The 47,288-nt window shown below is 66.6% G+C and carries 55 protein-coding genes and 2 pseudogenes; 14 read left to right on the top strand and 43 right to left on the bottom strand.

Features of this window, described 5'->3' with window-relative positions:
* Nucleotides 1–99 precede the first annotated feature (99 nt).
* Nucleotides 100–525: a reverse transcriptase domain-containing protein gene (locus O9255_RS15195; RefSeq protein ID WP_297867709.1), complete on the bottom strand. Its 426-nt coding sequence runs from the start codon at nucleotides 523–525 to the stop codon at nucleotides 100–102.
* Between the two features lie 59 nt (nucleotides 526–584).
* On the opposite strand from O9255_RS15195, the gene O9255_RS15190 reads away from it, so the two are divergent.
* Nucleotides 585–1,787 (top strand): IS256 family transposase, encoded by a 1,203-nt coding sequence (locus O9255_RS15190; protein WP_297867707.1) that lies wholly within the window; start codon nucleotides 585–587, stop codon nucleotides 1,785–1,787.
* 37 nt (nucleotides 1,788–1,824) lie between these two features.
* Here the strand turns inward: O9255_RS15190 and O9255_RS15185 are convergent.
* Both O9255_RS15185 and O9255_RS15180 read right to left on the bottom strand, forming a co-directional pair.
* A pseudogene (locus O9255_RS15185) lies at nucleotides 1,825–2,217 on the bottom strand (reverse transcriptase N-terminal domain-containing protein); the annotation flags it as partial.
* A gap of 1,063 nt (nucleotides 2,218–3,280) precedes the next feature.
* Entirely contained in the window at nucleotides 3,281–4,366 is a 1,086-nt protein-coding gene (locus O9255_RS15180) for an OmpA family protein (protein WP_297867706.1), read from the bottom strand.
* Between the two features lie 256 nt (nucleotides 4,367–4,622).
* Between O9255_RS15180 and O9255_RS15175 the strand changes: the two genes are divergently transcribed.
* Together O9255_RS15175 and O9255_RS15170 are read left to right on the top strand one after the other, a co-directional pair.
* On the top strand, nucleotides 4,623–6,644 hold the full coding sequence (locus O9255_RS15175; RefSeq protein ID WP_297867705.1) for an NADPH-dependent 2,4-dienoyl-CoA reductase: 2,022 nt from the start codon (nucleotides 4,623–4,625) through the stop codon (nucleotides 6,642–6,644).
* A gap of 323 nt (nucleotides 6,645–6,967) precedes the next feature.
* Nucleotides 6,968–7,462: a cell wall hydrolase gene (locus tag O9255_RS15170; protein ID WP_297867704.1), complete on the top strand. Its 495-nt coding sequence runs from the start codon at nucleotides 6,968–6,970 to the stop codon at nucleotides 7,460–7,462.
* 28 nt (nucleotides 7,463–7,490) lie between these two features.
* Here the strand turns inward: O9255_RS15170 and O9255_RS15165 are convergent, their stop codons facing one another.
* Nucleotides 7,491–7,937, bottom strand: coding sequence for an ion channel (locus O9255_RS15165; protein ID WP_297867703.1), 447 nt, complete (start codon nucleotides 7,935–7,937; stop codon nucleotides 7,491–7,493).
* 47 nt (nucleotides 7,938–7,984) lie between these two features.
* Nucleotides 7,985–9,136, bottom strand: a complete 1,152-nt coding sequence (prpC, locus tag O9255_RS15160) for a 2-methylcitrate synthase (protein WP_297867702.1) — start codon at nucleotides 9,134–9,136, stop codon at nucleotides 7,985–7,987.
* Nucleotides 9,137–9,259: 123 nt separating this feature from the next.
* Between prpC and O9255_RS15155 the strand changes: the two genes are divergently transcribed.
* Nucleotides 9,260–10,375, top strand: a complete 1,116-nt coding sequence (locus O9255_RS15155) for a linear amide C-N hydrolase (RefSeq protein WP_297867701.1) — start codon at nucleotides 9,260–9,262, stop codon at nucleotides 10,373–10,375.
* 21 nt (nucleotides 10,376–10,396) lie between these two features.
* Here O9255_RS15155 and prpB read toward each other — a convergent pair whose 3' ends face one another.
* The 4 genes from prpB to O9255_RS15135 form a co-directional block, all read right to left on the bottom strand.
* Nucleotides 10,397–11,272, bottom strand: a complete 876-nt coding sequence (prpB, locus tag O9255_RS15150; protein ID WP_343228689.1) for a methylisocitrate lyase — start codon at nucleotides 11,270–11,272, stop codon at nucleotides 10,397–10,399.
* Between the two features lie 12 nt (nucleotides 11,273–11,284).
* Entirely contained in the window at nucleotides 11,285–11,872 is a 588-nt protein-coding gene (locus O9255_RS15145; RefSeq protein WP_297867699.1) for a hypothetical protein, read from the bottom strand.
* A 97-nt stretch (nucleotides 11,873–11,969) separates the two neighbouring features.
* Nucleotides 11,970–12,956 (bottom strand): malate dehydrogenase, encoded by a 987-nt coding sequence (locus O9255_RS15140; protein ID WP_297867698.1) that lies wholly within the window; start codon nucleotides 12,954–12,956, stop codon nucleotides 11,970–11,972.
* Between the two features lie 23 nt (nucleotides 12,957–12,979).
* Nucleotides 12,980–14,179, bottom strand: a complete 1,200-nt coding sequence (locus tag O9255_RS15135) for a pyridoxal phosphate-dependent aminotransferase (RefSeq protein WP_297867697.1) — start codon at nucleotides 14,177–14,179, stop codon at nucleotides 12,980–12,982.
* 125 nt (nucleotides 14,180–14,304) lie between these two features.
* Here O9255_RS15135 and O9255_RS15130 point away from each other — a divergent pair, with 125 nt between their 5' ends.
* Genes O9255_RS15130 through O9255_RS15120 form a run of 3 tightly spaced genes read left to right on the top strand, consistent with a single transcriptional unit; the run spans nucleotide 14,305 to nucleotide 16,828 of the window.
* A complete protein-coding gene (locus O9255_RS15130; RefSeq protein WP_297867696.1) occupies nucleotides 14,305–15,060 on the top strand; it encodes a hypothetical protein in 756 nt (251 codons plus the stop codon).
* The gene (locus O9255_RS15125) at nucleotides 15,057–16,247 is read left to right on the top strand and encodes a M48 family metallopeptidase (RefSeq protein WP_297867695.1); all 1,191 of its coding nucleotides are present in this window, start codon (nucleotides 15,057–15,059) and stop codon (nucleotides 16,245–16,247) included. Before O9255_RS15130 ends, O9255_RS15125 begins: the two co-directional genes overlap by 4 nt.
* Nucleotides 16,244–16,828: a hypothetical protein gene (locus tag O9255_RS15120; RefSeq protein ID WP_297867694.1), complete on the top strand. Its 585-nt coding sequence runs from the start codon at nucleotides 16,244–16,246 to the stop codon at nucleotides 16,826–16,828. Before O9255_RS15125 ends, O9255_RS15120 begins: the two co-directional genes overlap by 4 nt.
* Nucleotides 16,829–16,885: 57 nt before the next feature.
* Here O9255_RS15120 and O9255_RS15115 read toward each other — a convergent pair whose 3' ends face one another.
* The gene (locus tag O9255_RS15115) at nucleotides 16,886–17,392 is read right to left on the bottom strand and encodes a peptidylprolyl isomerase (RefSeq protein ID WP_297867693.1); all 507 of its coding nucleotides are present in this window, start codon (nucleotides 17,390–17,392) and stop codon (nucleotides 16,886–16,888) included.
* A 197-nt stretch (nucleotides 17,393–17,589) separates the two neighbouring features.
* On the opposite strand from O9255_RS15115, the gene typA reads away from it, so the two are divergent.
* From typA to O9255_RS15100, 3 genes are all read left to right on the top strand, one after another.
* Complete coding sequence (typA, locus tag O9255_RS15110) at nucleotides 17,590–19,419, top strand: translational GTPase TypA (RefSeq protein ID WP_297867692.1); 1,830 nt, start codon at nucleotides 17,590–17,592, stop codon at nucleotides 19,417–19,419.
* Nucleotides 19,420–19,456: 37 nt separating this feature from the next.
* Nucleotides 19,457–20,236, top strand: coding sequence for a sulfite exporter TauE/SafE family protein (locus O9255_RS15105; RefSeq protein WP_297867691.1), 780 nt, complete (start codon nucleotides 19,457–19,459; stop codon nucleotides 20,234–20,236).
* A 64-nt stretch (nucleotides 20,237–20,300) separates the two neighbouring features.
* Nucleotides 20,301–21,932 carry an amidase gene (locus O9255_RS15100; protein ID WP_297867690.1) on the top strand — a complete coding sequence of 544 codons (1,632 nt, stop codon included), beginning with the start codon at nucleotides 20,301–20,303 and terminating at the stop codon, nucleotides 21,930–21,932.
* 329 nt (nucleotides 21,933–22,261) lie between these two features.
* Here the strand turns inward: O9255_RS15100 and O9255_RS15095 are convergent, their stop codons facing one another.
* Both O9255_RS15095 and O9255_RS15090 read right to left on the bottom strand, forming a co-directional pair.
* Nucleotides 22,262–25,012: a winged helix-turn-helix domain-containing protein gene (locus tag O9255_RS15095; RefSeq protein ID WP_297867689.1), complete on the bottom strand. Its 2,751-nt coding sequence runs from the start codon at nucleotides 25,010–25,012 to the stop codon at nucleotides 22,262–22,264.
* Nucleotides 25,013–25,016: 4 nt separating this feature from the next.
* Complete coding sequence (locus O9255_RS15090) at nucleotides 25,017–25,373, bottom strand: winged helix-turn-helix domain-containing protein (RefSeq protein WP_297867688.1); 357 nt, start codon at nucleotides 25,371–25,373, stop codon at nucleotides 25,017–25,019.
* Between the two features lie 85 nt (nucleotides 25,374–25,458).
* Between O9255_RS15090 and O9255_RS15085 the strand changes: the two genes are divergently transcribed.
* Together O9255_RS15085 and O9255_RS15080 are read left to right on the top strand one after the other, a co-directional pair.
* Nucleotides 25,459–26,970: an NADP-dependent isocitrate dehydrogenase gene (locus O9255_RS15085; protein ID WP_297867687.1), complete on the top strand. Its 1,512-nt coding sequence runs from the start codon at nucleotides 25,459–25,461 to the stop codon at nucleotides 26,968–26,970.
* Nucleotides 26,971–27,046: 76 nt separating this feature from the next.
* On the top strand, nucleotides 27,047–27,907 hold the full coding sequence (locus tag O9255_RS15080) for a DUF6671 family protein (RefSeq protein WP_297867686.1): 861 nt from the start codon (nucleotides 27,047–27,049) through the stop codon (nucleotides 27,905–27,907).
* 39 nt (nucleotides 27,908–27,946) lie between these two features.
* Here O9255_RS15080 and O9255_RS15075 read toward each other — a convergent pair whose 3' ends face one another.
* Nucleotides 27,947–29,341, bottom strand: a complete 1,395-nt coding sequence (locus O9255_RS15075) for a 3-deoxy-7-phosphoheptulonate synthase class II (RefSeq protein ID WP_297867685.1) — start codon at nucleotides 29,339–29,341, stop codon at nucleotides 27,947–27,949.
* 90 nt (nucleotides 29,342–29,431) lie between these two features.
* Nucleotides 29,432–29,947 (bottom strand): disulfide bond formation protein B, encoded by a 516-nt coding sequence (locus O9255_RS15070; protein ID WP_297867684.1) that lies wholly within the window; start codon nucleotides 29,945–29,947, stop codon nucleotides 29,432–29,434.
* A gap of 120 nt (nucleotides 29,948–30,067) precedes the next feature.
* Between O9255_RS15070 and O9255_RS15065 the strand changes: the two genes are divergently transcribed.
* Nucleotides 30,068–31,027 carry a hypothetical protein gene (locus tag O9255_RS15065; RefSeq protein WP_297867683.1) on the top strand — a complete coding sequence of 320 codons (960 nt, stop codon included), beginning with the start codon at nucleotides 30,068–30,070 and terminating at the stop codon, nucleotides 31,025–31,027.
* Nucleotides 31,028–31,277: 250 nt separating this feature from the next.
* Nucleotides 31,278–31,856 carry a hypothetical protein gene (locus O9255_RS15060; RefSeq protein ID WP_297867682.1) on the top strand — a complete coding sequence of 193 codons (579 nt, stop codon included), beginning with the start codon at nucleotides 31,278–31,280 and terminating at the stop codon, nucleotides 31,854–31,856.
* A gap of 26 nt (nucleotides 31,857–31,882) precedes the next feature.
* On the opposite strand, the gene O9255_RS15055 is transcribed toward O9255_RS15060, so the two are convergent.
* From O9255_RS15055 to O9255_RS14915, 29 genes and pseudogenes are all read right to left on the bottom strand, one after another.
* Nucleotides 31,883–32,995: a hypothetical protein gene (locus O9255_RS15055; protein ID WP_297867681.1), complete on the bottom strand. Its 1,113-nt coding sequence runs from the start codon at nucleotides 32,993–32,995 to the stop codon at nucleotides 31,883–31,885.
* A 241-nt stretch (nucleotides 32,996–33,236) separates the two neighbouring features.
* Nucleotides 33,237–33,623: a 50S ribosomal protein L17 gene (gene rplQ / locus O9255_RS15050; protein ID WP_297867680.1), complete on the bottom strand. Its 387-nt coding sequence runs from the start codon at nucleotides 33,621–33,623 to the stop codon at nucleotides 33,237–33,239.
* Between the two features lie 28 nt (nucleotides 33,624–33,651).
* Nucleotides 33,652–34,650, bottom strand: a complete 999-nt coding sequence (gene rpoA, locus O9255_RS15045) for a DNA-directed RNA polymerase subunit alpha (RefSeq protein WP_297867679.1) — start codon at nucleotides 34,648–34,650, stop codon at nucleotides 33,652–33,654.
* A 20-nt stretch (nucleotides 34,651–34,670) separates the two neighbouring features.
* A complete protein-coding gene (gene rpsD, locus O9255_RS15040; RefSeq protein ID WP_297867678.1) occupies nucleotides 34,671–35,300 on the bottom strand; it encodes a 30S ribosomal protein S4 in 630 nt (209 codons plus the stop codon).
* Nucleotides 35,301–35,318: 18 nt separating this feature from the next.
* Nucleotides 35,319–35,714, bottom strand: a complete 396-nt coding sequence (rpsK, locus tag O9255_RS15035) for a 30S ribosomal protein S11 (protein WP_294064754.1) — start codon at nucleotides 35,712–35,714, stop codon at nucleotides 35,319–35,321.
* Between the two features lie 12 nt (nucleotides 35,715–35,726).
* Nucleotides 35,727–36,083 (bottom strand): 30S ribosomal protein S13, encoded by a 357-nt coding sequence (gene rpsM / locus O9255_RS15030; RefSeq protein WP_297867677.1) that lies wholly within the window; start codon nucleotides 36,081–36,083, stop codon nucleotides 35,727–35,729.
* A gap of 210 nt (nucleotides 36,084–36,293) precedes the next feature.
* Nucleotides 36,294–37,670 carry a preprotein translocase subunit SecY gene (gene secY / locus O9255_RS15025; RefSeq protein ID WP_297867708.1) on the bottom strand — a complete coding sequence of 459 codons (1,377 nt, stop codon included), beginning with the start codon at nucleotides 37,668–37,670 and terminating at the stop codon, nucleotides 36,294–36,296.
* 25 nt (nucleotides 37,671–37,695) lie between these two features.
* Nucleotides 37,696–38,130: a 50S ribosomal protein L15 gene (gene rplO, locus O9255_RS15020; protein WP_297867676.1), complete on the bottom strand. Its 435-nt coding sequence runs from the start codon at nucleotides 38,128–38,130 to the stop codon at nucleotides 37,696–37,698.
* A gap of 10 nt (nucleotides 38,131–38,140) precedes the next feature.
* Nucleotides 38,141–38,323, bottom strand: a complete 183-nt coding sequence (rpmD, locus tag O9255_RS15015) for a 50S ribosomal protein L30 (protein ID WP_297867675.1) — start codon at nucleotides 38,321–38,323, stop codon at nucleotides 38,141–38,143.
* The gene (gene rpsE, locus O9255_RS15010) at nucleotides 38,316–38,843 is read right to left on the bottom strand and encodes a 30S ribosomal protein S5 (protein WP_297867674.1); all 528 of its coding nucleotides are present in this window, start codon (nucleotides 38,841–38,843) and stop codon (nucleotides 38,316–38,318) included. The genes rpmD and rpsE overlap by 8 nt, the downstream gene beginning before the upstream one ends.
* Before the next feature lie 95 nt (nucleotides 38,844–38,938).
* Nucleotides 38,939–39,292 carry a 50S ribosomal protein L18 gene (gene rplR / locus O9255_RS15005; protein ID WP_297867673.1) on the bottom strand — a complete coding sequence of 118 codons (354 nt, stop codon included), beginning with the start codon at nucleotides 39,290–39,292 and terminating at the stop codon, nucleotides 38,939–38,941.
* 30 nt (nucleotides 39,293–39,322) lie between these two features.
* Nucleotides 39,323–39,850 (bottom strand): 50S ribosomal protein L6, encoded by a 528-nt coding sequence (gene rplF, locus O9255_RS15000; protein WP_297867672.1) that lies wholly within the window; start codon nucleotides 39,848–39,850, stop codon nucleotides 39,323–39,325.
* 16 nt (nucleotides 39,851–39,866) lie between these two features.
* Complete coding sequence (gene rpsH / locus O9255_RS14995) at nucleotides 39,867–40,262, bottom strand: 30S ribosomal protein S8 (RefSeq protein WP_297867671.1); 396 nt, start codon at nucleotides 40,260–40,262, stop codon at nucleotides 39,867–39,869.
* 117 nt (nucleotides 40,263–40,379) lie between these two features.
* Nucleotides 40,380–40,685, bottom strand: coding sequence for a 30S ribosomal protein S14 (gene rpsN, locus O9255_RS14990; protein WP_297867670.1), 306 nt, complete (start codon nucleotides 40,683–40,685; stop codon nucleotides 40,380–40,382).
* Nucleotides 40,686–40,701: 16 nt separating this feature from the next.
* Nucleotides 40,702–41,244: a 50S ribosomal protein L5 gene (gene rplE / locus O9255_RS14985; protein WP_297867669.1), complete on the bottom strand. Its 543-nt coding sequence runs from the start codon at nucleotides 41,242–41,244 to the stop codon at nucleotides 40,702–40,704.
* 11 nt (nucleotides 41,245–41,255) lie between these two features.
* On the bottom strand, nucleotides 41,256–41,570 hold the full coding sequence (gene rplX / locus O9255_RS14980; RefSeq protein WP_297867668.1) for a 50S ribosomal protein L24: 315 nt from the start codon (nucleotides 41,568–41,570) through the stop codon (nucleotides 41,256–41,258).
* A 15-nt stretch (nucleotides 41,571–41,585) separates the two neighbouring features.
* Nucleotides 41,586–41,954, bottom strand: coding sequence for a 50S ribosomal protein L14 (gene rplN, locus O9255_RS14975; RefSeq protein ID WP_294064773.1), 369 nt, complete (start codon nucleotides 41,952–41,954; stop codon nucleotides 41,586–41,588).
* A gap of 14 nt (nucleotides 41,955–41,968) precedes the next feature.
* On the bottom strand, nucleotides 41,969–42,232 hold the full coding sequence (rpsQ, locus tag O9255_RS14970) for a 30S ribosomal protein S17 (protein WP_297867667.1): 264 nt from the start codon (nucleotides 42,230–42,232) through the stop codon (nucleotides 41,969–41,971).
* 10 nt (nucleotides 42,233–42,242) lie between these two features.
* On the bottom strand, nucleotides 42,243–42,428 hold the full coding sequence (gene rpmC / locus O9255_RS14965) for a 50S ribosomal protein L29 (RefSeq protein WP_297867666.1): 186 nt from the start codon (nucleotides 42,426–42,428) through the stop codon (nucleotides 42,243–42,245).
* Nucleotides 42,428–42,841 carry a 50S ribosomal protein L16 gene (rplP, locus tag O9255_RS14960; RefSeq protein WP_297867665.1) on the bottom strand — a complete coding sequence of 138 codons (414 nt, stop codon included), beginning with the start codon at nucleotides 42,839–42,841 and terminating at the stop codon, nucleotides 42,428–42,430. The genes rpmC and rplP overlap by 1 nt, the downstream gene beginning before the upstream one ends.
* An 11-nt stretch (nucleotides 42,842–42,852) precedes the next feature.
* Nucleotides 42,853–43,548 (bottom strand): 30S ribosomal protein S3, encoded by a 696-nt coding sequence (rpsC, locus tag O9255_RS14955; protein ID WP_297867664.1) that lies wholly within the window; start codon nucleotides 43,546–43,548, stop codon nucleotides 42,853–42,855.
* Nucleotides 43,549–43,558: 10 nt separating this feature from the next.
* On the bottom strand, nucleotides 43,559–43,900 hold the full coding sequence (gene rplV / locus O9255_RS14950; protein WP_297867663.1) for a 50S ribosomal protein L22: 342 nt from the start codon (nucleotides 43,898–43,900) through the stop codon (nucleotides 43,559–43,561).
* Between the two features lie 10 nt (nucleotides 43,901–43,910).
* Nucleotides 43,911–44,186, bottom strand: coding sequence for a 30S ribosomal protein S19 (gene rpsS, locus O9255_RS14945; RefSeq protein WP_297867662.1), 276 nt, complete (start codon nucleotides 44,184–44,186; stop codon nucleotides 43,911–43,913).
* 6 nt (nucleotides 44,187–44,192) lie between these two features.
* A complete protein-coding gene (gene rplB, locus O9255_RS14940; protein WP_297867661.1) occupies nucleotides 44,193–45,020 on the bottom strand; it encodes a 50S ribosomal protein L2 in 828 nt (275 codons plus the stop codon).
* A 12-nt stretch (nucleotides 45,021–45,032) separates the two neighbouring features.
* Nucleotides 45,033–45,326, bottom strand: a complete 294-nt coding sequence (rplW, locus tag O9255_RS14935) for a 50S ribosomal protein L23 (RefSeq protein ID WP_297867660.1) — start codon at nucleotides 45,324–45,326, stop codon at nucleotides 45,033–45,035.
* Nucleotides 45,323–45,925 carry a 50S ribosomal protein L4 gene (gene rplD / locus O9255_RS14930; RefSeq protein WP_297867659.1) on the bottom strand — a complete coding sequence of 201 codons (603 nt, stop codon included), beginning with the start codon at nucleotides 45,923–45,925 and terminating at the stop codon, nucleotides 45,323–45,325. Before rplD ends, rplW begins: the two co-directional genes overlap by 4 nt.
* A gap of 10 nt (nucleotides 45,926–45,935) precedes the next feature.
* On the bottom strand, nucleotides 45,936–46,580 hold the full coding sequence (rplC, locus tag O9255_RS14925; RefSeq protein ID WP_297867658.1) for a 50S ribosomal protein L3: 645 nt from the start codon (nucleotides 46,578–46,580) through the stop codon (nucleotides 45,936–45,938).
* Nucleotides 46,581–46,591: 11 nt separating this feature from the next.
* Nucleotides 46,592–46,903, bottom strand: coding sequence for a 30S ribosomal protein S10 (rpsJ, locus tag O9255_RS14920; RefSeq protein WP_028771346.1), 312 nt, complete (start codon nucleotides 46,901–46,903; stop codon nucleotides 46,592–46,594).
* Between the two features lie 244 nt (nucleotides 46,904–47,147).
* Nucleotides 47,148–47,288, bottom strand: a pseudogene (locus O9255_RS14915) (elongation factor Tu); the annotation flags it as partial.

Raw genomic sequence — 47,288 nt, 5'->3', positions numbered from 1 at the left:
TCAGCCTCCGCCAACCAACGCTTCAGTTCTCGAGCACGCATCCGGCTTCTCCACGCCCGAAGTCCTCGGGCCGTTTCTAAACCGTGCTCCCACCCCGGCTCACCGTTCGAGACGATCAACAATCAACGCGAACAGCGCCTTGATCTTCGCCTGTTGGGCCTTCGTGTAGCCCAAGGTCGCGAGCACATGCTCCCTCAGTCCACGTTCCAGCCCATCCAGTGCCAGATTCGCCAGTGTTGGCGAAATGATGCCGCCCTGCGGCGTCCCCGCCTCCGTCGGCTCGTATCGACCCCGATAGAGGATGCCGGCCTTCAACCACTTCCGAAGGATTCCCTTGTCCATGGGGACGTGGGTCACCAGCCAGTCGTGGTCAATGTGGTCAAAGCACCCCTTGATGTCAGCTTCGAGCACCCAACCCGGCGAGTATTTCTTCGCGAGGCAGATGAAGCTCTGAGCCATGGCGTCGTGCGTCGAACGACCTTGTCGAAAGCCGAAGCTATTCGGGTCGCCCGTCGAGTCTGTAATTTGAACTGTGTAACTGCCCTTTGAGCGAGACTGCGGTTGACCCCGCGAGGAGCAGCGACATGGCGTTATCGAAAGCGATGCTGGACGAACTGACGGCGGGTTACAAGACGCCCCAGGAGTTGGAATCGTTGTACTCGCAGATGCTTCAGCACATGATCAATCGTGCGCTGGAGGGCGAGATGCAGGCGCATTTGGGTCACGAGCGGAACGGCAAATCGAGCGGAAACCCCCGCAACGGCAAGAGCCGCAAGCGGGTGCAGAGCACGATGGGTGAGCTGCAGATCGAAACGCCGCGCGATCGCGAGGGCACGTTCGAGCCGCAGCTGGTGCCGAAGCGTCAGGTGCGGCTGGCGGGTATGGAAGAGAAGATCTTGGCGCTGTACGCCAAGGGCATGACGACTCGGGACATTGAGTCGGCGCTGGTTGATTTGTACGGCGTGACGATCTCGCACAGCCTAATTGCCCAGGTGACGGATGCGGTGCTGGACGAGGCTCGGCTGTGGCAGACGCGGCCGCTGGAGGCGATCTACCCGATCGTTTGGCTGGACGGGATCGTGGTGAAGGTGCAGCAGAACAAGCAGGTGGTGAACAAATCGGCGCACGTGGTGCTGGGGGTCAACCTGCGCGGTGAGAAGGAGGTGCTGGGCCTGTGGCTGGCGGAGAACGAGGGCGCGAAGTTCTGGCTGTCGGTGCTGACTGAGCTTCGCCAGCGCGGCGTGCAGGACATCTACGTGGCGAGCATGGACGGGCTGAAGGGCCTGCCGGAGGCGGTGAGCGCGGTGTACCCGAAGACGCTGACGCAGCTGTGCATCGTGCATCTGGTGCGGGCCAGTCTGCGCTACGTGAGCAGCACGGATCGCAAGGCGGTGGTGGAAGCGCTGAAGGCGATCTACCAGTCGGCCACGGCCGAGGAAGCGCAGCGCGAGCTGGACGCCTTCGAGGCGAGTTGGGGTGCCAAGTACAAGTCCGTGGTGCGGCTGTGGCGTGGCAACTGGGGCAACGTGATTCCGTTCTTCCAGTTCCTGCCGGAGATTCGCAAGGTGATTTACACGACCAACGCCATCGAGTCCTTGAACATGGTGATGCGCAAGTACACGCGCAACCGGCGGATCTTCCCGAACGACGATGCGGCGCTGAAAGCGCTGTTCATGGCGATCCGCGAAGCGTCGAAGAGCTGGAAGATGATCCACCACTGGAAGCCAGCGCTGCAGAGCTTCCAGTTGATGTTCGGCGAAGAGCGCGTGCCGCTGGCCGCGCTGTGACAATCCCGGTTACACAGTTCGTTTGACAGACCGCGCCCGTCGTTTCTGCCACCGGAGCCAGTGCCAGCAGATGAAGCGCCTGCATGGCCCGATCCCGCATCGTGGGAATGCCCAGCGGGCGTTCCTTCCCGTTGGATTTCGGGATGAACACGCGCCGCAACGGCGAGGGTTTGTAACCGCGACGACGAAGGCCAGAAAGCGCCTCCCATCGTTGCTCAGGTTCCGTCCACAGCACACGGTCGACTCCGGCCGTGCGCTTGCCCTGGTTTTCAGTCACGCGTCGCACGGCGAGCATCTTTGCCGTGAACGAGCGGGTCAGCATCCGTTGCAAGGCTTTCACCCTGCGCCAGTCGCCTTCCTGTGTCGCCTTCGCGATTCGTATCTGCATACCCCGAACGGTCCGATGGACGTGATGCCAGTCAATGTGCATCCAGTCGTGCGGCACGCCGGAGGGCGCAGATCCAACCTTGGGATTGGACTCTCTCATGCTGCTCTCCTTAGTGATGCGCACACAGGAGACGCAGTACCCCCATGGGGACACTGGTCCCCATGCGGGCAATGAAATGACAGATCCGACCGGGTGGTCGAAATCTGCTAACGGGTTGCGGCAGGTCGCTGTCGCGATCCAGAACCACGCGGAAGTGGGCGTGCTCTCGCACTGGCGTAATGTTTCAACGCCTATGCCGACGATTACAGCCGGCCATTCGCTTTCTCCGCGATCCCATCCCCGTGCATCCGACAGCGTTCCTTGCGGTTCGCCTGCCCAATGGGCGGATGGACGGGGTTGCCACGTTCCCTCGATGACACACGACCGGGTCAGGGTCTGTCTGTTCGCCGGTGAGCCTGTTTAGCGACGTGCCCCGAAACTAAAGCGGGACAACTGCTCACACACCATTTTGGTCGATGCCTTAACCAGCAGCGTTGGCACCATCGTCCTAACGGCGTTTATAGACAGTTCTCTGTTCGATACCCATGCCGGTCAGCCTAGCTCCCGAACCGTAGTGCTGCTCACAGTCCAACGCTCCGCCCTCACGGGTGGTGCGCTTCCAAAACTTCTGGAGGGTTTCATTGTCAGAAGGGCTTCGCACGAGACCGTTACCAGTCACGCACGCCTTCCTAGGCTACCGCTAGTCGCATAGCGAGCTCGCTGTCGTGCGAAAGCACGAGTGAGCAATGCCATCAAGAGCACGCAATCTGCGCGCTGCAAAAATCATTTCGCGGCCCATTGCGGACTACGAAACGCCAGAGCTCTCAAGGCGAGAGCATCCAGTCATCGTTGCGATGCTGGAGAGAGCAACGGGAAGTACGGATGCACTCCTCCCCCTCTCCGCATTGCGCGGAGACCCGGGAGGGTAGTGCCCTCCCGGGCTCCTTACTCGTCAACCCATTGAGGGTTACGAGGGCGTCCTAGGGCCGTAGAGACGACGCTAGGAATGAAATTCCGACCTTGGCTCGTCGGATAAGCAAGCGCTTCACGATTGCTCGTGTCGCACTTAGTTCTGGACGTTCAGCTCGGTGCGGCGGTTCTTCGCACGACCCGCGTCGGTGTCGTTGCTGTCGATCGGACGGGCTTCGCCGTAACCGGTCGGGCCGTTCAGGCGGGCAGCGTCGATGCCATTGCTGGTCAGGTAGTCGAACACCGTGCGGGCGCGGCGCTCCGACAGTCCCTGGTTGTAGGCGTCGGTACCGACGGCGTCGGTGTGGCCGGCGACTTCAACCTTCAGCTGCGGGTACTTCTTCAGGATGTCGATCGCCTCGTTGAGGATCGTCACCGCGTCCGGACGCAGGGTGGCCTGGTCGAAGTCGAAGTTGACGCCCCTCAGGTCGATCGTCAGCGGCACGGCGCAACCGTCCGGACCGATGGCCTGGCCGGCCTGCGAGCCCGGGCACTTGTCGACGCAGTTGTTGACGCCGTCACCGTCGTCGTCCTGCGTTTCGCAGCTGGCGACCGGAGCCGGGGCCGGAGCGGGCGCCGGAGCCGGGGCCGCAGCGGCCGCCTTCGGGCCCAGCGGCACCAGCAAGATCGCCTTCACGTACGGATCAACGAAGTAGTCCTCGTTGCGTGCGATACGGCTCTGGTCGTCGAAGACGGTCAGCGCACCAGCTTCGAGACGGACACCGACATTCTCGTAATCGGCCTGCAGGCCGCCGCCGAAGTCGAGCGCAAGGTTGTTGTCCTTGCGCTGGCCCGGGGAATTCGGGCTCGGGAAGGCGTTGAACTCTTCCTCGGCGCGCTGGAGGCCAACGCCGCCCTTGACGTAGGGCCACCAGGTCTCACCGGCGTCGCGGAAGTGGCGACGAAGGTCGAGCGATGCGCCGTACTGGCTGAAGTTGAGGTTGGCATTGCCGTCGAAGCTGGCGTTCGTCGAATAGATCCCGGCGTCAAGGGACCACTCCGGCGAGAAGAAACGACCAATGCCCACGCCGAACGTGAACTCCGGATCGGTGGCGCGCTGCGAGCTCTGGAAGTTGATTCCGGCGCTGCCAGCCAAGTACCAGCGGTCATCAAACTCCTGCGCCATGGCCACGTTGGCGAAGGAGGCGGCCAGCACGGCCAGACACAGCAAATTCTTCTTCATGATCGACTCCAAATGAGGGAAGGGACTGCCCTGCAGGCCGAGCCCCTTCCTGGGGTTGCCTTGCGTGGGCGATGTTAACACCGCGCTAAGTCGTGACAAGCCACTCAGCTTACCTTCTTCACTTGGCATGAAGAGAGGCGGACCATGGTGGCCCTCGCGCTTCCGGCGTCCGCACCAGCCCGATGGCGCGCGACGCCGCCTTGTGCACACTCCAGTGCCCGGGCATGCTCGCCCAACCCTACGCCACCGTATTGATATGACGGCCGCCGCCTTCCCGCATTTGTTCAAACCCCTCGACCTCGGCTTCTGCAGCCTGCCCAACCGCGTGCTGATGGGCTCGATGCACACCGGCCTCGAGGACCGCTCGCGCGACTTTCCGAAGCTCGCCGCCTACTTCGCCGAACGCGCCCGCGGCGGCGTCGGCTTGATGGTGACCGGCGGCATCGCCCCGAACCTCGTCGGCTGGCTCAAGCCCTTCTCCGGGAAGCTCAGCTGGCCTTGGGAAACGCACAAGCACCGGATCGTGACGAAGGCCGTGCATGCCGAGGGCGGCAAGATCTGCATGCAGATCCTGCACGCCGGCCGCTACGCCTACCACCCGCTGTCGGTGTCGGCCTCGGCCATCCAGGCGCCGATCAATCCGTTCAAGCCGCGCGCGCTCACCAGCTGGGGCGTCGAACGCCAAATCAAGGCCTTCGTGCGCGCCGCGAAGCTCGCCCGCGATGCCGGCTACGACGGCGTCGAGGTGATGGGCTCCGAGGGCTACCTGATCAACCAGTTCCTGTCGGCGCGTACCAACCAGCGCACCGACGCCTGGGGCGGCACGCCGGAGAAGCGCATGCGCTTCGCGGTGGAGATCGTCCGCCGCATCCGCGAGGCCGTCGGCCCGGACTTCATCCTCATCTATCGCCTCTCGATGCTGGAGCTCGTCGACGGCGGCGCCGCCTGGGACGAGATCGTGATGCAGGCCAAGGCCATCGAGGCCGCGGGCGCCACGATCATCAACACCGGCATCGGCTGGCACGAGGCCCGGGTACCGACCATCGCCACCTCGGTGCCGCGCGCGGCCTTCGCCGGCGTGACCGCGAAGCTGCGGCCGCACGTGGCCCTGCCGCTGGTCGCCACCAACCGCATCAACATGCCGGACGTGGCCGAGCGCATCCTGGCCACGGGCGAGGTCGACATGGTCTCCATGGCTCGTCCGCTGCTCGCCGATCCGGCGTGGGTGGTGAAGGCCAAGGCCGGCCGGGTGGACGAGATCAACACCTGCATCGCCTGCAACCAGGCCTGCCTCGACCACGTCTTCGAGAACAAGAAGGCGAGCTGCCTCGTCAACCCGCGCGCCTGCGCCGAGACCGAGCTGGTGATCAAGCCAGCCACGCAGAAGAAGACCGTGGCCGTCGTTGGCGCCGGCCCGGCCGGGCTGGCCGCCGCCACCACGGCCGCCGAGCGCGGCCACGCCGTCACGCTGTTCGACGCCGCGGCGGAGATCGGCGGCCAGTTCAACCTCGCCAAGACGATCCCGGGCAAGGAAGAGTTCCACGAGACCCTCCGCTACTTCGGCACCCTGCTGAAGAAGCACGGCGTCGACGTGCGCCTGAACACCCGGGTGGCGGCGGACGACCTCAAAGGCTTCGACACCGTCCTGCTGGCCACGGGCATCCGCCCGCGCAAGGCCAGCTTCGAGGGCCATGACCATCCGAAGGTGGTCAGCTACATCGATGTCCTGACCGGCAAGGTGCAGGTCGGGGCCAAGGCAGCGATCGTCGGCGCCGGCGGCATCGGCTTCGACGTGGGCGAGTTCCTGGTGCATCGCGGCGTCTCGCCGAGCCTCGACCCGAAGGCCTGGATGGCCGAATGGGGCGTCGCGAGCAATTTCGATGGCCCCGGTGGCCTCGCCAAGCCTCACCCCGAGCCCGCCGCCCGCGAGGTCTGGCTGCTGCAGCGCTCCAAGGGCCGCCCCGGCGCCCGTCTGGGCAAGACCACGGGCTGGATCCACCGCGCCGCCCTGAAAATGAGGGGCGTGAAGGCCCACGGCGACGTCGAATACCTGAAGGTGGACGACGCCGGCTTCCACGTGCGGATTGAGGGCAAGGAAACCCTGCTCCCGGTCGACCAGGTGGTGGTCTGCGCCGGCCAGGAGCCGCTGCGCGAGCTTCTGGAACCCCTGCAGGCCGCGCAGGTCCCCGTCCAGCTGATCGGCGGTGCCGACGTGGCATCGGAGCTCGACGCCAAGCGCGCGATCGCCCAGGGAACGCGGGCCGCTGCCGCCCTGTAAGCCCCGAAAACTGGGCTGCACAGCCTCGGGCTAGAGTAAAAGCCCGAGCAAATTCAAAAACTTATGAAATAGGCATTCAGCCCGGGTTTGGAAAGACCGGGCTACGGTTCGCCCCGTTCGCCCGACCGCCCCTTGGCCAGTACGGCGTTCTCGTGACTCCCGGGCTCATGGCGCTTCGGGGGCTTCCCACCGCTTCAGCGGACCGGGAAGGCGGGTCAGCACAGAACTCCTGGACCCGTTCATCCCCATTACGCCAAGTCACTGGCTCCGCCCGCGCCGCACATCGCACGGGACGCCACGGACGCAACGGAGCAAGGAAAGCCATGGAACTCTCGTTTTTGATGTGGTTGTCGACGCTGCTGCCCCCGGCCCAGGCCGAGCCGCTCTGCCTCGCCACCACGGTTTACCTCGAAGCCCGCGACCAGTCCGAACTGGGCCAGCGTGCCGTCGCCGAGGTCGCGCTGCGCCGCCGGGACTCCGGCATGTGGGGTGACGACGTCTGCGCGGTCGTGAAGGCGCCCAAGCAGTTCGCCCCGACCCTGGTTCCCCCGCGCACCCGACTGAACAACGTCGAGGCCTGGGAAGAGGCCGTCGCCGTCGCCTTCGCCGCCCAGAAGGAATGGAACCGCCCGCACGCCGAGCGTCGGGAGGTCGTGCCGGGCGCCAGCCACTTCGCCGCCATGCGCATCGCGAACCCCAGCTGGGCCAGCTACCCGCAGGTCGCGACGATCGACGACCACACCTTCTTCCGGGTCAATCGCCTGCGCTCCCGCGAGGAAACGAGCGACGCCGCCGGCACGGCGGGCGGATCACGCTGAGGTTTCGGGGCGGCCACAGGCCGCCCACTCAGCGCCGCCAGAAGCGCTCCATCTCCAGATAGGTAAAGGACGCCGACCAGGCGATCAGCACGAAGCCCGTCAGGGCCGTGGTGCCGACCTTGAAGCGGATGGGGCCGACCGGCGTCAGGTCGCCGAAGCCCACCGTGGTGAAGCTCACCGCGGACAGGTAGATCGCATCGAACAGGTGCGGCGGATGGGCGCCGGCAATCGTCCCGGTGTTCGGGTACATCAGCAGCAGCCAGGTGCTGGTGCCGAAGATCCATATCTCGACAACATGCAAAGCGAGCACGCCGAAGATGCCGTACAGCACCTTGCGGCGACGCTCGCCCTGCTTGCGCTGGTAGAGCCAGCGCGACATCAGCACGAGGCCCTCGTAATGCACGAGGGTCGCGAGGGCGACGGTCACCACCGTCACCGCGACGATCAGCAGGTTGGCATCCCAGTGCGGGTACATGGGCCCACCCTACCCGCCGACACGGGGCCGGCGGAAGGGGATCGCGCTCAGCGCTTCTCGATCGGCACGTAGGCGCGGTCTTCCGGCCCCGTGTAGTTGGCACTCGGACGAATGATCTTGCCGTCCTGGCGCTGCTCGATGACGTGTGCGCTCCAGCCCGTGGTGCGGGCGATGACGAACAGCGGGGTGAACATCGCCGTCGGGATGCCCATCATGTGATACGCGGAAGCGCTGTACCAATCGAGGTTCGGGAACATCTTCTTCAGGTCCCACATCAGCGTCTCGATGCGCTCGCTGACGTCGAACAGCACCTCGTTGCCGCCGTCCTTGCAGAGGGCGCGCGAGATCTCCTTGATGATCGGGTTGCGCGGGTCGCCGATGGTGTACACCGGGTGGCCGAAGCCGATCACGATCTCCTTGCGCTCGACGCGGGCGCGGATGTCCGCCTCCGCCTGATCGGCACTGCCGTAGCGGGCGATGATGTCCATCGCCACCTCGTTCGCGCCGCCGTGCTTCGGGCCACGCAGGGCGCCGATGGCGCCGGTGATGCACGAGAACAGGTCGGAGCCGGTGCCGGCGATGACGCGCGCGGTGAAGGTGCTGGCGTTGAACTCGTGCTCGGCATAGAGCACCAGCGAGCGGTCCAGCGAGCGGGCGTGCAGCGCGCTCGGCGGCTCGCCGTGCAGCAGGTGCAGGAAGTGCGCCGCGACCGAATCGTCGTCGGTCTGCGTCTGGATGCGATCACCGTTACGCGTGAAGTGCCACCAGTACAGCAGCATCGACCCGAAGCTGGCGATGAGGCGGTCGGCGATGTCGCGGGCCTCGTTCTCCGGATGGCCTTCGCGTTCCGGCAGCACCGTACCCATCACCGAGCAGCCGGTGCGCAGCACGTCCATCGGGTGGGCGGCGGCCGGCACGAGTTCCAGCGCCTCGGCCACGATCGCGGGAAGGCCGCGCAGGCGCTTCAGCTTGGCCTTGTAGGCCTTCAGCTGGCTGGCCGTGGGCAGCACGCCGTGCACCAGCAGGTGGGCCACTTCCTCGAAGCCGGCGTGGTCGGCCAGGTCCTTGATGTCGTAGCCGCGGTAATGCAGGTCGTTGCCGCTGCGCCCGACGGTGCACAACGCGGTGTTGCCCGCGGCGGTGCCGGACAGGGCGACGGATTTCTTGGCCTTGGGGAGGGTGGGCGCGGCGTCACTCATCGGATCGGTTCCAGCAGGGAGTCGAGGCGCGCATGGTATCGCCAGCGCGCGGCCCTCGTACCCCCCTTCGACGCCTGCGATACTCCGCCACACCCCTCTCGCCCCGACCCGAACGGCCCACCCATGCCCCGCCTCGCCCGCCGCGCCCTCGCCGCCGCCTGCCTCGTCGCCGCTTCGGCGCTGTCCACCGTGGCCCTCGCCTGCACCGGCATCTCGCTCACCGCAGGCGACGGCAGCGTCGTCACGGCGCGCACGGTGGAGTGGGCCCTGAGCGACGCCAGCCACGACCACCTCGTGCTGTTCCCGCGCGGCCACCGCTTCACAGGGCGGACCACGGAAGGCGAGAACGGCCACGCTTGGACGGGCCGGCACGGCTTCGTGTCACTGATGGCCTACGGCGAACCCTACGGGCCGGATGGTTTGAACGAAGCGGGGCTCTACGTGGGCATGTACTACTTCCCGGATTTCGCCCGCTTCGCGCCCTTCGAGCCCGCGCGTCGCAGCCAGTCGCTGAGCGTCGGCGACTACATGCAGTGGATGCTCTCCTCGTTCTCGACGGTGGCCGAAGTGCGCGAGCACCTGCGCGACGTCACCGTGGTCAATGTCGAGGACCCGCGCTTCGGCGGCGCCCCGCTGCCCTTCCACTGGAAGGTGGCCGATGCCACCGGCGCGGCGATCATCATCGAGATCATCGATGGTGGGCAGGTCAAGGTGCACGACGCCCTGCTCGGCGTGGTGACCAATTCGCCCACCTACGATTGGCACCTGACGAACCTGCGCAACCACATCGGTCTGTCGCCCGCCGCGGAGAAGCCCATCACGATCGACGGGCGCACCTTCTCGCCGCTCGGCGCGGGCACCGGCCTGCGCGGCCTGCCCGGCGACTTCACGCCGCCCGCGCGCTTCGTCCGCGCGGTCGCCCTGACCGCCTCGGCTCGCCCGCTCAAGGACGGCCCGGAGGCCGTGTTCGAGGCTTTCCGCATCCTCGACAGCTTCAACCTCACCGTGGGCAGCACGGGCGCGCCCGAGCAGCGCGCCGAGGACATCGTGAGCGCCACGCAGATCACCACCGCGGCCGACCTGCGCAACCGCGTGTTCTATTTCCACTCCATGTGGGACCGCCAGGTGCGCAAGCTCGACCTGAAGGCCATCGATTTCAGCCGCATCCCGAAGACCGTGCTCCAGAGCGGCGCCTCGCGCACCCAGACGGTGCGCGAGCTGCGCGTCGACGAAGGCTGAGGCTCGCCCTCCTCAGCCACCCTACTTGGCGAACAGTGCGTCGAGCTTGTCCTCGTAGGCGTGGTAACCGAGGAAGTCGTAGAGCTCGGCGCGCGTCTGCAGGGTATCGATGATGTTTTTCTGGGTGCCGTCGCGGCGCACGGTCTCGTAGAAGTGCAGCGCGGCCTTGTTCATGGCGCGGTAGGCGCCACAGCAGTACAGGGCGATGTCGACGCCGGCACCACGCAAGTCGTCGGTGGTGAAGAAGGGCGTGCTGCCGAACTCGGTGAGGTTGGCGAGGATCGGCACCTTCACTGCGGCCTTGACCTTGCGATAGTCCTCGAGCGACTTCATCGCCTCCGGGAAGACCATGTCGGCGCCGGCTTCGACATAGGCGACCGCGCGCTCGATGGCGGCATCGAGGCCTTCGACCGCGGCGGCGTCGGTGCGCGCCATCAGCACGAAATTCGCATCGGTCTTCGCATCGACGGCGGCCTTGATGCGATCCACCATCTCGGCCTTCGACACCACCTCCTTGCCGGGACGATGGCCGCAGCGCTTCTGCCCCACCTGGTCCTCCATATGGACGGCGGCGACACCGATATTGGTGAAGCTGCGGATGGTGCGGGCGATGTTGAAGGCGCCGCCCCAACCGGTGTCGATATCGACGAGCAGCGGCATCTGCGTGGCGTCGACGATGCGTCGGGCGTCGGTGAGTACGTCTTCCATCGTGCTGATGCCGAGATCGGGCATGCCCAGCGAATTGGCGGCCACGCCGCCTCCGGAGAGGTACAGCGCCTTGTAGCCCGTGCGCTTGGCCATCAAGCCGGCGTAGGCGGTGATCGCGCCCATCACCTGCAGCGGGGATTCGTCGGCGACGGCGGCGCGGAAGCGCGCACCGGGGGAAATCTGTGTCATCACAATGAGCTCCTAAGGCGTTTTGTTCTGGATGCGAACCATCGTGTACCCGCCCCTGGCGCGATACATCTCGTAATCAGCAAATGGGCCCGTGTTCAGTACCGCAGGCTCGCCCACCTTCCTCGCGTCGGTGTAGACCAGCAGGAACCTCGGATCAGCGTTCGTCACTCCGACATGCGCGACCTCAGCGCCCTGGTGGTTCATCAGGCTGCGCTTGAATTCGAACGTGAGCTCGCCAACGTCAAGGAGCTCACAGAACGAAGCGTCGACCAACACGGCCGACGGCAGCAGGTATTCGCTGTCGCGACTCAGGTTGATGTCGAAGATCAACTGGAATTCGACCCGATAGGGCCGCTTGAACTCGGGCAACTCGACGACTTCAACCAGACTGCTACCACTCGCGAACTCCGCCGAGGGGCTCTGCTCCGGATGGAGCCTCACCGTGCGATACGTCAGGCGTCCAGGCCGGATACGTTCCGTCACTTCGGCCAGCGCTGGCCAGCAGCGAGGGGTCTGACGTTCGACGCCGGAGCCCGGCAGCTCGGCGGTCCGCGAGTCCTGCGCCTTGCCGGGCACGGCAATACACGCGGCCAGGATCATCAGCGCCGTCTTTGGTCCTCTGGATGGCATCGACCCAGTCCTTCGAAATCGCCGAAAAGAAAGGCGGCCTAGGCCGCCTTTCCGATGTTCCCGGCGATCAGCCGAGGAGGTGTGCCACGCCGCTGCTCTCTTCCTCGAGCTCGGCCAGCGTCTTGTTCATCATCTCGCGCGAGAAGTCGTCGATGGCCAAACCCTGGGCGATTTCGTACTGGCCGTTCGTGCACGTGACCGGGAAGCCGTACATGACGTCCTTCGGGATGCCGTAGCTGCCGTCCGACGGGATGCCCATCGTGGTCCACTTGCCGTTGGTGCCCAGCACCCAGTCACGGATGTGGTCGATGGCGGCGTTGGCGGCCGAGGCGGCCGACGACAGGCCACGGGCTTCGATGATCGCGGCGCCGCGCTTGCCGACCTTCGGGATGAAGTCGGTGCGGTTCCAGTTCTCGTCGTTGACCTTGTCCTTGAGGGAGGCGCCGCCGACCGTGGCGAAACGGTAGTCGGGGTACATGGTCGGGCTGTGGTTGCCCCACACGATCAGCTTCTCGATGTCGCCGACGGCCACGCCGGCCTTGGCCGACAGCTGCGAGAGCGCGCGGTTGTGGTCGAGGCGCAGCATCGCGGTGAAGTTCTTGGCCGGCAGCGAGGGCGCCGACTTCATGGCGATGTAGGCGTTGGTGTTGGCCGGGTTGCCGACCACCAGCACCTTGACGTCGCGCGAGGCGACGGCGTCGAGCGCCTTGCCCTGCACGGTGAAGATCTCGGCGTTCTTCAGCAGCAGGTCCTTGCGCTCCATGCCCGGGCCGCGCGGCATCGCACCGACCAGCAGGGCGACGTCGGCGTCCTTGAAGGCGACCATCGGATCGGCGGTGCCGACCACGCCGGCGAGCAGCGGGAAGGCGCAGTCCTCGAGCTCCATGATCACGCCCTTCAGCGCGGCTTGGGCCTTCTCCATCGGCAACTCGAGCAGCTGCAGGATGACCGGCTGGTCCTTGCCGAGCATCTCGCCCGAGGCGATGCGGAACAGCAGCGAGTAACCGATCTGGCCGGCAGCTCCGGTGACGGCGACGCGGACGGGGGTCTTCATGGGGTGGGCTCCTTAGCGGGGAATCAGGCGAGGGCGGCGAAGAAGGCCTGGATGCGGCGCAGGCCTTCCTTCAGCGGGGCGTCGGGGCAGGTGTAGCTGATGCGCAGGGCACTGGGCTCGCCGAAGGCCGAGCCCGGCACGCAGGCCACGCCCTCCACCTCGAGCAGCAGGTTGCAGAAATCGACGTCGTTCGCAACGAGCTTGCCCCCGTGCGACTTGCCGAAGGCGCAGCTGATGTCCGGGAACACGTAGAACGCGCCCTGCGGACGCGGGCACTTCACGCCCGGGATGGCAGCCATCGCGGCCAGCACCACGTCGCGCTTGGCCTCGAACTCCCTGCACTTCTGCTGCGGGACGTCCTGCGGCCCGGCGAGGGCGGCCACGGCGGCGGCGACCACCACTTCCGGCAGGTTGGTGATGTGGTTCGAGTTGAGCGTGGTGATGGCCTGCGCCACCGACTCGGGGCCGGCCATCAGGCCGACGCGCCAGCCCGGCATGCCGTAGGTCTTCGACAGCGAGTCGACGAACACCGTGCGCTCGCGCAGTTCCGGGCGGACGATGACGATGTTGTGGTAGCCGAGGCCGTCGAACACCAGCGTGTTGTAGATGTCGTCGCTGATGATCCAGGTGTCCGGATGCTTCGCGAACACGTCGGCCAGCGCGGCGATTTCTTCCTTGGTGTAGACCATGCCCGTCGGGTTGGACGGGTTGTTGAACAGGTAGACCTTCGGCTTCTGCGCCAGCGCGGCGTCGAGCTGGGCCGGCGTGATCTTGTAGTCCTGCGAGGCCGGGGCCGGCAGCAGCAGCGTCTTGGCGCCGACGATGTCGGCGATGTCGACGTAGGTCGTCCAGTACGGCGTGGCGAAGGCGATGGTGTCGCCCGGATCGAGCAGCGCTTCGGCCAGGTTGTACAACAGGTGCTTGGCGCCGACGCCGGTGGCGCAATGCTTGCGCGTGTAGCCGGTCAGGCCGAGGCGGCCCATGTGGGCGATGAAGGCGTCGAGCAGCGCATCGGCGCCGCGGTTGCTGCCGTACTGGCCGCTGTCCTTGGCCAGCGCCTCGCGGGCGGCGGTGTAGACGTGCTCGCCGGGGAGGAAGTTCGGTACGCCGATCGAGAAGCTGATGATGTCGCGCCCCTGGGCCTTGAGGGCTTTCGCCTTCTCCGCCACGGCCATGATGGCGCTTGGCTTGGCGTGACCCATTCGATGGCTGAGCTGCGGCATCGGACTCCCCTCGGCGGCGTTGGCGGTAAGCCCGAAAGTGTAGCACCGCGCCGCCCGGCACCCGCCTTGCGGGGGCGGTGCCGCATCACCGAAGCTCCGGGCCACGCCCCTCGCCGGACCCGCGCATGACCGCCCGATTCCCACGCGGCCGCTTCGCTACCGCCTTCGTGCTGGCCCTGCTGGGGAGCGCCTGCGCCGCCGCCGCGACCCGCCCGGCGACCGCCCCCGGCGAGGACGGCCAGCCGCTCCGGATCGAAGGCACGGTGGTGCTGGTCGAACCCAACATCGAACTGAGCCTCATCACCGCCGGCGGCCTGCTGGAACCGCGCGAGGCGTGGTCCCGCGACGCCCGACGCTTCTACGCCGAGGCGGTACGCACCCACCTCGCTGCCGCCAACACCCCGCAGGCCCCGGATTTCGACGTTCCCGACGACCTCGAACCCGACTCGCGCCTCGGCCAGGTGGTGCGGTTGAACGAGGCGGTGGCGCTCTCGATCAGCCAGTTCCTCCTGCCCGGCGGCGCATTGGCCACGAAACGCGACGCCGCCGGCCAGCCCCGCTTGGACTGGACGCTCGGCGAGGGCGTGGTGGAACTCCGGGCCGCCAGCGGCGCGGACTACGCGCTGTTCACCTACGTGCGCGACAGCTACGCCAGCGGCGGCCGCACCGCACTGCGCGTGTTCGGCGTCATCGCCGGCGCGGCGATGGGCACGGGCCTCGACATCGGCGGCGGCAGGCAACACGGCGTCGCGACCCTCGTCGACCTCCGCACGGGCAAGGTGGTGTGGTTCAACCAGTTGGCGCGCCAAAGCGGCGACCTTCGCGAACGCGACGAGGCACGGAAGAGCGTGGACCGGCTGCTCGAGGGCCTGCCGCTGTGACGCGTTTGGCCCGCCCACTCGCACTCGCCGTGGGTCTCGGGCTCGGCATCGCCGCGTTCGCACCCGGTGCGGACGCCGCGCTGCGACCGATGGCGCCCGGGGAACGCCCGGCGGCGGACAGCACGGAGGCCGAGCTCTGGTACGGCATGGATCGCGCCGAGCAGGAGCTGCGTGGCCTACCGCAAGTGGAACGCGATGCCGCGCTCAACGCCTATCTGCGCGACGTGCTCTGCCGCGTGGCCGGTCCACACTGCGGCGACCTGCGGGTGTACGTGGTGACGGCCCCCGAGTTCAACGCCTCGATGGCGCCGAACGGCGCGACCCTCGTCTTCACCGGCGCCCTGCTGCGGCTGCGCTCGGAAGACGAAATCGCCGTGCTGCTGGGCCACGAGTTCGCGCATTACCGCCAGCGCCACTCCCTACAGCAGTGGCGGGCCAGCAAACGCAGAAGCGCCACGATGGGCACCGTCGGGTTGGCCACGCTTGGCGCCGGCATCGGACTGGTGGGCGGTGTCGCACAGCTCGCAGGGACGGCCGGACTGTCGGGCTTCTCGCGCGAGCATGAACGCGAGGCGGATACCTTGGGTTTCGAATTCGCCGCCGCGCAGGGCTACGTGCCGGGCGCAGGGCTCGCGCTGTGGGAACGGTTGGCGCGCGAGGAAGCCGCGACCATCGGCCGACGGCGCCATCCCGTATTCGCCAGCCACCCCGAGACTGCAGCGCGCGTCGAAGCGCATCGGCGGATGGCGACGGCCGCGGCGGTCGTCCCGCCCCTCGATCTCGTGGCCCAACGCCGTGAGCGCTACCAGACGGCCATCGAGCCCTTCCTCGAAGGCTGGCTCGCGGATGAGTTGACGCGTCGCCGCTACGCCGCCTCGATCCAGATGATCGGCGAACTGCATGCCGACGCGCCGCCCGCATGGCGCGGACGCACCGCGCACTACCTCGGCGAAGCCTACCGCCTTCGTCGCGGGGAAGGCGATGCAGCGAAGGCCGCCACCCTCCAGGCCGAGGCCGTCGCCGCGCCTGACGCTCCGCCCGCCGCCTTCCGCGAACACGGCTACGCGCTGCATGCGGCCGGCGACGCCGCCGGTGCGCGCGACGCCCTCGCCCGTTACCTCCACCTGCGGCCGGACGCCCCGGACCGCGCGTTCGTCGAACGCGACCTCGAGGCCCTCGCGCCATGACGAACGCTTGCGCCCTGCGCACTGCCCTGCTGCTGCTCGCCCTCGCGGGGCTTGCCGCCTGCGCCACCGGCGGCCGACTGCAGACAGCCGGCCGTACCGAGGTGTTGGGCATGACGGTAGAGACCTCGCTCGATTGGGCGCGCTATGCCAGCCCGCGCCAGGAGGCCTGGACCATCGATGGCACCGCCCTGAACCAGCTCCGCCTGATCACCGGCACCCGACCGGGCGAGCACGTGTTCCACCTCGGTCGCGAACGCCGCAACCTGCCCCAAGGCGCGTGGTACCAGCCCGGCCTGCGCCCCGACGAGCTGCACGAACTGCTGCTCGCCGCCCTGCGCGAACAGGGCTGGGCAGAGGTCGAGTCCAGCAACCTTCGCCCGGCGCGCTTCGGCACCGTCGAGGGCCTGCGCTTCGAGTTCACCATGGCCTCGCAGCGCGGCCTGCGCTACGCCGGCACCGCCGCCCTGTTCGAGCGCGACGGCAGGCTCACCACGATCTACTGGCAAGCGCCGGTGGAGCACTACCACGCCCGCGACGCCGCGGCGGTGGCGGCCCTGATCGACTCGATCCAGCCGCTCTGAGCACCGGAAACGACAAAGCCGCCCCGGAGGGCGGCTTCGCGGGTGCAGCGCGCCGGCTCAGCGCGCGGCTTCGTCCATCACCTTGTTCCACTCGGCGACGCGCTCGGCCTTGGCGGCCAGCACGGCATCGACGTCGCCCTCGAGCGTGACCTTCTCGATCAGGTCGCCGGTCTTGATGCTGTCGACGACCTCCAGGCCCGAGAGCACCTTGCCGAACACGGTGTGCTTGCCGTCGAGCCACGGGCAGGGCACGTGGGTGATGAAGAACTGGCTGCCATTGGTCTTCGGGCCGGCGTTGGCCATCGACAGGACGCCGCGCTCGTGCGACAGGCCGGTGCCGACCTCGTCCTCGAAGCGATAGCCCGGGTTGCCGGTGCCACGGCCCTGCGGGCAGCCGCCCTGGATCATGAAATCGGCGATGACGCGGTGGAAGTTCAGGCCGTCGTAGAACTTGCGGCGGGCCAGGTTCACGAAGTTGGCGACCGTCAGCGGGGCCTTGTCGGCGTGCAGGGCGACCTGGATCGGGCCGCGGGCGGTGTGGAAGGTGGCGGTGACGGTGCTCATGGCGGGCTCCGGGTCTCGGAAAAAGGGGGCGCAGTGTACCCCGAGCCCCCACCGCGACCGTCCCGCCGCGGCGCTGCAGCCCCCCGGACGGGGACCCGGCCGGCGGGGAACCGTTAACGTCCCGTCAACCCGGGCCGGTATACTCCCGGGCTTCCTTTCCGACCGAGCTCCAGCGCCCCCCGTGGCGCCGCCTCCCCATGTCCATCGAGAACCTGCGCAACATCGCCATCGTCGCCCACGTCGACCACGGCAAGACCACCCTCGTCGACTGCCTGCTGAAGCAGTCGGGCACGCTGAGCGAGCGCACCGTGCTGGCCGAGCGCGTGATGGACAGCAACGACCAGGAAAAGGAACGCGGCATCACCATCCTGGCCAAGAACACCGCCATCACCTGGCAGGGCAACCGCATCAACATCGTCGACACCCCGGGCCACGCCGACTTCGGCGGCGAGGTCGAGCGCGTGCTGTCGATGGTCGACTCGGTGCTGATCCTCGTCGACGCGATGGACGGCCCGATGCCGCAGACCCGCTTCGTGACGCAGAAGGCCTTCGCGATGGGCTTCAAGCCGATCGTCGTGGTCAACAAGATCGACCGCCCCGGCGCGCGCCCGGACTGGGTGATCGACCAGGTGTTCGACCTGTTCGACAAGCTCGGCGCCACCAACGAGCAGCTTGATTTCCCGATCGTCTACGCCTCGGCCCTGCACGGCTACGCCAGCCTCGACGACGCCGCCCGCGACGGCGACATGACCCCGCTCTACGAAGCGATCATGAAGCACGTGCCGGCGCCGCCGGTCGCCGCCGACGGCCCGTTCCAGATGCGCATCTCGCAGCTGGACTACAACAACTTCGTCGGCGTCATCGGCATCGGCCGCATCCAGCGCGGCACGCTGAAGAAGAACATGCCGGTCACCGTGATCGGCCGCGACGGCAAGAAGCGCCAGGGCAAGGTGATGCAGGTGCTCGGCTTCATGGGCCTCGAGCGCATCGAGCAGGAAACCGCCGAAGCCGGTGACATCGTCGCCATCTCGGGCATCCAGGACCTGACCATCTCCGACACCGTCTGCTCGATCGACATGCCGGAAGCGCTGCCGGCGCTCACCGTCGACGAGCCGACGATCTCGATGACTTTCCAGGTGAACAACTCGCCGTTCGCCGGCAACAAGGACCTCTCGGGCGGCAAGTTCCTCACCAGCCGCCAGATCAAGGACCGCCTCGAGCGCGAGGCCGTGCACAACGTCGCCCTGAAGGTCGAGCAGCTCGAAGACGCCGACAAGTTCCTCGTCTCGGGCCGCGGCGAGCTGCACCTCTCGGTGCTGATCGAGAACATGCGCCGCGAGGGCTACGAGCTCGCGGTGTCGCGCCCGGAAGTGATCATCAAGGAGATCGACGGCCAGCTGATGGAGCCGATCGAGCAGCTCGTGGTGGACGTCGAAGAGCAGCACCAGGGCGGCGTCATGGAGAAGCTCGGCACCCGCAAGGCCCAGCTCACCAACATGGAGCCGGACGGCAAGGGCCGCGTGCGCCTCGACTACATGATCCCGGCGCGTGGCCTGATCGGCTTCCAGAACGAGTTCCGCACCCTCACGCAGGGTTCGGGCCTGCTGTTCCACGTGTTCGACCACTACGGCCCGAAGGAAGCCGGCCAGATCGCCAAGCGCCTCAACGGCGTGATGATCGCCAACGCCCCGGGCCCGACCCCGGCCTACGCGCTGGGCCCGCTGCAGGAGCGCGGCAAGCTGTTCGCCGCCGAAGGCGACCAGGTGTACGAAGGTCAGCTCGTCGGCATCCACTCGAAGGACAACGACCTGACGGTGAACGCCATCCGCACCAAGCCGCTGACCAACATGCGCGCTTCGGGCAAGGACGACGCGATCCAGCTGTCGCCGCCGATCAAGTTCACCCTCGAGCAGGCGCTGGACTTCATCGATGACGACGAGCTGGTCGAGATCACGCCGAAGGAAATCCGCCTGCGCAAGAAGCTGCTGACGGAAAACGAGCGCAAGCGCGCCGGCCGCGCGGCCTGATCCAACGCGGGCGCCGGCCTGCCGGCGCCCGTTCCCGATGCTCGCCGAGCTCACGCCCGAACTGCTGGCGCTGACCGCACTGGCCGGCCTCGCCGCCGGCTTGCTCGACAGCATCGTTGGCGGCGGCGGGCTGATCCTCACGCCGGCGATGCTCAACCTGCATCCCGGCCTGTCGATCCTCCAGACCATCGGCACGCAGCGCACGAGCTCGATGTTCGGCACCAGCGTCGCGGCCTGGAACTACCTGTCACGCATCCCGGTCGAGCGGCGGATCGTCGTGCCGGCCTGCATCGGCGGGCTCGTGGCTTCCGCCATCGGCGTGCAGTTCGCCAAGTGCCTCGACCCCGAACTGCTGAAGTGGACCGTGCTGGCGATCTGCGCCGTGCTTGCGGTCTACACCGCGTTCCGCAAGGACTTCGGCCTCGTTGAATCCCGGCGCTACCCGCTCGAGAAGGAAGCCCTCGTGGCCACCGGCGTCGGCATGGCCTGCGGCTTCTACAACGGTCTGATCGGCCCGGGCACCGGAACGATCATGGTCTTCGCCTTCGTCAGCGTGCTGGGCCTCGATTTCCTGAAATCCTCGGGCGTGTCGAAAGCGGCGAACGTCGCGGCCGACGTGAGCTCGTGGACCGTGCTGGCGATCGGCGGCTTCGTGGTGTGGGTGCTCGCGGTGCCGCTGATCCTCGGCAACATGCTGGGCAGCTGGATCGGCAGCCACCTCGCCATCCGCAAGGGCCAGCGCTTCGTCCGCTACGTGTTCCTCGGCGTGGTCACGGCACTTATCGGCAAGCTCGCCTTCGACCTGCTGCGCGGTTGAGCCGTTCACGGCACGGCGTGCGGCGTCGCGATTAGCATCAAGGCTTCCGTGATTGGAGCCCACCATGCCGAACCGTCCGCGCGCCCTGCCCGCCCTGATCGCGGGCCTGCTCGTCCTTGCTGCCTCCGGCCTCTCGGGCTGCGCCAACCGCGCTGACGAGGGCGGATCGAACGCGCTGCCGGTGAGCGATGACGGCACCCTGGCGACGGCCGCCGCGACGCCGAAGGTCGACGTCGTCGAGCTTTCCGTGGCCAACGCGCAGGCCGGCATGGCGGCCGGCAGGTTCACCAGCGCCGACCTCGTCGACGCCTACCTCGCGCGCATCGCCGCCATCGATGATTCGGGCCCGACGCTCAACGCCGTCATCGCCCTCAACCCGGAGGCCCGCGCCGACGCGGAGGCCCTGGACGCCGAGCGCGCGGCGGGCCAAGTCCGCGGGGCGCTGCACGGCATCCCCGTGCTGGTGAAGGACAACATCGACGTCGCCGGCCTGCCCACCACCGCAGGCTCGCTGGCCCTCGCAAACCACGTGCCCGCCGACGACGCCACGCTGGTCGCTTCGCTGCGAGAGGCCGGTGCCGTGATCCTCGGCAAGACCAACCTGAGCGAGTGGGCCAACTTCCGCTCGACGAACTCCATCTCCGGCTGGAGCAGCGCCGGCGGCCAGACGCGCAATCCCTATGTGCTCGACCGCAACGCCTGCGGTTCGAGTTCCGGCACCGGCGCCGCCATCGCCGCCAGCCTGGCGACGGTCGGCGTCGGCACCGAAACCGACGGCAGCATCCTTTGCCCCTCGGCGGTGAACGGGCTGGTCGGCTTCAAGCCGACGGTCGGCCTCGTGTCCGCCGACGGCATCGTGCCGATCTCGGCTTCGCAGGACACCGCTGGGCCGATGGCGCGCTCGATCGCGGACGCGGCCGCGCTGATGGAAGCGATGTCGGGTCTTGAGCCGATCGCCACGACCGACGCTCCGGAAACGAATGACGCGGGCGCTGCCGCTACGCTGGCCGGAAAGCGCTTCGGCCTGCTGCGGCAAGCGATGGGCCGCCACGGCGGCCTCGATGCCGCGACCGAGGCGGCCGTGGCCCAACTTCGCGCGGCCGGCGCCGAGGTGGTCGATGCGGAGATCCCGACCTGGGGCCAATGGGGCGAGGCCGAACTCACGGTGCTGCTCTACGAGTTCAAGGACGGATTGAACCGCTACCTCGCCGAGGGGCCGGCGCCGGTGGCCGACCTCGAGGCCCTGATCGCCTGGAACACCGCGAACGCCGACCGGACGATGCCCTGGTTCGCGCAGGAGCTGTTCGAACAGGCGCAGGCGAAGGGGCCGTTGACGGAGCCCGCCTATCTGGAGGCACGGGCGTCGGCGAAGCGTCTGGCGGGGGAAGACGGGTTGCTGAAGGTGCTTCGGGAGGGTCGATTCGATGCGCTGATCGCCCCCACCACCGGGCTAGCATGGCCGATCGACCCCGTGCTGGGCGACCACTTCACGAGCGCGGGCTACGGCGCGGCCGCCGTGGCCGGGACCCCCAGCCTGACGGTACCGATGGGCGAGATCCATGGCCTGCCGGTCGGCCTGAGCCTGCTCGGACCAAAGGATGGCGATGTTGGACTGCTGGCCTTGGGGGCGGCCGTCGAGGCCTCGTTAGGCGAGGCGCGTCGCGCGCCGGACTTCCGGCCCACGCTGCAGCCCTGAGGGCAGTGGTCAGCGCCCACGCGAAACTCGGGGCCCGGAAAAGTCGAAGGCGCCGGTTCCGAACCGGCGCCTTCGTGGTCATCTGAACCCCTGTAACTCCTGGATTCCACCTCCTGTGGAATCGCCCCGGGGGCGAACAGCGCTATCGGCCTCCTTGCTGGCTCCCTGCCATGCGGGTGTCCCCACCCTTCGAACCGCCACTGCCCGTCCCGGAGTGGCGTGACGATGCCAAACCGCCGCCGATTCACGCTTTCCTCAAGCGTGAGCATTTCTGAAGAGTTATGAAAGCCTTATGAAACAATGCCTTGAGTGGAGACCGAAGCGCTGACTCAGCGGATCATGGCGTCCACAGCCTGCTCCGCATCCGCCAGAGCGCGACGCCGATAATCGTCCGGAGCCAGCCGGGCGAGACCCAACCGGCAGGCGCTGAGGGCCACGCCCGCCTGGTCGAGCTGCCCTCGACGCGTCGCGATCTGGCTTTCGAAGCAACGCGCCATCGCGAGGCGGGGGTGGTGGTCCGGCAGGACCTCGGAGGCCCTCGCCCGGAAGCCGGCCAGAGCCTGGGCCGCATCCTCGGTGCGCCCCAGCAGTAGCAGGGTTTCGGCCCAAAGCTCCTGGATGTCGACGGCCCGCGCATCGCGACCGAACGTCTCCGGTTGTCCCACGAGCTGCAGGCGCGCCATCACGGCGCTCGCGCCTTGGCGGTCGCCCTGCCGGGCCAAGCTGCGGGCCAGCTCGGAACCCGCCAGCACCGTGAGGATGTGGCGTTCGCCCAGCGCTTGGCCCCATCCGCGATGCGCGCGGCCGAACAAACCCGTCGCCTCGTCTTCCCTACCCTGCCCGGCCGCGACCAGGCCCTGGCGATACTCGACCGCCAACGAGTCCGGGTGGTCAGGCCCCAGCCGATCCAGGAACAGGCGATCCAGACGCTCGAGGATGGCGCCCGCCTCGGCGAAGCGACCGGCCCGGGCCAGCGCCTCCGCATAGTCGGAAAGCGCCCAGGCCGTCCGAGGATCGTCGGGCCCGGATTCACGCTCGCGCAGGGCGACTAGGGCGCGGAAGGATTCCGCCGCCGCACCTTCCTCGCCGATACGGCTCTGGCAAAGGCCGATGAACCAGCGCGCATCGGCTTCCACCCCGGCAGGCAACTGGCTCCGGCGCGGTTCGTCGGCGAGGACCGAGCCGAGCTGGCCCACCACCTCGCCGCATCGCCCGCTTTCGTAGAGCAGCTTCGCGCCCTCCACGAGGCTGGCATCGGAAACGGCGCCGAGGGTGGTCCGATCGAGGGCGACGGCCGCGTCGCAGGCGGTCTGCGCGGCTTCCAGGTTTCCGGCCAGCCGCTCCAACTGGCACAGACGCCGCTGCTGGCCTGCCAGCGACTCCGCACCGGGGCTGTCCCCCTCGGTGCGCTCGATCGCCCACCGCTGGTGGCGCGCGGCCTTCGCGTATTCGCCCCAGGACTCGTAGGCCTCGGCGACCGACGCATGCACCGCCGCGGCGACCAGGGGGCGCTCGCCGAGCCGCTCGTCGATCTTCTCTGCCGCCGCATCGAGGGAACTGCGCAAACTGATCCCGGCGTCGCCACCGCGGTACGGATCGGCTCGGGTGAGCATGTCGTCGGTCAGGAATCCGAGCACGGCCTGGGCCTCGCTGCGCCGCACGGCCTCGTCGCGCCGCGCGTCCCACGCCAGCCAGCCCGCCCAACTGGCAACGGCCAACCCGACGAACAGGGCCGCCGTCGCTGCTCCCAGCAGGCGCAGCCGGACCTGCTGACGCTGCAGTTGCTGCGCGGCGAGGCGCTCGCGGGCCGCGGCCTCGTCGTGGGCTTCGGCGGCAAGGCGCCGCGCCGGCAGCTGGCGCAGGTGCAGCGCCAACTGCTGGGCGCCGAGGGTGCGTTCCTCCACCCGGAGTGCAGCCAACGCGCGGATATCGTCGCGCAACAGCGGATCATCGACATCGGCCTCCCAGCCCGGCGCCAGCGGACGCCGCAGGTCCCCGACGACCAACTGGTAGAGGAGGACGCCCAGCGCGTAGAGATCGCTGCGCTGCGTGGGCAGGCCACCCGCCAGGACCTCGGGGGCGCTGTGGAGGGCGGCGCCCGCGCCGGGAGCGGACGCTTGGCGGGCATCGACGAGAACGTCCGCGTCGAGGAGCGTTTCGGTCTGCTGCGACAGCGGCGAGGCATGGCCACCGCCGAGGTCCGCCAAGGCCGTGCGCCAGCCTTCGGATAGCGACGAGTCCGGCGACAGGAAGACATTGCCCGGCTTCAGGTCCTGATGGACGACGCCCGCGGCGTGCAGTTCCCCGAGGGTGTCGGCGATCTGCGCGAGCAAGGCGAGGCGGTGCTCCAAGGGCACGCCGCCGCCGACCGTCCGCGCGGCCATCCAGCGCGCCAGGTCACCATCCTCGAAGTACGGGTACTCGACGAACACGGGCGGCTCGTCGAGCTGCCAGCCGAGCGCGGGCGCGAGGCCGGGCACGCTATGGTTGATGGCCGCGAGGTAGCGATGCAGGGCGACCTCCCGGCGCACGTGACGCAAGCCATCTTCACCGAGACCGAGCTTGAGTGCCCTCGGCGCCTCACCCGCCACGGAATCGGCGAGCAACACCATGCTGTGCCCGCTGCGACCGAGCACGCGACGGAACGTCCATCCCGACCGGTTCGGCACCGCCGCACCGACCCAGTCGTGCTCGGCGGCGGGAGCGGGCGGCAGCGTTTCGGACTCTGCCCAGTGCACCTCGCCCGCCCAGCGATAGCCGTAACCATGGACCGACTGCAGCGGTGCACCGGCCTCGTCGCCCAGCTCGCGACGCAGCCGGCTGATCGCCTTGGCCAGCGAGTTCTCAGAAACGACGCGTCCGGGCCACGCAGCGTCGAGCAGATCGTCCTTGCCGAGCACCTGTCCGGCACGCAGCAGCAGGGCAAGCAGCACCTCGTACGACGAGCGGTCGAGTAGCAACACTTGCCGCCCACGCCGCACTTGCGCGCTGCGCAGGTCCAATTCGGCACCCGGCCAGCGCAGCACGCCGCTGCGCGGCACCTCGCCTGGAGCCCGCGGGTTCGGATCCGTTACCGACATCCGGTCATCGGCCCTTGCCGAGGAGGAGAGCGAGGATGTCGCCGATGCTGCGGTGCTTCTCGAGCGGGTGGCGGAGCGGCAGCGTGGTGTCGAGCCGGTAGCGGTTGCGCCGGCCGTCGCGTTCGCGCGTCAACGCGCCCGCGGCCTCGAGCTCGGCAACGATGCGCTGAACCGCGCGCTCGGTGATGCCGACCTTCGAGGCGACGTCGCGCAGCGTCTGTTCCGCGTCCGCCGCGAGGCACACCAGCACATGGGTGTGGTTGCTGAGGAAAGTCCACGGGGCGTCGGTGTCCACCGGCTTCGAGATCGCCCGGGTGCCTGATCCCGCCTTCGCCGCAGGCTTCGCGGGCGAAGCCTTCACGCGCGACTCACCCACGGGCTTGCGCCGCACGGATTTTCGCGCTTCAATATTCACGACATCTTTTTCGTGTTTCGGAGATCGCACAATGTCCGCCGTCCTCGCTGAATCCCTTGCCCCGCCCCGCTACGTCCCCGCCGCGCTGCCGGCCACCACCATCCCGGTCGCCGCAGGCGATGGCATCGGTCCCGAGATCATGGACGCCACGCTGGCCATCCTCAAGGCCGCCGACCCGGCCCTCGCCTTCCACGCCGTCACGGTTGGCCTGAAGGCCTACGAAGGCGGACTGATGGCTGGCATCGGCGAGGACACCTGGCAGGCCATCGACCAGCACAAGATCATCCTCAAGGGCCCGATCACCACGCCGCAGGGCGGCGGCTACAAGTCGGTGAACGTCACGCTGCGCAAGACGCTGGGCCTTTACGCCAACCTCCGCCCCTGCGTGTCCTACCACCCCTACGTGACCGCGCTGCACCCGACGATGGACGTCGTGATCGTCCGCGAGAACGAGGAGGACACCTACGCCGGCATCGAACACCGCCAGAGCGACGAGGTGGTGCAGTGCCTGAAGCTGATCACGCGTCCCGGCTGTGAGCGCATCGTGCGCTACGCCTTCGAGTACGCCCGCGCGCACGGGCGGAAGAAGGTCACGTGCATGACCAAGGACAACATCATGAAGCTCACCGACGGCCTGTTCCACAAGGTCTTCGACGAGATCGCGCCGCAGTACCCGGAAATCGCGACGAACCACATGATCATCGACATCGGCACGGCGCGCATGGCCAGTCGTCCGACCGACTTCGATGTGGTGGTCACGCCCAACCTCTACGGCGACATCCTCTCCGACGTCGCCGCCGAAGTGGCCGGCTCGATCGGCCTCGCCGGCTCGTCCAACATCGGCCACGACTGCGCGATGTTCGAGGCCGTGCACGGCTCCGCGCCGGACATTGCCGGCAAGGACATCGCCAACCCCTCGGGCTTGCTGCTCTCCGCAGTGATGATGCTGGTGCACCTCGGCCGTTCGAAGCCCGCCACGGACATCCACAACGCCTGGCTCTGCGCACTGGAAGAAGGCCTCCACACCGGCGACATCTACCGCGCCGGCGTGAGCACGAAGAAGGTCGGCACCCGCGAGTTCGCCGAGGCCGTCATTGCTCGCCTCGGGCAGACGCCGAACAAGATGGCCGCGGTCGACTACCCCGAGCGCGAGCCGGAATCGCTGGTGCACCCGGACGTGTCGATTCCGCCGCACGTCAATGCGAAGAAGGCACTGGTCGGCGTCGATGTGTTCGTGAACTGGGACACCGACACCCGCGACCCGAACGAACTCGGCGCGGCGCTCGAAGGCCTCGCCGGCGACGACTTCCGCCTCGCGCTGATCACCAACCGCGGCGTGAAGGTCTACCCGAACGGCAACCCGCAGACCCTGCGTACCGACCACTGGCGCTGCCGCTTCCCGGCCAAGGCCGACACCGTCGACGGGCAGGCCATCTCGCGGCTGCTGATGCGCATCGCGGATGCCGGCTTCGACGCGGTGAAGACCGAGAACCTCTACACCTTCGACGGCGTGCGCGGCTACTCGCAGGCGCAGGGCGAATAAGCCCCACCGAGGGGAGCGCGAGGCGGCGTCCGACACGTCGGCGCCGCCTCGACGTGATCCGGCGGAGACTGTGCGCATGCCCCTGCCCTACCCCGATCCCCGCGTCGCGCTCGCGACCCTGCACGGCAAAGCCGATGCGCTGGCGCCGGCCTTGGCGTCGCTCGGCCTGCAGGTTGAGACCGTCGCGATCGACACCGACGCGCTCGGCACCTTCGCCGGCGATATCGAGCGACCAGGCACACCACACGAGGTCGTCATCGAAAAGGCCCGGCGCGGCATGGCCGTCAGCGGGCTGAAACTCGGCATCGCCACCGAGGGCAGCTTCGGCCCCGATCCGCTGCTCGGCTTCCTGCCCCTGCACATGGAGCTGCTGGCCTTCGTCGACGACGAGCACGGCCAGACGATCGTGGTCGAGCACGCGGGTCACGACACCAACTGGGTCTCGAAAGCGGTCCGGCCCGGCGACGACCTCCAGCCCGTGCTTGCCTCGATCGGCCTGCCCACCCATGCGGCCTTGGTGAAACCGAACCGGTGGACGGCGCGCCTCGATGAGCCGCTGCCCGTGGCCAAAGGCCTGATCGACCCGGCCGACGTCGCCGAAGCGATCGAGCGCATGGCGGCGCACTCGCAGGATGGTCTGGCCCGTCTTGAAGCCGACCTACGCGCACACATGAATCCGACCCGTCTCGCGGCCCTCGGCCGGCTCGGGCAGCGGCTGGCCGAGCGCTTGGCCACACCCTGCCCCGACTGTCGCGCACCCGGCTTCGGCCGGATCGACGCGCGCCTCGGGCTGCCCTGCGAAATGTGTGGGGAAGCGACCGACCTCGTCCGCGCCGAAATCCACGGCTGCGGCGTCTGCGGGCATCACGAAGACCGGCCTCGCGCCGATGGCCTGTCCGTCGCCGACGCGGGCCACTGCCCGGAATGCAATCCCTGAGCGCCCCGCCCCCAACGGGGCGAGGCGACGGTCATCAGATCAGAGCGACGCCGGCTGGGCGATCTGCGCCTGCTTGCGGACGATCAGCATGGCGATCTCGAGCGACTGCTCGTAGTTGAGCCGCGGGTCCACCGTGGTGCGGTAGTCGCGGGCCAGGTCGGCATCGACCAGCTCGCGCGCACCACCCGTGCACTCGGTGACGTTCTCGCCGGTCAGCTCGAGATGCACGCCGGCCAGACGCGTCCCGGCGGCCGCATGCGCATCGAAGCTCTGCTCCACTTCCGCACGGATGTTGTCGAAGCGGCGCGTCTTGTAGCCGTTCGCCGCCGTCTCGGTGTTGCCGTGCATCGGGTCGCACATCCACGCCACGCGGCGTCCTTCGCGCTTCATCGCCTCCAGCAGCGGCGGCAGCTTCTCGAGCACCTTCCCGGCGCCCATGCGGTGGATGTACACGAGGCGGCCCGGTTCGTTCTCCGGGTTCAGCACGTCGGCGAGGCGCAGGGCCTGGTCCGGCGTCACCGAGGGGCCCAGCTTGATGCCGATCGGGTTGCGGATGCCGCGGAAATACTCGGTGTGCGCGCCGTCGAGCTGCGCGGTGCGCATGCCGATCCACGGGAAATGCGTGCTGAGGTTGAACCAGCCCCACTGGCGCGGCACCTGGCGCGTCTGCGCCTCCTCGTAAGGCAGCAACAGCGCCTCGTGCGAGGTGTAGAAATCGACGCGGCTGAGGTTGTCGATCGGGCCGCCCGTCACCGTCTCCATGAAGCGCACGGCATCGCCGATGCCGCTCACCATCTTCTGGTACTCCTCGGCCAGCGGCGAGCGCGCCACCCAGCCGAGATCCCAATACTCCGGGTGGTGAAGATCGGCGAAACCACCATCGATCAGCGCGCGGACGAAGTTCATCGTCATCGCCGAGCGCGCGTGGCCCTTCACCATGCGGCGCGGGTCGGGGATGCGGGCTTCCGGCGTGAACTCCGGCGCGTTGATGAAATCACCGCGGTAGCTCGGCAGCGTCACGCCATCGCGCTCTTCGAGGTCGGCCGAGCGCGGCTTGGCGTACTGGCCGGCGAAGCGGCCGATGCGCACCACCGGCAGGTGCAGGCCGTGCACGAGCACGACGCTCATCTGCAGCAGCACCTTCAGGCGGTTCGAGATCAGGCCGCTTTCGCAGTCGGCGAAGCTCTCGGCGCAATCGCCACCCTGCAGGATGAAGCGCTTGCCCACCTCGGCCTCGGCGATCTGGCGCTTCAACGCCAGCACCTCCCAGGAGGTCACGAGCGGCGGCAGCGCTTCGAGCTCGCGGCCGACGGCCGCGAGGGCCTCGGCGTCCGGATAGTTCGGCTGCTGCAGCGCCGTCTTCGTCCGCCACGACGAGCGCGTCCAGGCAGCGGGCGCGTTGACGGGGGTGACGGGACGATCCTGCGCGTTCATCGGTGTTCTCTTTGGGGTTGGCCAAAGACTATGCCACGCGAGAATTCGAGTCGCGACTCCATTACATCCGCAACTTCATGAGCTCATGACTCAGCCGCGGCGTCGCAGCCCCGCCACCATCGCACCAACGCCCAGCAGTGCGAAGCACAGCAGCGTCCACGCCGGCATCGACAAGCCGAGGAAGCTCCAGTCGACCTTCGCGCAATCGGCCGAACCCGACAGCGTCTCGGCCAGCGCGTCGATGGGGCCCAGCGATTCGAGCATGTAGGACAGCCCCTGCCCGCTGCAGCTCGGGAAGCCGCTCGGCGGCTGCAGCTGCAGCCAAACGTGACGCGCCGCAATGCTGCCACCCACCGCGGCCAGCAGGGCGATGGCGATGCCGTAGGCGCCCCGGCCCGCGCGACCGCTGGGGTTGTGCAGGGCCGCAACGAGGCCGAGCAGGCCCATCCCGGCGAAGAAGAAGCGCTGCAGGATGCACAGCGGGCACGGCAGCATGAACATGCCGTGCTCGACGTAGAGCGCGAAACCGAGCAGGGCCGCGCAGACGGTGAAGCCGAACAGCATCTGCAAGCGGAAGGACCAGGCGAGGGGGTTGGCGTTCGGCATGGAGGACACACAGGGAAAGTCAAAAGGGATTGTGCTCCGACTACCGCAATCGCGGCCAGTTCCCTAGAGTCGCGCACGCGGACCACCCCCGGCTCCGCACACCAAGGACGATACCCCCCAATGCGCAAACTGATGTCATCTGCCGCCCTTGTGGCGGCTGGATTTTTCTCGCCCTCCATGCAGGCCCAGACCGCCCCGTCGAATGGATGGAGCGCTCACATCTCGGGCTGCTTCGCGTCCGACCCAACCTTTTCTGACAACGGACGCGGATTCGAGCGCTTACCAACACCGACGAATGCCCAACGCTTAACCACAACCTTTTCCGGCCAGCAGGTCACGATGGCCGTTTGGCGTCAGGACTGTGCGAACAACACAGCCTTCCCGATCCTGATGGTCCGCTTCGAGAACATCAGTCCTAGTGGCGCTCTGGTCATGCAGAACCGTGATTTCGAACTGCTTCAAGGTTCGAGCAGCACGTTCGCCGAGGAACCAGGCTACTGCGCTGCCGGCGTATGCCGCGTCGTCTCGCTTCCGGTGTACGACGAGCGAGGTCAGATCCAATTTGCGACGTGGGCCATCGCCCAAGCCCGCGATTCGAATGTCCTCCTCCGTAACGGCTTCCAGTTCCGCCTTCGCGGCACCACGCAGGCGGTAAGCATTGGCGGAACGACCGGTGGCGGTGGAGACTTGCCGATGGCAGGCGCTCTCAACGGCACCTACTTCGATCCGGCACGCAGTGGCGAAGGCATCCTCGTCGACTTTTTCGACGCTGGCGCCAACAAGGGCGTGTTCGTCTCCTGGTACACCTTCGACGATGCCGGCAACCCGTTGTGGCTGGTCGGCAACGCCACGCTGGCGCCGAACGGCACGCAGGTCGACGTCCCGTTGATCGTGACCCGCGGAGGCCGTTTCGGGCCTCTCTTCAACGCGGCTAATGTCACCCGGACGGGATGGGGCACGGTGAATCTCCGATTCCCAAACTGCTCCACCGCCGTCATGCGATACACGCGCACGTCGGATGGCCAGACGGGCCAGTACACGATGTCGCGCCTCGGCCCAGCCAGCGGCGTCAGCTGCTGATCCGCGCCCCAGCGTCAATGCAACGGCGGCCCCTCGGCCGCCGTTCTCATGCTGTTGAAGCCACGCGGCCCCGCTTTTCGAAGGCACCCAGAACCTTGAGTATCGAAGCTTCGGATTTCTGCAGGAACCGAGACGCAAGGTGCCGGTTCATCTCCAGCAGCTGCGGCAATCGCCGGCGTGCCAGCGATTAAGGTCCGCGGCGTGATCTGCAACCATCTCCGCTCCCACCCAAAAAAGAAGACTCCCCCCAATGAAGACCCGCTCACAGATCGCCGCTCTCACCCTAACCACAGTCCTTGCCGGCACCGCCGTCGCCCAAGTCCCGCCGGAACTGCTCGGCCTCGGCAACAGCACCCTCGAAGCCATCGACACCAGCAAGCTGCAAGCCCCGTCGGGCGGCGGCTGGGCGGACATCGGCCAAGGCAACAGCGAAGGATTGGGATGCGTCGTCTCGTTCATCAGCACCACGAGCAACGATGAGATCGGCGACACCTTTGGCCTCATCGGCCCGGCCACGAAAGAGCACGCCGAGAAGGGCATCGGCCTTGTCGTATTCACTGGCCGTCGCATTCCTCCTTCAACGCAGGATGGAGCCCTCCAGCGCATCACCATCCTCAGCGACGAAGCGCCCAACACGACCCGCGCCATGCACTACAGCAATGGCGAGATGAATGTCTTCATGGTGCCGGTGCAGATCACCGCGATGCTCGAAGCCAGCAACCCAGAGGAATCGATCGGCATCGTCTTCAACGGCGCGGAGGTTTATCGGGTGAACATCACCTCGTACAACGAGGGCCGAGTGAAGTTGCGCGACTGCATGCGCGGCTGACGCCGCCTCCGGCGTCCAGGCCCCGCTCAGGAGCGCGGGGCCTCGGTCATCTCTGCGCACAGGTTGGGCGACCAGCCGTCGCCGCTCTTGAACGCCGTGACGACGACATCCGCGACCCTGAACTCGCGCCGGCCGTCCGGAATCAGGACGAACTGGATGTTGCAGCTGCGATAAACCCCTTCGACCCAGCTGTGGCCGGTGTAAACGCGCTGAACAAAGTAACGGCTGTCGTAATCCTGGCCGTAAGCTAGGAAGCGGATCCCGGCCGCCTCGCTGACCTGCGGGGCCCCCATCGCCACCACGACATCGCGCTCGGATTTGCCCTGCCAAGCCATCAGCATGTCGGCTTCCGTCTTGCTGGTGTGTCGACCTCCGCGCAAGCGCGCGGCCTCGTCACGGAAGTCGAACTCCGCCTGCTGCTCCTCCAATGAAGCAAGCACCGCCGCCTTCTGTGCCTCCAGATTCCGCTGCGCCTCCTCGATGCGCTGCCGCAACGCCAGCCTTTCCTGCTCCGTCAGCGGGGCGCCATGGCTGATGGACGGCATCTGCACGTCGGGCCACATCTTCGACCACGTCAGCTCAGCCAGTTCCGTTTGCAGCAGGCTGCTTGGCACGACCAGCGTCTCCCCCAGCCCCAGCGGACTCATCCGCTCGCGGTACACTGCGGGAATCAACACGTTGTTCGCGTCGAACGACCCGTTGATCGCGGCGGTGACCAAAGGCGCATTGCACGCCACCTGATACGCCCGCTTCATGGTTTCGTTGGCGCTGGACTGCCACTCGGCGGAGGCCAGCGGCGTGATGTCCGGCGAATTCTTGGCGCGCGTGCGGCCGTCGTGCATCCGGAACAGCACCGCTTCCGGCATGCGCGTGGGCTGATCGTCGTCACCTGAGGCCGCGCGGCGAGAGCGTCGTTCGAGAGAAAGGCTCGGGCAGCGGATGTCCAAACGCGTCTGCATCCAGAACGGTCGATCCAAGGCCTCGTACACCATTGTGAGCCTGACCCGCTTGATGCTCTCGAGTTCCTTCAAGGCCGAGAGGTTCGAGAGCACAGGCAACGGACTTTCATCGTGGACGAAAGCATCGGCATAGGTGATGACGCGATTGGGCGTAACTCCTTGTTGATCGATCAGGACCAACCACGATGCAGATGCCGCAGACGAAAACGCGACTGCCAGAATCAGAGCAAGGTACACATGAGCGGGAGGAGGAGCCTTCATGCTTCAAGAAGCCTTTTGAAAACGGGGCCGGGGGGGATAATTGCTCGCGACCACGATCGCACAGGGAGACTGGCGCTAGCTTAATCCGCCGGCGAACGGCACAAACGAAAAACCCCGGCGTTAGCCGGGGTTTTTCTTCGAAGAACGCAGCGCTCGACGCTTACTCTGCGTCGACGGCCTCGGTGGCACGCGGGCGATCCACCAGCTCGACGTAAGCCATCGGGGCGTTGTCGCCCGGACGGAAGCCGCACTTGAGGATGCGCAGGTAGCCGCCCGGACGAGCGACGTAGCGCGGGCCGAGTTCGACGAACAGCTTGCCCACCGCTTCCTTGTCGCGCAGGCGCGAGAAGGCGAGACGACGGTTGGCGACGCCATCCGTCTTGGCCATCGTGATGAGCGGCTCGGCGATGCGACGCAGCTCCTTGGCCTTCGGCAGGGTGGTACGGATCAGCTCGTGCTTGAACAGCGACGAAGCCATGTTGCGGAACATCGCTTCGCGATGCGCGCTGGTGCGGCTGAATTTGCGGCCGGCGTTGAGGTGACGCATGGGTTGGGTTCCTTATCGATCGTGGGCCTTAGCCCATCATCACGCCCTGGGTGAGACCGGCCGGCGGCCAGTTCTCGAGCTTCATGCCGAGGGCGAGGCCGCGCTGTGCCAGCACTTCCTTGATCTCGGTGAGCGACTTCTTGCCCAGGTTCGGGGTCTTCAGCAGCTCCACTTCCGTGCGCTGGATCAGATCACCGATGTAGTAGATGTTCTCGGCCTTGAGGCAGTTGGCCGAACGGACGGTCAGTTCGAGGTCGTCGATCGGACGCAGCAGGGTCGGATCGACACCACCGGTCGCACTCTTGCTCGAAGCCGGACCGCGGACGATGAAGTCGCCGAACACCGACAGCTGGTCCGTGAGGATGCTGGCGGCGGTGCGGATGGCTTCTTCCGAATCGATCGTGCCGTTGGTCTCGATGTCGAGGACGAGCTTGTCGAGATCGGTGCGCTGCTCGACGCGGGCCGCTTCCACGGCATACGCCACGCGACGGACCGGGGCGAAACTGGCGTCCAGCATGAGGCGGCCGATCGCACGGGACTCTTCGTCCGGGCGACGACGCGCCGCAGCCGGCTGGTAGCCGAAGCCGCGCTCGATCTTGAGGCGCATGTTCAGCGCCGTGTCCTTCGTCAGCGTGCAGATCACGTGCTCGCCGTTGAGGATCTCGACGTTGTGGTCGGTCTTGATGTCCGCGGCGGTGACGACGCCCGGACCCTTCTTCTGAAGGGTGAGCATCGTCGACTCGACGTTGTGCATACGGATCGCCACGTCCTTGAGGTTCAGCAGGACGTCGAGGACGTCCTCCTGAAGGCCTTCAAGCGTGGTGTACTCGTGCAGCACGCCATCGATTTCCACCTCGGTGATGGCGCAACCCGGGATCGAGGACAGCAGCACGCGACGCAGCGCGTTGCCGATGGTGTGGCCGTAACCACGCTCCAGCGGCTCGATGACGACGCGGGCGCGGGTCGTCGACAGGCGCTCGATCTGCGGACCCTTGGGACGCAGCATCTGGATGGCATTTACCGTCATGGGCGGCGTTCTCCGGAGAATTACTTCGAGTACAGCTCGACGATCAGCGCTTCGTTGATGTCGGCCGGCAGGTCGGCGCGATCAGGCACAGCCTTGAAGGTGCCGGAGAACTTGTTGGCGTCGACCGTGCACCACGACGGCACGAGGTCCATCTGCTGCGACTGGGCCACGGCTTCCTTGACGCGCAGCTGGGCAGCCGCTTTCTCGGTGAGCGTGATCTGGTCGCCGACGCGGACCTGGTACGACGGCAGGTTCACCGACTTGCCGTTGACCAGCACGCCACGGTGCGAGACCAGCTGGCGGGCCTGCGGACGGGTGACGGCGAAGCCCATGCGGTAGACGACATTGTCGAGACGCTGCTCAAGCATCTGCAGCAGGTTCTCGCCGGTGTTGCCCTTCCGGTTGGCGGCCTTCTTGTAGTAGTTGCGGAACTGGCGCTCCAGCAGGCCGTAGATACGCTTGACCTTCTGCTTCTCGCGAAGCTGGGTGGCGTAATCCGACAGCTTGCCCTTCTTGGCGACGGGGCCGTGCACGCCGGGCTTCTGCTCGAGCTTGCACTTGCTGTCCAGCGCGCGGGCCGGGGACTTGAGGCTGAGGTCGGCGCCTTCGCGGCGCGCGAGCTTACAGGTGGGACCGATATAACGAGCCATGTGATTTTCCCCTTGCCCTTAGACGCGACGCTTCTTGGGCGGACGGCAGCCGTTGTGCGGAATCGGCGTGACGTCGATGATGTTCGTGACCTTGTAGCCGACGTTGTTCAACGCGCGGACGGCCGATTCGCGACCCGGACCCGGGCCCTTCACGTGCACTTCGAGCGTCTTCAGGCCGTAGTCGAGCGCAGCCTTGCCGGCCTTCTCGGCGGCAACCTGCGCCGCGAACGGCGTCGACTTACGCGAGCCGCGGAAGCCAGCGCCACCCGAGGTGGCCCAGCTCAGGGTGTTGCCCTGGCGGTCGGTGATCGTGATGATCGTATTGTTGAAGGAAGCCTGCACGTGCGCCACACCATCGGTGACGACGCGCTTGATCTTCTTCTTGGTCTTGCTGGCAGCTGCCGGCTTATTCATTTGGGCTGATCCTTACTTCTTGATCGCCTTGCGCGGACCCTTGCGGGTACGGGCATTCGTGCGGGTGCGCTGGCCGCGGAGCGGCAGGCCACGACGGTGACGGACGCCGCGGTAGCAACCGAGGTCCATCAGGCGCTTGATCGACATGCCGACTTCGCGACGCAGGTCGCCTTCGACGGTGTACTTGCCGATCTCGGCGCGGAGGCGCTCGATTTCCGGCTCGGACAGTTCACGGATCTTGCTGTGCGGGTTCACACCCGCGGCCGTGCAGACCAGGCGCGAGCGCGTACGCCCGATCCCGAAAATGCTCTGAAGGCCCACCCAGACATGCTTCTGGACAGGCAGGTTCACACCCGCAATACGCGCCATGACGCGATCTCCACTGGTTTTGTCGCCGACTAGCGGCGCAAGGAATCGAAAAGTTTACACTGGCTCGGGGTTCAAATGAAGCCCGCCCCCTGAACAGGGGCGAACCCGGCATGGGGAGTGTGCCCATGCTCCGGCGACAAACCGGGGTTGGCGACAAGGCCCGAAGGCCCCCTCGCCGCCCGCGCTACTCTTGCGCGGGCCCGCCTCGATTCATCCGCGCGCCAAGCCGCCGCGCGGACCGCCCTTCAAATTGGCCTTCTTCAGAAGGCTGTCGTACTGGTGCGAATAGAGGTGCGCCTGGACCTGCGCCGTGAAGTCCATGACCACCACGACGACGATCAGCAATGACGTGCCGCCGAAATAGAACGGGACCTGCCACGTCGCGCGGAGCACTTCCGGCAACAGGCAAACCGCGACCAGATAGAGCGCGCCGATCATGGTCAAGCGGGTCAGCACGCCATCGATGTACTCGCCAGTCGCGCGGCCCGGACGGATGCCCGGAACGAGCGCGCCCGACTTCTTGAGGTTGTCGGCGGTTTCCTGGCTGTTGAACACCAGCGCCGTGTAGAAGAACGCGAAGCCGATGATCAGGCCAGCGAACAGGAGCATGTGGAGCGGCTCGTTCGGCGCCAGCGCCGTCGCGACCTTCTGCAAGGCGAGCGTGACCTGGGCCTGCCAGCCCGCATCGGTCGCCGCGGCCGCGGCTTCCGCCGCGCCGGCGCCACCCGTCCACGCCGTGATGGTGGCCGGCAGCATGATGAGGCTCGAAGCAAAGATCGGCGGGATGACGCCGGCCATGTTCAGCTTCAGCGGAAGGTGCGAGCTCTGGTTGTTGTAGCCCTGGCGCGCGCCCTGCTTGCGGGCGTAATGCACGGTGATCCGGCGCTGGCCGCGCTCCATGAACACCACGAAGTAGACGACGCCCAGCACAAGCACGGCGATCACGAGAATGGCCGGCCAGCTGATCTCGCCGGCGTTCACCTGGCGCATGGTGTCGATCAGCGCGCCCGGAAGGCCCGCGACGATACCCGCGAAGATGATCAGCGAAATGCCGTTGCCGATGCCGCGCTCGGTGATCTGCTCACCCAGCCACATGAGGAACATGGTGCCGGCCGTCAGCGAAACCACCGCCGTGAAGACGAAACCCATGCCCGGGCTGTAGACGACTGGCTGGCCGCCAGCAGCCGCCGAGCCCTGAAGGGCCGTGGCAATGCTGCCCGCCTGCACGATCGCGAGGAAGACCGCACCGTAACGCGAGTACTGGGTCAGCTTGCGACGGCCCGACTCGCCTTCCTTCTTCAGCGCCTTCCACGGCTCGTAAACCTGCCCGAGCAGCTGGACGATGATGGAAGCGGAGATGTAGGGGATGACGTTCAGCGCGAAGATGCTGAAACGCGACAGGGCGCCACCGGAGAACATGTTGAACATGTCCACGATGCCGCCCTGGTTTTCGAACAGGGCCAACATGGCTTCCGGGTTGACGCCCGGGACGGGAATGAAGCTCCCGACCCGGAAGACGATCAACGCAAGAAGCACGAACAGCAGGCGGTCCTTCAGTTCCTTGAACTTACCGAGTCCGCCCATCATCGTCGCCGCGTTCGAGGCCAAGCGATTACTCCACCGAGCCGCCGGCGGCTTCGATCGCCGCCTTCGCACCCGCCGTCACCAGCAGGCCCTTGATGGTGAGCTTCTTGGTCAGATCACCCTTCTTGACGACCTTCACCTTCTTGGCGTCGGCCGAGACCAGCTTGGCGGCGCGCAGGACGACGATGTCGATAACGTCCGCGTCGAGCATGGCCAGCTGGTACAGCAGGACCTCGGCCGACTCGTGCGACATCTTGGAGCGGAAACCGATCTTCGGCAGACGGCGCTGCATCGGCATCTGACCGCCTTCGAAGCCCGGCTTGATCTTGCCCTTGCCGGCGCGAGCGAACGAACCCTTGTGGCCGCGGCCGCAGGTCTTGCCGAGGCCCGAACCGATGCCGCGACCAACGCGGGTGCGCTCCTTGCGGGCGCCTTCGGCGTGAGTGATGGTGTTGAGACGCATGGGATTCTCCTTAAGCCTCGACGCGGACGAGGTAGTGGAGCTGATTGATCAGGCCGCGGACCTGCGGCGAATCGATCAACTCACGGACGTCGTTGAGCTTGTTCAGGCCGAGCGCACGCACCGAGAGGCGGTGGCGCTGCTGGGTGCCACGGAGGCCGCGCACCAGGCGGACCTTGACGGTCTTGTTAGCCATGGAGGATCTCCTCGAGCTTCTTGCCACGCTTGGCCGCGATCTTGGCCGGCGAGTGCATCATCGACAGACCGCGCACGGTGGCACGGACCAGATTGATCGGGTTACGCGAACCGGTGGCCTTCGCCAGCACGTTCTTGACGCCGACCGCCTCCAGCACGGCGCGCATGGCGCCGCCGGCGATCACGCCCGTACCTTCCGACGCCGGCTGCATGTAGACCGCCGCCGCGCCATGGTTGGCCTTGACGGGGTGCCACAGGGTGCCGTCGTTCAGGTCGACGTTGACCATCGCCTTGCGGGCGTATTCCATCGACTTCTGGATGGCAACCGGGACTTCCTTCGCCTTGCCGTAGCCGAAGCCGATCTTGCCGGCGCCGTCGCCGACGACCGTCAGCGCGGTGAAGGTGAACTGGCGACCGCCCTTGACGGTCTTGCTGACGCGGTTGACCGCGATCAGCTTTTCGATCATGCCGTCGTCTGCGCCTTCGCGGTCGCGACGATCGCGGCTTTCATTGCTGCTCATGATGGACTCTCGTAATGAGGGAATTTACGGCTTTGCGCCGCTTATAGTTGTTTGAGGCGCGGAATCCACCCCGCGCCTGGGTGCATCGATGACGCTTAGAACTGCAGGCCGCCTTCGCGGGCCGCATCGGCGAGCGCCTTGATGCGGCCGTGGTAGCGGTAGCCCGAACGATCGAACGCGACGGCCTCGATGCCGGCAGCCTTCGCCTTTGCGGCGATGGCGGCACCGACCTTGGCGGCGGCTTCAAGGTTCTTGCTGCCCTTCAGGCCCGACTTGACGTCGGCTTCAAGGGTCGAAGCAGCCGCGAGGACCTTCGAGCCATCGGCCGTGAAGATCTGCGCGTAGAGGTGCTGACCGGTGCGCAGGACCGACAGGCGGGCGATGCCCAGCGTGCGGATGTGCAGGCGCGTCGACTTGGCGCGACGCAGGCGGGCGATTTTCTTTTCCATGACTGGATACCTTCTGGAAGCTGAAGACCCTTAGGCCTTCTTGGCTTCCTTGATGATGACGTTCTCGCCCGAGTAACGGACGCCCTTGCCCTTGTACGGTTCCGGCGAGCGGAACGCGCGGATCTTGGCCGCGACCTGGCCCACCAGCTGCGCATCGGCGCCGGCGATCAGGATCTCCGTCTGCGTCGGCGTGGTGATGGTGATGCCTTCCGGGGTGATGAACACGACCGGGTGCGAGAAACCGAGCGACAGGCTCAGGTCCTTGCCCTGCATCGCGGCACGGTAACCGACGCCGACGAGCTCCAGCTTGCGCTGGAAGCCTTCGGAAACGCCCTTCACCATGTTCGAAAGGATGGCGCGCGCGGTGCCGGCCATCGGGATGGCGTCGGCGTTCGCCGCAACCATCGTGACCACACCATTCTCGTTCTTCAGGTCCACGCCCTGCGGCTTGGCCAGGGTCAGGGTGCCCTTCGGGCCCTTGACGCTGAACTGCGCGGCGGTGGAGGTGATTTCAACACCCTTCGGGAGGGCGATCGGCTTCTTGGCGACGCGGGACATGGTCAGTTCTCCTGCATCAAGCCACGAGGCACAGGACTTCGCCGCCCACGCCCTGCTGGCGTGCGTCGCGGTCGGTCATGATGCCCTTGGACGTCGAGATGATCGACACACCGAGGCCGCCGAGGACCTTCGGGAGCGCGTCCTTGCCGCGGTACTGGCGAAGACCCGAACGCGAGAAGCGCTCAAGGCGCTCGATGACCGGCTTGCCTTCGAAGTACTTCAGAACGATTTCGAGTTCCGGCTTCTTGGCGTCGCCAGCCTGGCGCACGTCGAGGATGTAGCCTTCGGCCTTGAGGACGTTGGCAAGGGACAGCTTGATCTTGGACGACGGCATTTTCACCGTGGCCTTGCGGACAGCCAGCGCGTTCTTGATGCGCACCAGCATGTCGGCGATGGGATCAGTCATGCTCATGGAGAGTTCCTTATGAGTAGCACCGATATCCGCTTTCGCGAACAGGTTCAGTGGAAAAACCCGGCCGTCTCCGGCCGGGTGGGTTCAGCAAGCCGCCTAGGATAGCAGCTTTTTGTCTTACCAGCTCGCCTTGCGGAGGCCGGGGACGTCGCCACGCATGGTGGCTTCGCGGAGCTTGTTGCGGCCGAGGCCGAACTTGCGGTAGACGCCACGCGAACGACCCGACAGGGCGCAGCGGTTGCGCTGGCGGCACTCCGAGGAGTCGCGCGGCAGCTTCGCGAGCTTGTTGACGGCGTCGATCTTCTCCTCGTAGCCGGTCGCCGGGTTGGCGATCAGCTTCTTGAGCTCGGCGCGCTTGGCGGCGTAACGCTTGGCAAGCTTCTCGCGCTTGACCTCGCGGTTCACCATGCTGGTCTTGGCCATGATTGGATCCTAAAGGTCAGTTGCGGAACGGGAAATTGAAGGCGGCGAGCAGGGCCTTGGCCTCGGCGTCGGTCTTCGCGGTCGTGGTGATCGCGATGTCCATGCCGCGCAGGGCGTCGACCTGGTCGAAGTTGATCTCCGGGAAGATGATCTGCTCCTTCAGGCCCATGTTGTAGTTGCCACGGCCGTCGAACGCACGACCCGACACGCCGCGGAAGTCGCGGACGCGCGGCAGGGCGACGCTGATCAGGCGGTCGAGGAACTCATACATCTTGGCGCGACGCAGGGTCACCTTGGTGCCGATCGGCCAGCCTTCGCGGATCTTGAAGCTGGCGACCGAGACGCGGGCCTTGGTCGTCACCGGCTTCTGGCCGGTGATCGTGGCCAGGTCGGCCACGGCGTTCTCGAGGATCTTCTTGTTGCCGACCGCCTCGCCCACGCCCATGTTCAGCGTGATCTTGGTGATCTTCGGCACCTGCATCGGATTGGTGTAGCCGAACTCTTTCATGAGCTTCGGCACCACGGTGTCCTTGTAGATTTTTTCAAGCCGGGTGTTCATCGGGGCATTCCTCAGGCGTCGATCGCCTCACCGCTCGAGCGGAACACACGCACTTTGCGTCCATCCTCGAGCACCTTGAAGCCAACGCGGTCGCCCTTGCCCGTTGCCGGGTTGAACAGCATCACGTTGGAGATATGGATCGGGGCTTCGCGCTCGACGATGCCGCCGGCCTGGCCGGCCTGCGGGTTCGCCTTGGTGTGGCGCTTCACCACGTTGATGTTGGCGACGATGACGCGATCACCGGCAACGCGGGTGATTTCGCCCTTCTTGCCCTTGTCCTTGCCGGTGATGACGACGATCTGGTCGCCCTTGCGGATACGGTTCATGGTTTCGTCTCCGGCTTACAGCACTTCAGGCGCCAGGGACACGATCTTCATGAACTTCTCGTTGCGGAGTTCACGGGTCACGGGTCCGAAGATGCGGGTGCCGATCGGCTCTTCTTTGTTATTCAGCAGCACGGCGGCGTTCGCGTCGAAGCGGATCAGCGAGCCATCGGCACGGCGCACGCCCTTGCGGGTGCGCACGACGACGGCGTTGTAGACCTCGCCCTTCTTGACCTTGCCGCGCGGGATCGCGTCCTTCACGGTGACCTTGATGATGTCGCCGATGTGGGCATAGCGGCGCTTGGAACCTCCAAGCACCTTGATGCACATCAGTTCCTTGGCACCGGAGTTGTCGGCGACTTCGAGGTAGCTCTGCGTCTGGATCATGGCTCAGGCTCCTCTTACTCGGCCGACTTCGAGACGATCTCGACGACGCGCCAGTTCTTGGTCTTCGACATCGGGGCGCATTCGGTCACGCGGACGACGTCGCCTTCGTTGCAGGCATTGGCTTCGTCGTGGGCGTGCAGCTTCGTCGAACGGCGGATGTACTTGCCGTACAGCGGGTGCTTGACCTGGCGCTCGACCAGGATCGTGACCGTCTTGTTCATCTTGTTGCTGACGACACGGCCTTCGACCGTGCGCAGCGGGGTGGCGTTATCGCTCATGGCCTATCCCTTAGTTCTTCTGGGTCAGCAGCGTGTTGACGCGCGCGATTTCGCGGCGGACACGGCTGATCTCGTGGGTCTTCGCCAGCTGGTTCGTCGTCTTCTGCATGCGCAGAGAGAACTGCTCCTTGCGGAGCTCCAGCAGGTGGGCCTTCAGCTCTTCGGCCGACTTCTGACGCAGTTCCTGGAGTTCCATTAGCGCACCGTCCGGGTCACGAAAGTGGTCTTGACGGAGAGCTTGGCGGCGGCGAGGCGCATCGCTTCGCGGGCCTGGTCCTCCGGGATGCCTTCCATCTCGTAGAGCATCCGGCCGGGCTGGATCTGGGCGACCCAGTACTCGACGTTACCCTTACCGGCGCCCATTCGGACTTCGATCGGCTTCTGGGTGATCGGCTTGTCCGGGAACACGCGGATCCAGAGCTTGCCGCCGCGCTTGACGTAGCGGCTGATCGTACGGCGGGCCGATTCGATCTGGCGGGCCGTGAGGCGGCCGTGTTCGGTAGCCTTCAGACCGTACTCGCCGAAGCTGACGGCATTGGCCGACCAGCTCAGGCCCTCGTTACGGCCCTTGAACTGCTTGCGATATTTAGTTCGCTTGGGTTGCAACATGGCTCGTTACCTCACTTGGCCTGACCACGCGACGGACGTTCCGCGCGCTCTTCGGTCTTTTCCTGGCCGACTTGCGAGAAGTCGAAGATTTCGCCCTTGTAGACCCACGTCTTGACGCCGATGACGCCAAACGTGGTGCGGGCTTCGGCGAAGCCGTAGTCAACGTCGGCGCGCAGCGTGTGAAGCGGCACGCGACCTTCGCGGTACCACTCCGAACGCGCGATCTCGGCGCCATTCAGGCGGCCGGCGACGTTGACCTTGATGCCGAGCGCGCCGAGGCGCATCGCATTGCTCACGGCGCGCTTCATGGCGCGGCGGAACATGATGCGGCGCTCCAGCTGCTGGGCGATCGACTCGGCGACCAGCTGGGCATCGAGTTCCGGCTTGCGGACTTCGGAGACATTGATGTGCGCCGGGACGCCCATGATGTCCGAAACCTGCTTGCGCAGCTTCTCGATGTCCTCGCCGCGCTTGCCGATCACGACGCCCGGGCGGGCGGTGTGGATCGTCACGCGCGCCGACTTGCTCGGACGCTCGATCAGGATCTTGGAGATGCCGGCCTGCGCCAGCTTCTCACGAAGCATCTGGCGAACCTTCAGGTCGGCGGCGAGGTAGCCGGCGAATTCCTTCTTGTTCGCGTACCACTTGGAGTTCCAGTCTTTGGCGATGCCAAGACGGATACCGGTCGGATGAACTTTGTGACCCATAATCTCGTCCTTACGCCTTCTTGCCGGAGCCCACGACCACAGTGATGTGGCTGGTGCGCTTGAGGATGCGGGTACCACGACCCTTGGCGCGGGCGCCAAAGCGCTTCAGCACCGGGCCCTCGTCGATCATGATCGTGGCGACCTTCAGTTCGTCGACATCGGCGCCGAGGTTGTTCTCGGCGTTCGAAGCTGCCGAGTAGACGACCTTGCGGATGATGCCGGCGGCCTTCTTGTCGCTGAACTTCAGCAGGTCGAGGGCACGGGCCACGGGCAGGCCGCGCACCTGGTCAGCGACCAGGCGGGCCTTCTGCGGGGAGATGCGCGTCGAGCGCAGGATGGCTTTCGCTTCCATGGTCATCTCCTTACTTGCCCGACTTCTTGTCGCCGCCGTGACCCTTGAAGGTCCGGGTCAGCGCGAATTCGCCGAGCTTGTGGCCGATCATGTTCTCGTTGACCAGGACCGGGATGTGCGCCTTGCCGTTGTGCACGGCAATGGTCAGGCCGATCATTTCCGGCAGGATCATCGAACGACGCGACCAGGTCTTGATCGGCTTCTTGCTGTTGGCCGCTGAAGCGACTTCCACCTTCTTGGCGAGGTGGTGGTCGACGAACGGGCCCTTCTTGAGTGAACGTGGCATGGCCGATTAACCCCTACGATCGCGCACGATGAACTTGTCGGTGCGCTTGTTCTTACGCGTCTTGTAACCCTTCGACGGCTGGCCCCAGGGGCTGACCGGATGCGGGTTGCCCTGACCGGCCTTCGCCTCACCACCGCCGTGCGGATGGTCGACCGGGTTCATCGCGGCGCCGCGGACGGTCGGCTTGATGCCGCGCCAGCGGGAGGCACCGGCCTTGCCCAGCTTCTCGAGGTTGTGCTCGGTGTTACCCACCTCGCCGATCGTGGCGCGGCAGTCGACCGGCACCTTGCGCATTTCGCCGGAGCGGAGGCGCAGGGTGGCGTAGCCGTGTTCGCGACCGATCAGCTGGACGCCAGCCCCGGCGGCGCGCGCCAGCTGGGCGCCCTTGCCCGGCTTCATCTCGACGCAGTGCACGGTGGCACCGATCGGCATGTTGAGCAGGGGCAGCGTGTTGCCGACCTTGATCGGCGCGTCCTTGCCGGAGATCAGCTGGTCGCCGACCTGCAGGCCCTTCGGCGCGATGATGTAGCGGCGCTCGCCGTCCGCGTAGCACAGGAGCGCGATGTGCGCCGTGCGGTTCGGATCGTACTCGAGGCGCTCGACGCGGGAGGCGATGCCTTCCTTGTCACGCTTGAAGTCGATGATGCGGTAATGCTGCTTGTGGCCACCGCCGATGTGGCGGGTGGTGATGCGGCCGTGGTTGTTACGGCCACCGGTCTTGCCCTTCTTCTCGACGAGGGCCGCGAACGGCGCGCCCTTGTGGAGGTCCGGGTTGACGACCTTGACCATGGCGCGGCGGCCAGGCGAGGTCGGCTTGAAAGTCATGACTGCCATGGGTCTTTATCCTCAGGCCTTGGCGGTGACGTCGAGCGTCTGGCCTTCGGCCAAACGGACATACGCCTTGCGCTTGTCGGAGCGACGGCCAGCACGCTGGCGGAACGCCTTCGACTTGCCCTTGATGTTCGCGACGTTCACCGCGAGCACCTTAACGTTGAACAGGTGCTCGATCGCCGCCTTGACGTCAGCCTTGGTCGCCGTCTTGGCGACTTCGAAGACGTACTGGTTGCTCTCGGCGAGACGGGCGGTCTTTTCCGACACCTTCGGGGCGCGGAGGACCGAAAACAGGCTCTCGTTGATCATGCCAGCCACTCCTCGATCAGCTTGACGGCCTCGGCGGTGATGACGACCGAGTCGGCACCGACCAGCGACACCGGGTCCAGACCCTGAACGTCGCGCACTTCCACGTACGGGATGTTGCGCGCGGCCAGGTACAGGTTCTCGCTCGCCTGCTCCGACACGATCAGCGTGCGGGTACCGACCTTCATGTCGGCCAGCTTGGCAACGAGGCCCTGCGTCTTGGGCGCGTCGACGTCGAAGCCCTCGACGACCATCAGGCGACCCTGGCGAGCGAGCTCGGACAGGATCACGGCCATGGCGCCGCGGTACATCTTCTTGTTGACCTTCTGCGCGAAGCTGCGCGGCTTGGCCGCGAAGGTCACGCCGCCGCCCACGAAGATCGGAGCGCGGTAGTCGCCGTGACGAGCGCCGCCGCCCTTCTGCTTCTTGAACTTCTTGGTCGTGCCGCGGACTTCCGAACGCGTCAGCTGCGCCTTGGTGCCCGCGCGACCGGCGTTGCGGTAGGCAACGACGACCTGGTGCACGAGGTCCTGGTTGAATTCACGGCCGAAGACGGCGTCGTTGACCGACAGCGCCTTGCCGTTGATGACGGAAAGTTCCATCGTCTACTCCTTAACCCTTGCTGGCCGGACGGACGACCACGTCGCCACCCGGCGCACCGGGAACGGCGCCACGGATCGCGATGAGGCCGCGCTCGACGTCGACCTTGACGACTTCGAGATTCTGGACACTGAGAACCTCGGCGCCCATGTGGCCCGACATCTTCTTACCGGGGAACACGCGACCCGGCGTCTGGCGCTGGCCGATCGAGCCCGGCGAGCGGTGCGAGAGCGAGTTACCGTGGGTGGCGTCACCCATGGTGAAGTTCCAGCGCTTGATCGTGCCCTGGAAGCCCTTGCCCTTCGTCACGCCCTGCACGTCGACCATCTGGCCGACAGCAAAGACGTCCGCCTTGATCTCGGCGCCCACTTCGTAGGCACCCAGGTCCTTGGCTTCGACGCGGAACTCCCAAAGGCCACGACCCGGAGCGACCTTCGCCTTGGCGAAGTGGCCACCTTCCGGCTTGTTCACCAGCGAGGCGCGCTTGTCGCCCGCGGTGACCTGCACGGCGGTGTAGCCGTCGGTCTCGACGGTCTTGATCTGGGTGACGCGGTTGGGGGTGGCTTCGATCAGGGTGACCGGGATGGACGCGCCATCCGCAGTGAAAACCCGGCTCATGCCTGCCTTACGCCCAACGATACCGATGCTGTGCTTCATGATCGTGTACCTCAGGCCAGCTTGATCTGCACGTCCACGCCAGCGGCGAGTTCGAGCTTCATCAGGGCGTCGACGGTCTTGTCGTTGGGATCAACGATGTCCAGGACGCGCTTGTGGGTGCGGGTCTCGTACTGGTCACGCGCGTCTTTGTCGACGTGCGGAGAAACGAGGACGGTATAACGTTCGATCTTCGTCGGCAGCGGGATCGGGCCGCGCACTTGCGCGCCGGTCCGCTTGGCCGTTTCGACGATCTCGCTCGCGGAACGATCGATCAGTCGGTGATCGAACGCCTTCAAGCGAATACGGATTTTCTGGTCCGCCATGGCCGGTTTCCTGAGTTAAAGAGCGACGGGCCGCACGCGTCTGGCGCGAACCCCAAAAAAACATCGACAGAACCACGGGGCTCTGCCGAGACGGGAGAGTATAGAGGGGATGGCAAGCCGCCGTCAACAACGGCGGCTTAACGATCCACGCTTCCCTGTCCGGCGAAGACGAAGCCCATCCTTGGACCTCTTTTCGCTTGGTGCCCCGCCCGGCGTCTGCCAGGCGGGGAGATGCCACCAGGTATTACTTGATGATCTTGGCCACGACGCCGGCGCCGACGGTGCGGCCGCCTTCGCGGATCGCGAAGCGCAGGCCTTCGTCCATCGCGACGGGGGCGATCAGCGTCACCACCATCTTGATGTTGTCGCCCGGCATCACCATCTC

Origin of the sequence: Silanimonas sp. (assembly GCF_027530345.1) — a bacterium.
Lineage (GTDB): Bacteria > Pseudomonadota > Gammaproteobacteria > Xanthomonadales > Xanthomonadaceae > Silanimonas.
This window is presented reverse-complemented; position numbering and strand designations above follow the sequence as displayed.

Bases quoted from the DNA above. Each gene is read 5' to 3' on its own strand.
- O9255_RS15135 (WP_297867697.1), bottom strand. From the start codon at position 14,179: ATGCCGCAGCTCAGCCATCGAATGGGTCACGCCAAGCCAAGCGCCATC.
- rplD (WP_297867659.1), bottom strand. From the start codon at position 45,925: ATGGAACTTTCCGTCATCAACGGCAAGGCGCTGTCGGTCAACGACGCC.
- rplE (WP_297867669.1), bottom strand. From the start codon at position 41,244: ATGAACACCCGGCTTGAAAAAATCTACAAGGACACCGTGGTGCCGAAG.
- O9255_RS15065 (WP_297867683.1), top strand. From the start codon at position 30,068: ATGCGCAAACTGATGTCATCTGCCGCCCTTGTGGCGGCTGGATTTTTC.
- rplW (WP_297867660.1), bottom strand. From the start codon at position 45,326: ATGATCAACGAGAGCCTGTTTTCGGTCCTCCGCGCCCCGAAGGTGTCG.
- rpoA (WP_297867679.1), bottom strand. From the start codon at position 34,650: ATGACGGTAAATGCCATCCAGATGCTGCGTCCCAAGGGTCCGCAGATC.
- O9255_RS15170 (WP_297867704.1), top strand. From the start codon at position 6,968: ATGGAACTCTCGTTTTTGATGTGGTTGTCGACGCTGCTGCCCCCGGCC.
- O9255_RS15155 (WP_297867701.1), top strand. From the start codon at position 9,260: ATGCCCCGCCTCGCCCGCCGCGCCCTCGCCGCCGCCTGCCTCGTCGCC.
- rpsM (WP_297867677.1), bottom strand. From the start codon at position 36,083: ATGGCGCGTATTGCGGGTGTGAACCTGCCTGTCCAGAAGCATGTCTGG.
- O9255_RS15080 (WP_297867686.1), top strand. From the start codon at position 27,047: ATGCCCCTGCCCTACCCCGATCCCCGCGTCGCGCTCGCGACCCTGCAC.
- rplQ (WP_297867680.1), bottom strand. From the start codon at position 33,623: ATGCGTCACCTCAACGCCGGCCGCAAATTCAGCCGCACCAGCGCGCAT.
- rpmD (WP_297867675.1), bottom strand. From the start codon at position 38,323: ATGGCTAACAAGACCGTCAAGGTCCGCCTGGTGCGCGGCCTCCGTGGC.
- O9255_RS15140 (WP_297867698.1), bottom strand. From the start codon at position 12,956: ATGAAGACCCCCGTCCGCGTCGCCGTCACCGGAGCTGCCGGCCAGATC.
- rplV (WP_297867663.1), bottom strand. From the start codon at position 43,900: ATGGAAGCGAAAGCCATCCTGCGCTCGACGCGCATCTCCCCGCAGAAG.
- O9255_RS15085 (WP_297867687.1), top strand. From the start codon at position 25,459: ATGTCCGCCGTCCTCGCTGAATCCCTTGCCCCGCCCCGCTACGTCCCC.
- rpsK (WP_294064754.1), bottom strand. From the start codon at position 35,714: ATGAATAAGCCGGCAGCTGCCAGCAAGACCAAGAAGAAGATCAAGCGC.
- O9255_RS15095 (WP_297867689.1), bottom strand. From the start codon at position 25,012: ATGTCGGTAACGGATCCGAACCCGCGGGCTCCAGGCGAGGTGCCGCGC.
- rpsJ (WP_028771346.1), bottom strand. From the start codon at position 46,903: ATGGCGGACCAGAAAATCCGTATTCGCTTGAAGGCGTTCGATCACCGA.
- rpmC (WP_297867666.1), bottom strand. From the start codon at position 42,428: ATGGAACTCCAGGAACTGCGTCAGAAGTCGGCCGAAGAGCTGAAGGCC.
- rplN (WP_294064773.1), bottom strand. From the start codon at position 41,954: ATGATCCAGACGCAGAGCTACCTCGAAGTCGCCGACAACTCCGGTGCC.
- O9255_RS15105 (WP_297867691.1), top strand. From the start codon at position 19,457: ATGCTCGCCGAGCTCACGCCCGAACTGCTGGCGCTGACCGCACTGGCC.
- O9255_RS15100 (WP_297867690.1), top strand. From the start codon at position 20,301: ATGCCGAACCGTCCGCGCGCCCTGCCCGCCCTGATCGCGGGCCTGCTC.
- O9255_RS15115 (WP_297867693.1), bottom strand. From the start codon at position 17,392: ATGAGCACCGTCACCGCCACCTTCCACACCGCCCGCGGCCCGATCCAG.
- O9255_RS15130 (WP_297867696.1), top strand. From the start codon at position 14,305: ATGACCGCCCGATTCCCACGCGGCCGCTTCGCTACCGCCTTCGTGCTG.
- rpsH (WP_297867671.1), bottom strand. From the start codon at position 40,262: ATGAGCATGACTGATCCCATCGCCGACATGCTGGTGCGCATCAAGAAC.
- O9255_RS15120 (WP_297867694.1), top strand. From the start codon at position 16,244: ATGACGAACGCTTGCGCCCTGCGCACTGCCCTGCTGCTGCTCGCCCTC.
- rplF (WP_297867672.1), bottom strand. From the start codon at position 39,850: ATGTCCCGCGTCGCCAAGAAGCCGATCGCCCTCCCGAAGGGTGTTGAA.
- O9255_RS15075 (WP_297867685.1), bottom strand. From the start codon at position 29,341: ATGAACGCGCAGGATCGTCCCGTCACCCCCGTCAACGCGCCCGCTGCC.
- rplC (WP_297867658.1), bottom strand. From the start codon at position 46,580: ATGAAGCACAGCATCGGTATCGTTGGGCGTAAGGCAGGCATGAGCCGG.
- O9255_RS15180 (WP_297867706.1), bottom strand. From the start codon at position 4,366: ATGAAGAAGAATTTGCTGTGTCTGGCCGTGCTGGCCGCCTCCTTCGCC.
- rpsC (WP_297867664.1), bottom strand. From the start codon at position 43,548: ATGGGTCACAAAGTTCATCCGACCGGTATCCGTCTTGGCATCGCCAAA.
- prpC (WP_297867702.1), bottom strand. From the start codon at position 9,136: ATGAGTGACGCCGCGCCCACCCTCCCCAAGGCCAAGAAATCCGTCGCC.
- rpsD (WP_297867678.1), bottom strand. From the start codon at position 35,300: ATGGCTCGTTATATCGGTCCCACCTGTAAGCTCGCGCGCCGCGAAGGC.
- rpsN (WP_297867670.1), bottom strand. From the start codon at position 40,685: ATGGCCAAGACCAGCATGGTGAACCGCGAGGTCAAGCGCGAGAAGCTT.
- secY (WP_297867708.1), bottom strand. From the start codon at position 37,670: ATGATGGGCGGACTCGGTAAGTTCAAGGAACTGAAGGACCGCCTGCTG.
- rpsS (WP_297867662.1), bottom strand. From the start codon at position 44,186: ATGCCACGTTCACTCAAGAAGGGCCCGTTCGTCGACCACCACCTCGCC.
- rpsQ (WP_297867667.1), bottom strand. From the start codon at position 42,232: ATGAGCGATAACGCCACCCCGCTGCGCACGGTCGAAGGCCGTGTCGTC.
- rplB (WP_297867661.1), bottom strand. From the start codon at position 45,020: ATGGCAGTCATGACTTTCAAGCCGACCTCGCCTGGCCGCCGCGCCATG.
- prpB (WP_343228689.1), bottom strand. From the start codon at position 11,272: ATGACACAGATTTCCCCCGGTGCGCGCTTCCGCGCCGCCGTCGCCGAC.
- rplP (WP_297867665.1), bottom strand. From the start codon at position 42,841: ATGTTGCAACCCAAGCGAACTAAATATCGCAAGCAGTTCAAGGGCCGT.
- typA (WP_297867692.1), top strand. From the start codon at position 17,590: ATGTCCATCGAGAACCTGCGCAACATCGCCATCGTCGCCCACGTCGAC.
- O9255_RS15070 (WP_297867684.1), bottom strand. From the start codon at position 29,947: ATGCCGAACGCCAACCCCCTCGCCTGGTCCTTCCGCTTGCAGATGCTG.
- O9255_RS15175 (WP_297867705.1), top strand. From the start codon at position 4,623: ATGACGGCCGCCGCCTTCCCGCATTTGTTCAAACCCCTCGACCTCGGC.
- O9255_RS15190 (WP_297867707.1), top strand. From the start codon at position 585: ATGGCGTTATCGAAAGCGATGCTGGACGAACTGACGGCGGGTTACAAG.
- rpsE (WP_297867674.1), bottom strand. From the start codon at position 38,843: ATGAGCAGCAATGAAAGCCGCGATCGTCGCGACCGCGAAGGCGCAGAC.
- O9255_RS15060 (WP_297867682.1), top strand. From the start codon at position 31,278: ATGAAGACCCGCTCACAGATCGCCGCTCTCACCCTAACCACAGTCCTT.
- rplO (WP_297867676.1), bottom strand. From the start codon at position 38,130: ATGCGTCTCAACACCATCACTCACGCCGAAGGCGCCCGCAAGGAGCGC.
- O9255_RS15165 (WP_297867703.1), bottom strand. From the start codon at position 7,937: ATGTACCCGCACTGGGATGCCAACCTGCTGATCGTCGCGGTGACGGTG.
- rplX (WP_297867668.1), bottom strand. From the start codon at position 41,570: ATGAACCGTATCCGCAAGGGCGACCAGATCGTCGTCATCACCGGCAAG.
- rplR (WP_297867673.1), bottom strand. From the start codon at position 39,292: ATGGAAAAGAAAATCGCCCGCCTGCGTCGCGCCAAGTCGACGCGCCTG.
- O9255_RS15145 (WP_297867699.1), bottom strand. From the start codon at position 11,872: ATGATCCTGGCCGCGTGTATTGCCGTGCCCGGCAAGGCGCAGGACTCG.